Here is a 57,671-nt window from a genome sequence, read left to right as displayed (position 1 = left end):
CCGTGCAGCATGATGCCGAAAGTGAGGTTTCGCTGGGTCATGATGGGGTCCGGTAAACGAAAGAGAGTAAGAAGCGGAAAGATCAGACGCGCGCCGGCTGTTGTGCAACAGCCAGCGCTTCAACCGCAGCGAGGCGCAGCGCGTAGTCCGCTACGGGAATGTCGATGACGAATTCCTCGATGCCGAAGCGTTCGTGCAAGGCGTCGAGTTCCTGATGCACTTCATCCGGTGTACCGGTTATGACGTGCGGATGCAGTTCGTCGAGCCGGTAGTCGGTCACGCCGGTTTGCCGCGCGAACTCGGCTGCGGCTTCGGGACTCGGCAGATTGACGCTCTGCCCCGTGGCAAGCCGCAACTTGAAAATGCGCAGTGGACCGACATGACGTTGCGCTTCAGCTTTCGATTGCGCGGCAAACGCAAAGAGCGCGAGCAGCGGCGTGTGCCCCGTCGCGTTGCGATACACGTCAATCGAACGTTCGATGTTGTCGCTATCGCCATTAAAGTGACCGGCATAACAGAACTGCCAGCCATGTTTCGCGGCAAGCGCGGCGCTTTCGGGACTACCACCGAGCAGGATGCCTTGCGGTGCTTCAGGCGGCGTAGGCAATGCAACTGCGCCTGCCAGAGGATGATCGACAGCCACGCCTGCTTTCAGGAACGCATCGAGTTCTTCGAGCTGGTGAGCGAAATCGGGCTTCTTTGTCTTGTCGTGAAACCACTGCAGCGCACGCGTGGTTGGCGGCAATCCGCCCGGCGCCTTGCCGATGCCAAGGTCGACGCGACCCGGCGCGAGGGACGCCAGCACCCGGAACGATTCGGCCACCTTAAACGGGCTGTAATGCTGAAGCATCACGCCACCGGAGCCGACTCTTATACGCGACGTATGCGCAAGCAGATGCGATACGACGATCTCCGGCGCGGAGCTTGCCAGCGCCGACGAGCCATGATGCTCGGCGATCCAGTAACGCTGATAACCCAAGGCTTCTGCGCGCTGGGCGAGCCGGATCGTGAAGCGCAATGCATCGTGCGCACTCGTTCCTTCTGCAATCGGACTTTTGTCGAGAATCGAAAGGGAATAAGACATATCGATACCTGCCGCCGCACCGGAAGGCACGTAGGAAAGAGTTGGGGGAATTTGTCGGGCGACACCCGTTCGTTCCATTATCGCTAGCGAAACGCGGCATCGTTCGAGCAAATATTGCTATGCATATGACGGGAACCACGCAACGCTTAGAACATGCCTGGAACACGCCTAGAAAACATAGCGTGCCCGCAGGTAATAGAAGCCACCGTCCTCGCCGATCGTCGAGGCATAGGCGTCGTAATGCCCGCCTTCGAGTTGCGCTTCATACGGCAACTTGTTCGGATACACGTTGAAGAGGTTGTTCGCGCCCACGGCGATCTCGAACTTCTTCGTCACGTCGTAACGGACCTCGACGTCGGTGATGTACTTCGCCGCATTCTGGAAGTGAATGAACTGCGTCGTCGAAAATGCGTTGGGTCCGACAATGTAGGTCTGCTCGCTCGAGGTCGGACCAAAGCGCGTCTCGTGCAGACTCACGCCCCACTTGTCGAGATGCCACGTGCCGCCGACGATGATCTTGTTCTTCGGCGTCGACGTGCTCAGCCAGCCGATCTGCTGCGCATTGAGTTCCGGCTGGCCGTTCGCGCCGGTGGCCACCTGCGTGACCGAGGTCGTGTTCAGGTTCACGCCAAGATCCCAGTCCACCTGGCCATAAACGCCAAAACTGGTATGCCAGGTGCCCGACAGGTCGATGCCACGAGTGCGCGTGCTCGCACCGTTCGTGAAGTAGCTCGCCGACACCGCTGAAGCCGGGATCGTGCCCGGCACCGACAACCCCGCGGCCTCCATCGCTGCGATCGCGGACGCGCCTGATGCGGTGCCGCCTTCGACAATCCGGTTGCGGATGTCGATCTGGTACGCATCGATCGTCAGATGCAGGTCTTTGGTTGGCGTCAGTACGAGGCCGACGTTGTAGTTGGTCGACTCCTCCGGTTTCAGCGGCTGCGCGCCGATCAGCTTTGCCGCCGCCGAATTGGCCGCGAGCAGGCCGAAGACCGACGCCGGCGATTCGCTTACGTTGCTGTAGTACTCCTCGGCGAGCGACGGCGCACGGAATCCGCTACTCACACTGCCGCGCACCGCGATCTGCGGTGTGAAGTCGTAGCGCGTCGAGACCTTGCCGTTCGTCGTATCGCCGACATCGCTGTAGTGTTCGAAGCGACCTGCCAGATCGACGGTCCACTTCGGTGTGAGATGAGTGGACAGGTCGATGTAGGTGCCGAGCACGTTGCGCGAGTTGTCGCTCGCGCTGACGGGTGCAAGACCCGGCAGCGCCTGCGCACCGCCGTCCAGATACGACGCTTCGTCACCCGCGCCTACGCTGTAGGTCTCGCGTCGTTGCTCGACGCCAACCGACACATTCACCGGCGCCGGCAGCAGCGGAATATTGAACGCACGCGAGAAGTCGAGGTTGTTCGTCAGTTGCGTGTTGCTGACCGTTGCGAGGTGGAAGCTGGTCGGCGTATTGCCTTGCGCGGCGAACAACCCGGTGTTGGCCGAGTTGTCCATGCCGATGCGCTCATGGTCGCCGCCATAGGTCGTGCTCAGATCCCACGACCAGCCAAACAGGTTCTGCTGGCCTTTGATACCGGAAGTAATCGAGTAGTCGTTCTCGCTGACTGTCTCCGTCGGGACGAAGCCGCCTGGATAAACCTGTGGAAGCACTGAAGGTGGACGGTAGTTCTGATAGGCCTGTGCATCGCGATGCGCATAGGTCCCAAAGCCATACAGTTCGACGTCGTCGTTCAGGTGGTAGCCAGCATTGAAACCGACCGACTCGCGCGTGCTGGCCGGATTACCTTCGATCGGGTTGTAGTAGCCGTGCCCGGGCGCGAAGGTTCCGAAGTAATCGTCGGGACCGGTGCGCACCGTGTGATTCTGACGGTCGTATTCCGCTGCGAGATCGAGGTAGCCCTGATCGCCGAGATTCAGGCCGAGACTGGCCGACTCGCCGTTCTTGAAGCCATCGCCCGCATAGGTCTGGCCGTTCGTGGTCTCCAGCGATCCGCCATGCGTTTTAGTCTTCAGGATGATGTTGATCACGCCGGCAATCGCATCCGAACCGTACTGCGCCGACGCACCGTCACGCAGGACTTCGATGTGATCGATGAGGCCAACCGGGATCATGTCGATATCGACGCCGGTCGACCCCTGGTTCAGGCCGCCGTCCAGCGCGATATTCGCCGTGGTATGACGGCGCTTGCCGTTGATCAATACCAGCACGTGGTCCGGTGTGAGGCCATGTAGCGACAGCGCGTCGGTCAGTTGCGCCGTATCGCCGGCATAGGTCTCACGCGTGATCGATGACGATAGTTTGACGAGCGCGTCCCGCAGGTTGCTCTGCCCGGTGGCCTGCAACTGCGCCGCGCTGATCACATCGATCGGTGTGAGGCTCTGGCTCGCCTTCGTGCTCGTACGCGTGCCGGTTACGACCACGGCATCCTGCAGTACGACACTGGTCGCACCGGCCTGCCTCGACGCAAGCTGCAGTGCGGGCTGCCTGGTCGGCGCGGCGGATGTTTGCGCGGGCTGCGTTCCTGTCGCTGCCGTTGCAGCGGCCGTGGCACCGCTCACCTGCACCGGCGCCAACGCAGTCGCAGTCGCGCTCTGTGCCCACGCCGTGCCGTTGCATGTGATCGCCAATGCGGCGACCGATATCATCGTCCTGCGAACCCCTGTGTCGGTGTGACCGATCTGATTCTTTCCGCTGTTCCTGCGCATCGACTGCCCCGTTGATGGTCGGCGAACACAGCACTTCCCCCACCGCTCACCAGGAGCAGTGTGGATCGTGCCTTCCCGGTATTGACTGCGAGATGCGGCGGACTGACGTCCGCGCGGCTGGCTTAGCTGGCTGACTTAACTCTTTGGCAACCCTGGCGGGTTCGTCCTCGCCTGATCGATCGCTTCGCTGCCCAGACTCCAGCGATCGAGTACCTGTGTGTATTTCCCGCTGCTGATGAGGTTGTTCAGCAGCAGCGTGAGCGGTGCGGCAAGCCCACTGCCCTTGCGCGTCGTAATCGCGACATCGGCGAGAATCGGCCAGCCCCCGCTGATCGCGCCGACCGCGCGTATCTGGCCTTTCTGCGCAGCCTCATAGGCGAGTGACGAGTTGACGCTCAGAATCAGGTCGGCACGGCCAGAGCTCAGCGCCAGACTCCGTACGGCGAGGTCGTCGTAGTACTGAACCTGCACCGGCTTCAGCCCATGCGCGACATTCTGCCGGTCCCATTCGAGCAGGATCTTTTCCTGGTTCGTGCCCGAGTCTGTAATGACGCGCAGCCCGGCGACGTCCTTCGGTTCGCGGATCGACTTGATCGGGCTCGAATCGGTTACATAGAATCCGATCACGTCGCGCCGATAAGTCGAGAAGTCGAATTTCTCTTTACGTTCCTCGGTCACGGTTACGTTCGACAGCACCGCATCGACCTTGCCCGATTGCAGCGCGAGCGGCCAGTCTGCCCACGCGAGCGCGACGATTTTCAGCTTGCGCCCCAGGCCGTCGGCGACCAACTGTGCGAGATCCGGATCGAAACCCACTGCCGTCTTCGCATCGGTCGCATAGGTACCGAGCGGAGGTGCCCCCAGTGTCATACCGACAACCAGTTCGCCCTTTTCAGCGAACGGAAATGCAGCAGGTACGCCCTTGATTGCTGTCGCGTCCGGTGTGGTACGCACACGGTCGTGCTGATCCGGGCTCAGATTGAAGGTGGTGGTGTTCGCTGCCCATACTGTGCCTGCTACGCCGATCGCCAGTGCGAACAGCGTTCCGGCTACTGCCGAAAGAATATGCCGACCTTGCTTCATGTCTTGTTGTGCCCCGTTGAAATAAACCGTTTATTCGCTGCGTTGCATGCGTGGTTAGCGAACGCCAAGCGGTTCGTGCTGAATCAGATCCTCCAATGAATCGGTGCGCCCCGGTTCCAGCAGATCCTTGCCGAACGGCAGACGGAAATGGACCTCGGGGGCGATCGAACGATCGAACAGCGGCTCATAGCCCGCGTTGAGATAGAGTTCGGTTGCTTCAGGCTGCTTGAAGCCCGTGGTCAGATAAACGCGGCGATATCCCTGCCGCAACGCACGCGCCTCGAGTTCCTGCACGACGCGACGAGCGAGCCCCTGACGGCGCTGACTCGCATGGGTCCAGATACGCTTGAGCTCCGCAGTCGTCGCGTCATAGCGCTTGAATGCGCCGCCACCGACCGTCTCTCCATCGAGTACGACGACGATGAAAGCACCTTCGGGCGGTGCGAATAACTCGGCGGGATAACGCGCCATTTCTTCACTCGCCGAAGCAGAACTGTCCGGACGAAACTCGCGATAACGGGTTGCGTATTCGATTTCGAGCGCATCCAGTAGAGGCCGTGCAACGGGATCCAGCAGAGTGGTATCAATGATTTCGTAGGTCATGGCGGATGGGGAGCGCGCCCGCTCCCGTTGATCGTATCGTGGAGTCGCTATTGCGTCCGACCTCAAGCTCTGTCGAACCAGATCCAAGATAGCAGGCGACTAATGAGGATCGAACCAAACAATTTGCGTATCGTTATGACGTGAATTCCGCATACTTAATTCACGCCGTGCTTACGATTTTGCAAAGTCATTAGTCGCGTTATTAATCGCGCCATTCACCCGCGAATAAAACATGGAAATCGCCGCGATATTGGCCGTCGACCTATTTCGTATCGCGCCTAAACAGGTTCGGCAAGATGGAACAGGCAGTCGCCACGTTCAACCGCGGCAGGCACGCGTTTGCAGACAACCTCGCCAGCGGCCGCGAAGTACGTAATAACCGGTTCGCGTAGCGGCGTATCGGGGAAGTGAATCCGTGCAGCGGCCTGACCCGCGACGACCTGCTCGCCCAGCTCGACTAGCGGCTCGTACACGCCGCGATCGTACGCGTAGACGTAATGGCGCGAGCCGGACACCGTGAAGAAGCGAGTCTGCGCAGGCGGGCCATCGGGCACGAGCGGTCCGCTCAGAAGCCCGATGAAACCGAGCAGATTCAACAAGCCACGTCGCGCGTCGTGCAGTAGACGTGCCTGCACGGTCCCGCCGCCACCCAGTTCTGTCAGGATCGAGATCGCGCCTTGACGACGTGCCGCGGTTGCCGCATGAACCGGATTCGGCGGATGCAGAAACGCGCGCGGCAATCCAAATGCAGCGAGCAGCGCCTTAAGCCGGCTCTCTTCGTCGGGATCGCGTGGCGCGATAGCCAGCATATTGGCGCCATCGTAGAGAAGCGAACTGCCGCCCGAGTGGATGTCGATCAGATACTGCGAGCGGGCGAGCAACGTATGTTCGATATAGTCGGCGATCGCCGCAGTCGGCGAGCCGTGCGAATCGCCGGGGAAACTGCGGTTCAGATTGCCGCCGTCGAGCGGCGATGTCCTCAGGCCCGCGGCTGCAGCAGGGAAATTCGCCATCGGCAGGAAGATGAGTTGCCCGCGCACCCATTGCGGCTCGATCTCGCGGATCAGGCTGGAAACGAGCACCTGCCCTTCGTACTCGTCGCCATGATTGCCGCCCATGAGCAGCACGACGGGGCCGTCGCCGTTGCGGATCGACGCGATCGGAATCGGAATCCATCCGTACGCGGAACGATGAACCGAATACGGCAGACGCAGATAACCGACGTGACGCCCATCGGCATCGAGGTCGATTTCGTTGTGGATGGTGGTCATGCGTGGCGTGTCAGTGGATTTTCGGAAACCCGTGGCGCTCGGCGAGCAATGCAAGAATGCGGTTGGTGTCCGTGACGAAACGCTTGTCGCCTAGCGTCTGTGCATCGGCGGGCACGGGTGCCTCGTCGCCGAGTATCAACACCGGCAGTCCCTGATGGTCCGCATCGAGCGCCTTGACGACCACCTCGCGCGGACGCGCAAACGGCAAACGCTGAATGTCGAGGCTGGCGGTCTTCGCGGGATCGCTCGCAAGCAGTCCCTCGATCGGTGCGCCGTGTGGGCAAATGAAGCGTTCGCCCGGATACTTCGGATCGACAAACCCCGGTTCAAGCAGTAAAAGAAGGTCTCGGCTCATGACAGGCGGCACTCCGGAAGGTGATGAACCGAACGATTCTCATCTCTTGCCTTGCATTGCGCCACGAATAAATCGGCACAACGATATGCGGGCGGTAACTTAGCGGCACGCATTCGCGCTAATCTTGCCCTGTTCATACCCCTGCGTCACGGAGACAACCATGCTTTACGAAATCCGCACCTACACGTTCAAACCGCAACGCGCCGCCGAATGGATCGCCTTATACAAAAGCGAGGGCTTGCCGATCCAGCAGGAATATCTCGGCGAGCTGATCGGCTTCTTCACCACCGAGATCGGCAATCTGAGCGAGGTCGTGCATATCTGGGGCTATCAGGGTCTCGACGACCGCATCGAGCGGCGCGACCGGATGGCGGCCGATAGCCGCTGGCAGGAGTTCGGTCGCAAGGTGAAAGCGCTCGATATCTTCCTCAAGATGGAATCGCGCATCGTGCGGCCAACCGATTTCTCGCCGCTCAAGTAATGAACGGAAATTGATCCTGCGAGGCGAGGTAACGCAACGCGACGCGCGCAATGTGTAGATAACCCATTGCGCGCGTCGCCCTCGCCTTACGATGTCAGGGCAGCGTCGAGCCTGCCCCACCATACTCGAGCGTCACCGAAGAACGGATATTGCGCTGGCTATCTTCCGGCCCGAGGTCGATAGGTTTGAGATGGTTCTGTGCATGCATCTGCACCTGGTCCGTGAGATGAGGCGTGCCATGTCCAGACGGATCGATGAACTGATTCTGTCCGCCGGCCTCGGTAACGGTATATAGCACCGGGTGACCGCCACCGAGTTCCATGAGTCCGGTCCATTCCTCACCTCCGTTCAACGGCACCATCTTCGGTCCGAGACCGAGTTCGGCCCACGTCGTACTGCTACGCTCATCATCGTCGGGAAGCGAAGGGCGCGCCGGGTCGTCGGCCGCGTCGGTAAAGTATTTCCAGTAGATGGGCATACGCCAGGCCTCCATCGGGCGACCTGGAAATTTCTTGCGCGTCAACTCGATGGTCTGGCGGATCGTGTCGGCCACCACCGCGTCGCGCGGACGACCGTCGAAGTAATCGAACTTCACCGGCAACCCCGCTTGCGGACCTTGCAACGTGCGATACAACAAGCTCGTCTGATACTTCAGATAGCGATCGTCATCGATCGTCTTCCACGTGTTGCCGATCGCGTGGTCGAAGATCATTTTCGGCGCAACCTCCAGCCATGTCCGGAACAGCGTCAGACCGGGGTTGTCGTAGTAACCGTCACCGTCGCGATCCTGGTAGAGACCGTTCCACGAAACCATCAGGTCCACGGCCTGCGAGATCTGCGCGTCATGCGCCTCGGCGGCCGCCGCCTTCAGGAACGGTGCAAAGAAATCAGGCGACGTCAGGGTCCGGTCGCGCGCACCAAACGCATTCCAGATTTGCCCGTTGTAGTCTTCCATGTCGAGCAACGTAGTCGACGAGGACGACGCGCCCAGACGATTGCCCAACCACGTGCGGAAGGTTGCGCCGAATCGCCCTTCGTCCCCCTCGCGCGACCACGTCGTCGCCTTGCTGTTCCAGCTGTGGATATACCCCTGCTTCGGATTGAGCATATGCGGCCGCTCGGCGAGCGACAGGAAACCCTGCCATTCATAGTCGCCGGTGCCTGGCGTCGGCAGGCGCGGATCGGCACCGGGCGCGCGCTTCGGCTGCAGGCCCGTCTCCCAGAAACCGATCTGGCCGGTATCGTCGCCATAGCACACACCGAAATCGGTGGAGAGTCGCGCGATTCCCTTGCTTTCGAAATCGGCGAGCGTGTGTGCGCGCTGCATCTCGACGACTGCCACCCAGTTGTCGAGTTCGTGGCCGCGTTCCGCGAAACGCTGCGTATACGCCACGCCATGCGCTTTATCCCAGCTGACGACCGTGCCGTGTATCGTGCGCGCGACTTCGTGATCGACAGGCGCAGCGCCTTTGACCACGATCGTTTCGTTGTGCACGTCCATCTGCTGCCACTTGCCCTGGTACCAGTATTGGTGAGGATCGAGTGGATTGAGCCGTTCGGCGAAGGTATCCGTCGTATCTTCCTGGCCGGAGGTGACGAGCCAGCCGTGATTCGGGCCGCGTCCCATGATCGGAATGCCCCACGACGGCATGGTGAAACCCGCGCTGTCGAAACCACCGCCATGAAGATGAATCTCCGGGCCGTCCGCCGTCGATTCCAGCATCAACACCTTGCCGCTCGCGGAACGCTGCGGGCCAATCACGAGGCATCGGCTGTGGTTGTTGCTGGGTGCGGGTGCGGCCGTGGGCGGTATGCCCTCCTGTGTCGAAGCCAGCGTCAGATAGGTTGCCTTCGGCAACGGGCGTACCGGTGCGAGATCGTCACCTGCGGGGATCGCGGTCGGCGAATCGGGATCGCTCACGGGCACCACGTCGTCGAATATCTCGCGTCCCTTGGTTTCGCCATAACGCGTCACCATGGCATTGTAGAAAGCCAGATTCTGCAATTCGAAACCGCCGCGATCGCGAGGGAAACCTGCCGCCATCGAGAGAAAATCGAGCAGCGTCCAATGCTCCGGCTTCACACCCCAGCGCGTAAATTCATAAGGCGTCTTGTGCTCCGGGTCGCGGTCGATTTCGTCGATTACGCGGTTAATACCGTCGACATAGGCCTGCATCATGCGCTGGTGCTCGGGCGGGATCGCGCGATACATCCGCATCAACTCGGCGCTGTCGAGTTTGCGGTCGAGCGAAATAATGTCCGACTGAACCGCCGATGCACCGAGTATCTCGGCCGTACGTCCCAATGCGCGACGGCGAAACGTTTCCATATCGGCGAGCCGGTCCTGTGCTTCGGCATAACCCGCGCCGAACATCACTGCCGCCGACGTCTTGCCGAAGACATGCGGCACCCCCATGGCATCGCGATCGATACGCACCTGTTGAGCCACAATCGGATCGGGCCGGGGCGGCTGCGCACAACCGGTGGCGAGGGCCGAGGAAGCAAACAGCAGAGAAATGGCGAATGTACGATTCATGAGATCTTCTGAAATTCTGGTTATTGGAAAGCGCATCGGTCTCGTACGCCAGCTGTTTCATGCGGTTCAGAATTTGTGGCGAATCCCCGTGCGGAACGCGAGCTGACTCGCCGTCGACGAGATCCCGCCTGCCCCTGGAATAGCGGCGTTATCGAGTACGTTGCCGGTCCTGTCGCCGGTCACCTTTTCGTATGCGCCCTGCACATAGATGTCGGTGCGCTTCGACAGCATGTAATCGGCCATCAAACCGACGGTGTGATAGCGCGGTTTCACACTTGCCCCGGACGCATCGCCTTCAACCAGGGTGTAGACATATTGCGCACCGACGAAGAAAAACGGCGTCACCTGATACATCCCGTTGACCTCGAGATTCTGGAATTTCAGGCGGTTCATCGCGACGCCGGCGATCGCCAACGGCAGCGGATTGCCCGACGGATCGCTCAGGTAGCTCGAACTCACCGGATCGCGGACATCGGTATTCGAATACACGAAACCGAGTGTCGCGGAACCAATCGTATAGTTGATGCCCGCGCCGAAGATACGCAGGCGCGCTGCCGTGAAGCTGGCGTTTCCGGCCGGCGTCGCGCCGGTGTTCTCGGCGCCCGGATTATTGGTCTGCAGGTAGGCGGCGGCGACAAGAAGCGGACCGTTCAGGTATTGCGCGCCCAGACTGTACAAACGGTCATTCGCGAATTTCGTGTCGTTGCTGAACGCGTACATGCCGCCAAACTTGAAGCCGGCAAACTCAGGGCTCGCGTATTTGATCGCGTTGTTGACGAGAAACGAGCCGTCCGTATTGTCGTTGTCCATCGGATGTGAAAGCAGCCAGCCGCCCCAGTTTCCGTTGGCGGTCGTAGGCGCGAGATAGTCGATAATCGAGTCGTACTGACGCCCCACCGTCACCGTCCCGCGCTTGTCGTCCGAGAAGCCAATAAACGAGCGACCGGGTGCGGACCGACCGTTGTTCACATCGAAAGTCGTCTTGATCACGAACGTGATTTTCTTCCCGTCACCGAGATCTTCGATTCCGCCTAGCGTGACGATGTTGCTCTGCAGATAGCCGCTCTGAAACTGATACAAAGGATCGCCGTGCGGATTGGTGTTGTTCGTGATGTCGAAGCCTTCATCGATGACACCCGACAACGTCACACTGCTTTGTCCATACGCGGAAATAGCGAACGCGAGCGGCAATCCCAGCGCGACGATTGCGATGACTGTTTTTTTCATTGTGGTCGGCATGCCCGGATCGAACGTTGAATAGGACATCGGAAGTGGTGATGTGAAGATTGGCGCCAATATATCGGCGCCGATTTTTTCAAATAAGATGTTTTTTTGTTTATCCCGATCACAGCCTCTTATCGCCCTCGTTAACCCTATGAAACCTCAACAGCTACAGGCATTCGTCGCGGCGGCCCACCATGGCAGCCTGCGCGGCGCCGCGCGCGAACTCGGATTGACCCAGCCGGCGATCACACGGACGATCCACGAACTGGAAAGCGTGCTGAATGCGGAGCTGATGACGCGCGGCATACGCGGGATCGAACTGACTGAATGCGGGCGTACGCTATTGCCGCGTGCCGAGCAGTTGCTGAACGACATGCAACGCACGCTGGAGGCGGTGGAACAGGTGAAGGGCGATCTGGCCGGCAGGGTCAGCGTCGGGACCATGCCGTCTATTGCACTCACCGTTTTACCGAAGGCTGCGGCAGCGTTTCGCCGCGCCATGCCGCTCGTCAGGCTGCATTTCCAGGAGATCACGGTGCTCGATGCGATCGCGCAACTACGCACCGGAAAAATCGATATCGCAGCGATTCGCCACATTCCCGAACTCGAAAGCGATCTGGTTCAAATGCCGCTGTATTCGACGAAGTTCGTCATCGGGATGCGTACCGGCCATCCGCTCGAAAACGCGCGACGGTTACAGGACCTGCTCGACGCGGAGTGGATCGCCCCAGGCGGCTACGATCATTTCTCTCATAGTCTCCTGACTACGATGTTCACCGCGCACGGCTTGCCGGTTCCCAAACGGGTGCTGCATGCACCGTCGTCGTTTGCGGTGGCGCTTGGGCTTGTGTCGCAGACGGACATGATCGGGTGCTTCACGAAGGAACTCGCGACGATGGTGGCGCCACTCGGCGTGCATGTGGCAAACATCGAGGAAGCGATGCCCGCCTACGATCTCGGGATCGTTTCACGGCGCGATCTGCTGCCGACGCCGGCTATTGCGCGATTTATTTCGTGTCTGCAGGATGCGGCGCAGAAGCAGGATTTCGATGACTGACCGATGACGGAGCTCCTTGAGCGTAGCAAGGCTCGGGCGGGCGCTGACGTAAGAGCAGCCGGGCGGTATAATCGCGCCATGTCGCTCCAGCGACCGCCCGGATCTGCCCATCATGGAAAAACGAACTGACGACGCCTTACAGGACGAGGTTCTGCGCGCAGCGAAGCGCGAGGATCAGGAGCGGACACGCGCCCTCGTGCGAAGTGGTGAGCGCTCTCAGGAATCCATGCTTTTTATCACCCCCGCGATAGTCAGAAAGTCGACGTTTCGACGCCGCACAGACGAATTCTGATCATGGGTGACACCGATGGGGCGAACCGTCTGCAGATGAAAAAACTGAAGCGACTGACGGCGGTCCTCAAGACTGATCCCCTGCTCCCGCGATAGTCCATACGCTTATCAATGTCGGCGCTCTCGCAGAGTCTCCATACGATTTAATCAGCAAATAAGTCAGCTCTCAGAAAACGAGTTATGCAGCGCCTTTAGCGCACGCTCCCACGCCTGCCGGGTACGTTGCCACGCAATCTCGCGCCAGTCCTCGTCGGTGGGCATGAACGATTCGAACAGGGTCTGGCTGATCCGCTTGCCGAGCGCGTCGCCAGGATCGCCGTAGAGATGGAGCCAGTGATCGTCGCGTAACGCGGTATGCACTCGTGCTTCAGGATACGCGCCGCATTCGATCACGAGTTGCATCAGATGAGTGCCCGGCAGCGCGTCGAGAAGGGCCTGCGACGTGTAACCCGTGGCGCGCGCCACAACTCCGGTGTCGCTAACCGCGGCGTCCGCGCCCGTGAGCAGTGTGTAAAGCCACCCTCCATAAAGCGCTTCGGCGTCGGCAAGCGCGGCATAACGCGTTTGCGCAATCGCCATCAACATCGGATGACCATAGGCACCCGCGCCGGTGTGCAGATCGAATGCAATGGCGACCTGCGCAGGCCGGAGGAAGCGCTCGACAATGCTCCGTAGCGTCCGGTTCGACCATGTGGCCTGTGCTCCGCCATAAAACAGTCCGTCGGCATGCGCATACTGACCGGCTCCGACAATCGCCTGATATTCGCCCCAACCGATCGACTCGATCTGCGCCGCCAGAAGCCCGTCCGCATGCCGGCGTTGCGGGCCATCGAAGTCGCGGCACGTATAGATAGAGTGAATCGTTTCGTAGCGCGGATTGCGCGGCAAGGCCGCCTCGAAGTCAACGTAGTTGCGATTCAGATCGACGTTGTCTTCATTGACGCGGCGCGCCCACGCGGTGCCCCACGGGTTGATCAGATGCACCATCATCACCGCGACGCCATCCGGAAGGTCGCGTGCGGCGAATCCGGCCAGCCATTCGCTCTGACAGGTCGACCCGTAATAACCTTCGATGCCATGCGTGCCGGAAATCGCCATCAGCACACGTCGTGCGTCCGGCTCGCCAAGCCACGCGACATCTGTCGCCAGCAGCTCGCCATCGGGGCCCTTCAGCGGATGAGGATAAGACGTCACCGTAGCGCCCGACGCCTGCGCCGCGTGCAGAAACTGTGTGCGTTGCCGATCGAACCCGGGTTGATCTGGAAAGCCGTATTTCATTTCGTCCTCGTCATGATAGTTGCAGTGCCTCTGCAGTACGGGTCTCAGGCGTCACGCTGGCGATGATTTCATCGCCAGCGTGACCGGTGTGACAGGCCGCGTGCAACACAGCAGCACCTCGTCGTCGGGTGGTGGTGCGAGCGGATCTTCGACATAGTGAACGCGGCCCGACACTAGTGGAGTCGTGCAGGCATTGCAAAGACCCGCTCGACAATTGAAGGCCGGCGCATAGCCCGCATGCTCGGCCATCTCCAGCAGCGAATGAAACGACGGGTCCCAGGGGATCGGGTCGCTGTGCGGCTCGAATCGTACGGTGACCATGCCCGTGTCAGCCGCTGCGACCGCCGGTACAGGTGCGGCGACTGGTTCCTTTGCCGCCACGCTGTGTGAGTCGCTCGCCTCGTCTTCCAGTACCGTTGCAGGTCCGAAGAACTCGTAGTGAATACGTTCGCGCGCGATGCCCAGCTCGCGCAGCAGCCGCCAGTTCGCCTGCATGAAGCCCGGCGGCCCGCATAGATAGACGTCATAGTCGTCGAGCGGCAGCAGCGCCTGCAAGGTCGCCTTCGTCAACAGGCCCTTGCTGTCGCATGCGCCCCATGCCTCGTCGCCGCCAAGCGGATTGCGATAGCAGACATGGACAGCGATGCCTGGACGTGCGGCGGCCAGTGCGTCGACCTCGTCGGCAAACGCATGCACGACGCTGTTTTCGCAAGCGTGCACGAAATACACACGCCTTGATGAACCCCGCGCCAGACGATGCAGCATGCTGATCAAAGGCGTCACGCCCACGCCGCCGCTCAACAGAATTACCGGTCGCTCGCTGTCTTCAGCGCAGACGAAAGACCCGGCTGGTCCAGCCAGTTCAAGCTCGTCGCCCACGTCGATGTTTTGATGAAGCCAGCTCGATCCGCGTCCCGGCGGTGTGCTTTCGAGTTTGACGGAGATGCGCCAGTGCGTGGTGTCGGCCGGGTCGCCGGACAAGCTGTAGTGACGCAGCAGCGTGTCGCCCTTCGGCATCGTCAGGCGTACCGCGACAAACTGGCCCGCGATAAACGCGAGTGAGCGCGCGGCATCGAGAGGAACCAGTTCGAACGATACGATGGACTCGCTCTCCTGAATCCGCCGAATCACGCGAAAACGTTCAAAGCCACGAACTGCGCTCGTCGATGCGCTCACATCCGGCAGCACCACCTCAACCTCCCGCTTGCTGCCGGCCGACGACATACACCGGCACAGCCGCCGGTCCCGCGGCCTGTTCGCGCTCGATCATCTGGCCGAGCGCACGGCGGAAACGCAGTGGCCCGGAATCGATCGCGAGATCGATATTCGGTTTGCGCCGCCGCGCCATACCTTGATGCACGGCCGTCAGCACCGCGCGATCCTCCTCGAACGCATGACGCACGTCTTCATCGAACTGACGGGAAACGTCCTCGTCATGTGGATCGAAGTTGCGGGTCTGGAACCAGAAGTAGCGGGTCTGCGATTCGTTCACCGGCGTCATGAAGTTATACGAATTCATCAGGAACACTTGCGGATGCGGCGGCGCATCGTCTCCGCCCGTTCCAGCAGGCGTGAAAATCGCCTTGATGATCGCGTGCGACGGAAAGCGCACTTCGTAATGCTGCTTGCGATCGCAGTGCCCCGCAAACTTGACGAACTTTGCGTAGAACGGCGCGACCTCCACATCGCGCATCCAGCGCGACACCGTTACGCCGTTACCGGCGACGACAGTCTTCAACGGCTCCGCTTCGCACGCAGCGTTGCCGAACGACGAGCGATGCACCCACGCCACATGCGACGGGTCGAGCAGATTGTCGGTGACATACAGGTAATGGCAATCCACCGTCATCGCATCGCCATGGTTGATGCCCCACGCCGGATCGTCCCACTCGTCGATCTGCACGATCTCATCCGGGTCGGCTGCCTGCACATCGCCCATCCAGATCCACACCAGACCGTAGCGTTCGGCAAGCGGATAACTACGCACTTGCGCAGACGGGGGAATGCGTTGTGCGCCAGGTGCTTTCACACAGGTGCCGGAGCAGTCAAACGTGAGCCCGTGATAGCCGCATTCGAGTTCGTCGCCGATCAGGCGTCCCATCGATAGCGGCAGCATGCGATGAGGGCACGCGTTTTCGAGTGCGACCGGCGTGCCGTCCGTCTTGCGGTAAAGCACGATCGGCTCATCGAGAATCGTGACCGGCAACAGGCTGTGCGTCACGTCCTGGTCGCGTGCTGCTACGTACCATGCATTCTTCAAGAACATCTGCGCTGCCTCCGGTGGGTTCACTCGTTCTGCGCCCTGGCGGTCCCGCGATCGAGCATGTCTAAAGAATAAGAGGCCGAAACATTAAAGAATAGATGTGTGGAGCTGGCGGTTCTTTTAGAATTTCTAAACTCACAATGCATTCACAATGCCCCTCTTCCTCAAAGAAGGAATCGCCATGAGCACGCTGCCCCCTCTGCGCGCGTTGCAGGTTTTCGAGGCCGTGGGCCGCTGCGGCGGCGTTGCAGAAGCCGCGAAACGTCTCGGCATTTCGGCCGGCGCCGTCAGCCAGCAGATCAAGCTGCTCGAAGACACACTCGGCATGAGCCTGATGCAAAAGGACGGCAAGCGCCTGCGACTCACCACCATTGGACGTCGCTACCACGAGAGCTGTGCGGCCGCCTTCGAGAGCCTGCGCGTCGCTCACGCGGAAATAGAGCGCGCGAAAAACGTCCGCAATCTGAGCGTCAGTGCATTGCCTTCGCTGCTCTCGAAGTGGCTCGCGCCGCGTGTCATGGCGTGGCAAACGCAGCATCCGGAATTGAGCGTCTATCTCGACGGCACGCATACGGAGCCTTCACCCGAGGGCTATGAGATCGATTTTCGTGTCAGCTACGGCGACCGAATCGCGGAAGCCGAAAACGCCATCGAACTCTTTCGCGACAGTGTCGTGCCGGTGTGCAGTCCAGCATGGCTCAGCGACAAGGCGCCGCTCACCGCGCCCGCGGACCTCTTGCCGCATCCCTTGATCGCCGTGGACTGGTTGCCGAAATTCACTTCTCCGCCTTCGTGGCGCGACTGGTTCGAGGCCAACGGTGTCGACTGCGGCGCGCTGCATAACCCGCGGCATGTCTACTCGCTGTCGAGCGTCGCGATCCAGGCGGCCATCGACGGTCATGGTTTCGCGCTAGCGCAGTCTTCGATGATCTGCGACGACGTCGCCGCCGGTCGCCTCGTCGTACCGTTCAAACTCGGGCTTCCGTTGCCGTGGCCTTACTTCCTCACGTGGAAGAAAAGCGCTTTCGATCAGCCTCAATGCTGCAGCTTTCATCGCTGGCTACTGACGCGTGCGCGAGAACAACAGCAGATCAACGACGCGATGCTGCAATAGCGGATCCGTTCACTGCCCCGAAATGTCGAAGTCGAAATAGCGCTGCTCGATCTTGCGATAGGTGCCGTCCTTGCGCATCGCTTCGATGACCCCGTCGATCTTTTCGCGCAGCGCGACATCCTCTTTACGCAAACCGATCGCACCGCCCTTGCCGAGTGTTTTCTCATCGTTGACCGGCGCACCGAGGAACGCATAGTCGGCACCTTGAGGCGTCTTTAGAAAACCCTGGCTGCCCGCAATCATGTCGGTGAGCGTCGCATCGATGCGGCCCGGACGCAGGTCCGCATACACCTGTTCCTGATTGGCATACGACACGATCTCGATACCTGCCGGTGCCCAATACGCCTTCGCGTAGGCCTCCTGCGTGGAACCCTGCGCCACGCCGATGCGCTTGCCGCGCAATGATTCGACTGTCGGTTTGATATCGCGTCCGCGCAAACCGATCAGCCGGCTCGGTGTGTTGAAGAGCGGCGTCGTGAACGCAACCTGCGCTTCGCGCTGCGGCGTAACCGACATCGCCGACAGAATCGCCTCGAATTTCCGGCCCTGCAGCGCCGGAATAATGCCGTCGAACGCGGTCTCGACCCAGACGCATTTGACGTTCAGACGTCGACAGATCTCATTGCCGAGGTCGATTTCGAAACCGATCAGCTGGCCCGAAGGCGCTTTCGATTCGAACGGCGCGTACGTCGGATCGACGCCGAACCGGAGCCGCGTCATATCGTTCGCGTTGGCGTCGGCACAGAATGCGGCCAACAGTAAGGCGAGACCAGCAATCGCGCGTTTCATGAGTGCTCCAATGTCGATGCGCAGCCGGGCGCGCGGCTAGCGGTTCGTGGGGGATTCACCTGCGGCCGTTGGTCGACCGTGACCCAGCTTAGGAACTCAAAAACACGACGAACAGGGGCGTAACGCTGCGTCATCGTTAAGTTTTTCTAAAGCGATGAACCTCCTGGTCATTGCCAAAAAAAACATTACAAAAATCATACAAAAATCGATTACGGATAATTCAAATCTTTCATTTAGCAAACATTCAAACCGGAATCAAAGAGGTCTCAACCAGGGATTACCACCGATAACCGCTTTCATCCATGCAGTCGCTTAACGGTCGGCGTACACTCGCTTCAAACCGGCAGAGCACGGGGTCACACCGGTATCGCACGGCGCGGTCCGGCGTTTATTGCACGGCTATCGGAGACAGGAGAACAACCAATGAGCTGGACTCGGGAACAGAGAAACGTCACTATCGCCGCCTATCTGGGCTGGACATTAGACGCATTCGATTTCTTTCTGATGGTTTTCGTTCTGAAAGACATCGCGGGGGAATTCGGCACGGATATCAAGTCCGTCGCTTTCGGGATCATGCTGACCCTGATGATGCGTCCGGTCGGCGCCTTGATCTTCGGCTGGCTCGCCGACAAATATGGCCGCCGCCCGACCTTGATGGTCAACATCGCCTGTTTCTCGCTACTTGAACTGCTGTCCGGTTTTTCGCCGAACCTGACCACCCTGCTCATCCTGCGCGCGCTGTTCGGTATCGCGATGGGCGGCGAATGGGGTGTCGGTGGCGCACTGACGATGGAAACCGTGCCGACCAAAGCGCGCGGCTTCGTCTCGGGTCTGCTGCAGGCCGGTTATCCGAGCGGCTATCTGCTCGCCTCGGTCGTGTTCGGTGTGTTCTATCAATACATCGGCTGGCGCGGCATGTTCTTCGTCGGCGTGCTGCCTGCGTTGCTCGTGCTGTACGTACGGGCGCACGTTCCTGAATCGCCGGCGTTCAAGACGCTCGAGAAGAAAGAGCATCCGGGCCTCGTCGCGACGCTGAAAAAGAACGTGACGCTGTCGCTGTATGCGATCGTCCTGATGACCGCGTTCAACTTCTTCTCGCACGGCTCACAGGATCTGTACCCGACCTTCCTGCGCATCCAGCATCAATTCGATGCGCACACGGTGTCGTGGATCACGATCACGCTGAACATCGGTGCGATGGTAGGCGGGCTGTTCTTCGGTTCGCTGTCGGAAAAGATCGGCCGCAAGCGCGCGATCTTCATCGCGGCATTGATCGCGTTGCCGGTGCTGCCGCTGTGGGCATTTTCGAGCACACCGTTCCTGCTCGCGGCCGGCGCGTTCCTGATGCAGATCTCGGTGCAAGGCGCATGGGGTGTGATTCCGGTGCACCTGAACGAAATCTCGCCGGACGAGATTCGCGCCACGTTCCCGGGTCTCGTCTACCAGCTCGGCAACCTGATCGCATCGGTCAACGGGCCGCTGCAGGCGGGGTTCGCCGAAGCGCACGGCAACAACTACGCGACAGTCATGGCAACCGTGATCGGTATCGTGGCGGTCGCGATCGCCGTGCTGATTTTGTTCAGTCGTGAACGACGCGGCATAGATATGACACAATCGGCGGAACAGGTCGCGGCCGTCAGTTGATCGCGACCCACGCTATGACCCGGCAAACCGTCTAACGGCGTGTCGGGCACGAATACGACGGCAGGCATGACCTGCCGGAGATGGCTACCAGTATTGCAGTACGAGGCCGTTCCGATTCCTGTCGGAACGGCCTTTTTTGTCTGCGTCCGCATGGGCGCATCACGGCAACGATTGCATTTTTAGAGGGGTCTATCCACACACAATGCTTGCTCGCTTCACCCTATCCTTCTTATCCTGAAAAAAACAGCTGTTTCAAATACGTATTTGAATCGCTCGTTTGCGGCCGGGCGACCGGCATTGGGAGACGCAACATGGTAGTTCGCACACTGAGCCGGCCCGCCGGCGATACGAAGTCACGCATCCTCGACGCTGCTGAAGCGCTCTTTGTCGAGTGCGGCTACGAAGCAATGTCGTTGCGGCAGATCACCTCGCGTGCCGAGGTCAATCTCGCAGCGGTCAACTATCACTTCGGCAACAAGGAAGCACTGATACACGCGATGCTGTCGCGGCGCCTCGATCGTCTGAACGAAGAGCGTTTAAAGCTGCTCGAGCGTTTCGATGCGCTGCTTGGCACCCGTCTCACCTGCGAGCACGTGCTCGGCGCGATGTTCATTCCGGCATTGCGTCTGTCACGCGAACCGCGCGTAGGCGGCAAGGCGTTCTTGCGGTTGCTTGGCCGTGCGTACACCGACCCGTCATCGTTCATCCGCGATTTTCTCGGAGCACATTACGCGTCGGTGGCGGAGCGCTTCTTCGAGGCGTTCCAGCGCGCGCTGCCGCATCTGCCGCGCGAAGAACTCGGCTGGCGTCTGCATTTCGCCATCGGTGCGCTATCGGGCGTGCTGGCCGGCACGGACACCGACAGCCTGATCTCCGAGTTCTCGCAGGGTAAGGACATGAACGACCTGCAACTGATCGCGCGGCTGGCGTCGTTGATGGTCGCGGCGCTGAAGGCACCGCTGCCCGATTCGACGCAACTGGCGGTCTTTGCAGCCGTGCTTGGCGATGCATCCGACACCAGCGTGCCGGACGGCCCGGCAAGCGTCGCGTGTCCGATCTCGTCCCCAGCGGCCGTAAACCAGGTGCCCGTCGTCGAACGCAGCAGCGAGCCCGCGGTGAGTTTGTCCACGCAACAGGTCGCGCACGGCGCTGCCTGAGCGCGGGCTGCATGTAATAGCAGCAGTTAGAGCTGGCGTCCCTTCACCTTGATGACGCCGGCACCTGACTGACGCGCGCAAGCCCGGCCACGGGATCGTCTGCCGCACGGACCGCGTGCCGGCGGTCCGGTCCAACATGCCCGACGGGTGCGGTGCACCCGTCAACGAACAACAACACGCGAGCTATCCGCTGTATCGCGTGGTGCGGGATACGCACGCCCGTAGAAATGAAAAGGAGGAGTCGACATGTCGTGGTTTATCGTTGCGCTCATCGTCGCTGGTGCGGCGCTCGTCTATCTTCGGGCCCGTGCGTCGTGGTGGCTGACGTTCATGATCGTCTGGGTCGCAGCCGCGCATCTGACCGGTGCCGCCGGCGGCTTCCTCACGACGCTGCTCACGATCGTCTTCGTCCTGCCTGCGCTCGTCCTCGCGATCAAACCGTTGCGGCGTGCGTGGCTGTCGAAGCGGGTGCTCGATATCTTCCGCAAGATTCTTCCCGAGATGTCGCCGACCGAACGCGACGCGATCGAAGCCGGCACGGTCTGGTGGGACGCCGCCCTCTTCTCCGGCCGGCCGCACTGGGACTCGCTGCTCGCACATGGCCCGGCCAAGCTGTCCGCCGAAGAGCAGTCGTTCCTCGATAACGAATGCCAGCAGCTGTGCGATCTCGCGAACGACTGGGAAACCACAGCCGTCTGGCAGGATCTGTCGCCGCAGGCGTGGCAGTACGTCAAGGACAAGGGCTTCCTCGGGATGATCATTCCGAAGCAGTACGGCGGTAAGCAGTTCTCCGCCTACGCGCATTCGCAGGTGATCATGAAACTCGCGACGCGCTGCTCGGCTGCCGCCGTCTCGGTGATGGTGCCGAACTCGCTCGGCCCGGCCGAACTGCTGATGCACTATGGCACCGACGAACAGAAAAACTACTACCTGCCGCGTCTTGCGCGCGGCGACGAGATCCCCTGCTTTGCGCTGACCAATCCGTATGCGGGCTCCGACGCCGCTGCGATTCCCGATCTGGGCATCGTGTGTAAAGGCACATTCGAAGGCCGCGAAACGCTCGGTTTTCGTGTGACGTGGGACAAGCGCTACATCACGCTCGGTCCGATCGCAACGGTGCTGGGTCTCGCCTTCCGCGTGCACGATCCCGATCATCTGCTCGGTTCCGTCGATGAACCAGGTATCACCTGTGCGCTGATTCCGACGCGCCACCCTGGTGTGAATATCGGTCGACGCCACTGGCCGCTGAACGCGGTGTTCCAGAACGGCCCGAACTCGGGCAAGGACGTGTTCATTCCGCTCGACTGGGTGATCGGCGGACGTGAGCAAGTCGGCAACGGCTGGCGCATGTTGATGGAATGTCTCGCTGCGGGCCGTGCGATTTCGCTGCCGTCGTCGAATGTGGGCATGGCGAAGATCGCCGTGCGCGGCACCGGCGCGTATGCAGCCGTGCGGCGCCAGTTCCGCACCGCGGTCGGCAAGTTCGAAGGCGTGCAGGAAGCGCTCGGCCGCATGGGCGGCAACCTGTATGTGATGGATGCAGCGCGGCGCCTCTCCGCACACGCCGTCGATCTCGGCGAAAAGCCGTCTGTCATCTCGGCCATCGCCAAGTACCACATCACCGAACGCGCCCGCAAAGTCATCAACGACGGCATGGACGTCGCCGCCGGCAAGGGCATCTGCATGGGCCCGTCGAATTTTCTCGCGCGTGCCTACCAGCAGGTGCCGATCGCGATCACCGTGGAAGGCGCGAACATCCTGACGCGCTGTCTGATCATCTTCGGTCAGGGTGCGATTCGCTGCCACCCGTACGTGCTGAAAGAGATGACCGCAACGCGCGAGGCCGATCACGCGAAAGCCCTCGTCGATTTCGACGAAGCGTTTTTCGGCCATGTGAACTTCACGCTGTCGAACGTCGTGCGCAGTTTCGTCGACGGTGTGACAGGCGGTGCGTTGATCGCGAAACCGCAGCAGGCCTATGCGCCGCTCGTCCACTACTATCGCGCGGCAAGCCGGATATCGACGGCATTCGCGTTGCTCGCTGATGTGTCGATGTTCGTACTCGGCGGCGATCTGAAGCGTCGCGAACGGATCTCGGGACGGCTCGGCGATGTGCTGTCGCAGCTCTATCTGATCTCCGCGACGCTCAAGCGTTTCGAAGACGAAGGTCGCCAGGAAGCGGACCTGCCGCTCGTGCGCTGGGGCGTGGAAGACTCGCTGTACCAGGCGCAGCAGGCACTCGACGGCGTGCTCGCGAATTATCCGAATCGCGCGGCCGCGGCCTTCGTGCGCATCTGTGCGTTCCCGTTCGGCATGCGGCATCGCGCGCCGTCCGATAGTCTCGGCACCGCGATCGCCGAATTGATGCAGACGCCCAGCGCCGCACGCGAGCGGCTTGTCTCCGACTCCTACGTGCCGCATGTGGACGTCGATCCGCTCGGCTACGGCGAATTGATCTTCGCGTTGAACCCGCGCGTGACGGAGATCGACCAGAAGCTGCGCGATGCCGTCAAACGCGGCCTGATCCCACCGATGCCGCAAAGTCTCCCCGATCTCGGCGACTGGACCGAAACCGTCTTGCAGCGTGGCCTGATCGATGCCGACGAGCGCAAGGTGCTCAACGACTATGCGCGCTACGGCGCGGAAGTCGTGAAGGTCGACGACTTCGATCAGGATTTCGGCCTGCTTGGCGATCTCCAACGCCGCAAGGAAGCGCTCGACAAGGCGATGCAACTTGCCGCCTGACTCACGCACCGTGCACACTGACGTCATTGAGCCTCGCCAGCGGAGCCGCGGACGATGAATGATTCTTACCTGAAGTTCGTCAACTCGCCGCTCGGCGGACGCGTCGCGCGTTCGCTCGGGCTGCCGAAACCCGAAGTGTTGCGACGCTATCGCGCCGACGCTCCAGAGTTCGACGGGTTGATTGCGATCGGCGCGGGCCGCGCGTCGCAACTGCTCGACGCGCTCGCCGACGTGGTGAAGAGCACCGGCCTGACGAGCGTCGCGCATGAGAGCGCGGGGCTGTGGATCGCGCTCGCGAACCGCCACGGCCTGATGACCGGCCGCTTCGAGCCGACCGAACCCGGCGCGCATGCACGCGTCGCGGCGCTCGTCTTCGATGCAAGCGGCATCGAAGACAGCACCGGGCTCGATGCGCTGTATGCGTTCTTTCACGACACACTGCGCTCGCTCGGCAAATGCGGCCGGATCGTCGTGCTGGGACGCACGCCCGAAACCTGCGACACGCCGCGCCAGTGGACCGCGCAGCGTGCACTGGAAGGACTCGTGCGTTCGCTCGGCAAGGAAGCGCGGCGCGGTATCACGTCGAACCTGATCTATGTGGCACCGCACGCCGAACATCAACTCGAAGGCACGTTGCGTTTCTTTCTGTCGGCGCGTTCTGCTTATGTGTCGGGCCAGGTGGTGCGGATCGATGCAGGTAGTGGCGATGTCGGCGCAGTGGGCGATGCGATTGATTGGGCGCAGCCACTGGCAGGACGCCGCGCAGTCGTCACCGGTGCCGCACGCGGCATCGGCGCGGCGATCGCCGGTGTGCTCGCCGCGCAAGGCGCGCAGGTGGTCGGCATCGACATCCCTTCCGCACACGATGCGCTCGTCGACACCATGCGACCGCTTGCGGGCACCGCGCTTTCGTTCGATATCGCCGCCGCCGATGCGCCCGCGCAGATCGCCGCGGCACTCGGCGAAACAGGCGTCGACATCTTCGTCCACAACGCCGGCATCACGAAGGACAAGACCATTGCGAAGATGAGCGAGATCGGCTGGCACAACGTGATCGACATCAATCTGAGCGCGCAGGAACGCATCGACGATGCGTTGCTGGCAGCAGGTACCCTGCGCGACGGCGGGCGTATCGTCTGCGTGTCGTCGATCAGCGGCATTGCCGGCAATCTCGGGCAGACCAACTATGCGGCGTCGAAAGCCGGCGTGATCGGTCGCGTGCAAAGCATGGCGCCGCAACTGCGCGCCCGGCGCATCACGATCAACGCGGTCGCACCCGGTTTCATCGAAACGCAGATGACCGCGAAGATTCCGCTCGCGATCCGCGAAGCCGGCCGGCGCATGAACTCGATGAGCCAGGGCGGTCTGCCGGTCGACGTCGCGCAGACCATCGCGTGGCTTGCGCAACCTGCTTCGGCGGGCGTGACCGGACAGATCGTCCGGGTGTGCGGGCAAAGCCTGCTCGGAGCCTGACGATGAGCGAACCGACCGGCGACCCGGCACGCGTGAAGACGATCGTCGTCGAGCGTCTGCCCGCGCCGGCACAACGTTATGCGCGTGCGCTCTCCGGTATTTTCAAGCGCGGCCGCGCGACGCAACTGCCGCCGCAGCGCCTCGTGCGCCCCGCTGTCCCGCTCGATGCCGCCGATATCGATCGTTATGCGCGCGTCTGCGGCTTCATTCCGGAACACGGTGTGCCGCTCACCTATCCACATCTGCTCGCGTTCCCGCTGCATCTGCAGATGCTGACCGATCCCGCTTTCCCGTGGCCCGCACTCGGGCTCGTGCATCTCGCGAACACCGTGCGTCTGCGCCGGCCGCTCGCCATCGGCGATACCTTGCGTGTCGAAGTCGAATACGGTGCGCTGCTGAAGCACGACAAGGGGCAAGCGTTTGTTCTGCATTCAAGGCTGTACCGGCGCGGCGAAGCCGTGTGGGACGGCGACAGCGTGTACCTGAAACGCGGCATTCCCGCACGTGGCGCAGCGCTCGCACCGCTCGAGATCGAGCGCGAGGCATTGGCGCGCCAGGCGCGCTGGCAGTTGCACGCGCAACTAGGCCGCGACTATGCGCGCGCCTCGGGCGACTACAACCCGATCCATCTCGGCGCCCTGTCAGCGAAGGCGTTCGGTTTTCCGCGCGCAATCGCGCATGGCATGTGGTCACTGGCGCGCGCCGCCGCCGCGTTGCAACCGGCCAAACCGCTCGCTGAAGCGTCGCTGAGCGCCGAATTCAAGCTGCCGATGCTGCTGCCCGGCGAGGCAACACTCTGGAGCGCAGCGCCTTCGCTCGTCGAGCGCGAGTTCGAAGCGCGCGACAAGACCGGCGAGAAACCGCATCTGCGCGGACGCTTTGAATGGGTGCTGCAATGAACAACGCCGCTCGTAGCAGGCAATCTATGTCCGTCGAAATACGCCATATGACGGGTAGCGCATCGTGCGCCGCTCATCCGTGCATCGTCATCCGCTAACCGGGAACCACCTTAAGGAGCCCAAGCATGTCCCACCCGCTTCCCGCCGTGCGGCGCGTCGCTATCGTCGGCGGCAACCGGATTCCGTTCGCGCGCTCGAACACCGCGTACGCAACCGCATCGAATCAGGACATGTTGACGTTCACGCTGCAAGGTCTGATCGATCGCTACAACCTGCACGGAGAACGGCTCGGCGAAGTCGCGGCCGGCGCCGTGATCAAGCATTCGCGCGACTTCAACCTGACGCGCGAAGCCGTCCTGTCCACGACGCTCGCGAAAGAAACGCCCGCCTACGACGTGCAGCAAGCTTGCGGCACCGGGCTCGAAGCTGCGATCCTGGTCGCCAACAAGATCGCGCTCGGACAGATCGACGTCGGTATCGCAGGCGGCGTGGACACGACCTCCGATGCACCGATCGGCGTCAACGAACGGATGCGCAAGATCCTGCTCGAAGCGAATCGCGGCAAGAGCACGGGCCAGCGCATCGGTGCGCTGTCGAAACTGCGCCCCGGCATGCTGTTCAAACCGCAACTGCCGCGCAATGGCGAGCCGCGCACGGGTCTGTCGATGGGCGAGCATTGCGAACTGATGGCCAAGCGCTGGAACATCTCGCGCGAAGCTCAGGACGTGCTCGCCTACGACAGTCATCGCAAGCTCACTGAGGCGTACACGCGCGGCTTCCTGAACGACCTGATGACACCGTACCGTGGTCTGGCGCGCGACAACAATCTGCGCAGCGACCTCACGCTCGAAAAACTCGCTGGCCTCAAGCCGGCGTTCGATCGCGACGCGGGCACGATGACCGCCGGCAATTCGACGCCGCTCACCGATGGGGCTTCAGCGGTGTTGCTCGCCAGCGAAGAATGGGCAGCTGCGCACGGCCTGCCGGTGCTCGCCTATTTCAGCTGGTCGGAGACCGCAGCCGTCGACTTCTTCGACAAGAAAGAAGGCCTGCTGATGGCGCCGGCCTACGCGGTACCGCGCATGCTCGCGCGCGCCGGACTCACGCTGCAGGACTTCGATCTATACGAGATTCACGAAGCATTTGCCGCGCAGGTGCTGTGCACGCTCGAAGCGTGGCAGGACGAGGAATACTGTCGCACTACGCTCGGCCTGCCCGGCCCGCTCGGGTCGATCGACCGCACGAAGCTGAATGTGAACGGCGGTTCGCTTGCGACCGGTCACCCGTTTGCGGCAACCGGCGGACGGATCGTCGGCGGCCTTGCGAAAATGCTGTCGCAACTCGACAAGCCAGCCGGCACTGCGCGCGGTCTGATTTCGATCTGCGCAGCAGGAGGCCAGGGGGTCGTCGCGATTCTCGAACGTTAGGTTTAGTGTTTGCAGCTGCGGCCATCCGTACCGGCAGAGTACGGCCGCGCTGCTTAGTCAGGCCATGCAGGAACATAAGGGAGACAACCGATGAACCAGCCCACGCAATTGCAACCCGGCGCACCCGCGGCCACGCAGCCCGGTGAAGGCGCCGCGCAATCCGCACCTCAACCCGCGCCGAACACCGACGGCATCTGGTACGCGTCGTACCCGGCCGACGTGCCGCGCGATATCGACGTCGACCAGTACGAATCGATCCCGCAGTTCTTCGACGAATGCATCGAGCAGTTCCGCGAGCGCGTCGCTTTCGTGAGCGTCGGCGCGAGCCTGACGTACGGCGAACTGGGGCGCAAGGCGAACGCGTTCGCGGCCTACCTGCAAAGCATCGGCGTGAAGCCCGGCGACCGCGTCGCGATCATGCTGCCGAATACCTTCCAGTACCCGGTCGCGCTGTTCGGCACGCTGAAGGCAGGCGCAATTGTCGTCAACGTGAACCCGCTCTACACGGTACGCGAACTCTCGCACCAGTTGAAGGACAGCGGCGCACAGACCATCATCGTGTTCGAGACGTTCGCGAAGACCGTCGAGGATTCACTGGCGGGCACACGCGTGCAGAACGTGATCGTCACGGCGCTCGGCGATCTGCTTTCGGATGGATTGAATCTCAAGGGACGTGCGCTGAATTTCGTGCTGAAACACGTCAAGAAGATGGTGCCTGCGTACCGGATACCGCAGGCAGTCAGACTGCTCGACGCGCTTGCCATCGGCTACAAACGACCGCTCGTTGCAGTGCGCCCGACCCACGCCGACATCGCGTTCCTGCAATACACCGGCGGCACGACCGGCGTCGCGAAAGGTGCCATGCTGACGCACCGGAACATCATCGCGAACCTGCTGCAAGCGAAGGTGTGGTCCGCCGGCCAACTGAGTGGCGAGATCGAAACGGTCCTGACACCGCTGCCGCTGTATCACATCTACTCATTGACGGTGAACGCGCTGATCTTTCTCGGGCTCGGCGGCAGGAACATCCTGATCGCCAATCCGCGCGACACGAAACGCGTGATGATGATCATCCGCCACGAGAAATTCACCGGCATCACCGCGATCAACACGTTGTACAACGCGTTTCTCGACAACGAGGAATTCCGCAAGCGCGACTTCTCCGATCTTAAACTCGCGATGGCAGGTGGCATGGCCACACAGAAGGCCGTCGCCGATCGTTTTAAGGCCGTGACCGGCAAGCCGATCGTCGAAGGGTACGGGTTGACCGAGTGCTCGCCGATCGTCTCGATGAACCCCGTCGACCTGAAAAACATGCGTGATTTCGAAGGCTCGGTCGGTTTGCCCGCGCCGTCTACCCAGGTGCGCTTTCGCAAGGAAGATGGCAGCTGGGCAGGTATCGGCGAGCCGGGTGAACTGTGCGTGCTAGGGCCGCAGGTGATGAAGGGCTACTGGAACCGCCCCGACGAAACCGACAAGGTGCTCGACGAAGCAGGCTGGCTCGCGACCGGCGACATCGGTGTGATGGACACGCGCGGCTTTATCCGTTTGATCGATCGCAAGAAGGACATGATCCTGGTGTCGGGTTTCAACGTCTATCCGAACGAGATCGAAGACGTGATCGCGATGCATCCGGATGTGCGCGAAGTTGCCGCGATCGGCATCCCCGATGTCGCGCAGGGCGAACGCATCAAGGTGTTCGTCGTCTCGCGCAATCCGTCGCTTACTGCCGAACAGCTCATCCAGCATTGCCGCAAAAACCTGACCGGCTACAAGGTGCCGAAAGTGGTCGAGTTTCGCGACGAGCTGCCGCAAACCAACGTCGGCAAGATCCTGCGACGCGCGCTGCGCGACGAGGAAATTGCCAAACAAAACGCTGCCTGATTTTCTACGATTCCGGAGAACGCGTAATGACGCACCCTTTGCTTTCGATACCCCGCCGCACCCGTATCCTCACGCAATTGTTCGCCTGTATCGCCATCGGCTGTGCGGCCGGCGGCGTGAGCGCGCAAACGAGTGCCCCTGCACCCGCAGAAAACACGACAGTCAGCGCGCCCAGCACGCCGGCCGCGCAGGTCGGCAAGCTGCCGGTCGAGCAGCAGGTGCAATGGCTGCAACGGGCAGCGCAAAGTGGCACGCTCGAAAAACTCGACGACACGCAACTCGTGTCGCTGTTCCAATCGCTCGATCCGCTTACGGTGCCGGCCTATATTCACGCGGGCCCGAACGGCTATCCGTCGTATGAGTTCACGATGTCGCGCACGGAGCGGATTCGCGGCAACTGGCCCGACAAACCCGACCATATGCTCGTGCGGGTCGCGCACGACCCGTTGCGCGTCTACGCAAAGTGGCTGCCCGACGGCGCGCACTCGGGCCAGGAAATCATTTATGACGAGTCGAAGCGCACCGACGAAATGTATGGCCATCTTGGCGGCCTGCTGAACGTCATGCCGCTGTGGACGTCGATCACCGGCTCGCTCGCGCGCGCGCAATCGAACCACACGGTGCGCGATCTCGGCACCGAATACATCGTCAACCAGTACCTGACCGAGGGCAAGAAATACGCGGAAGCCGGTCTCATCAAGCCGAACCAGACCGAGGTGAAGACGATCGACGGTGTGCGCGTGGTCGCATTCACGTGGGATACGCCGACTGGCCGGCCCGCGTTCTATGCGAAGAAGGAAACACTGGGGCTCGATTTGCGGCACCCGTGGTTCCGTACCGTCGAGTCGTACGATAACGACGGCAAGATCTTCGAGAAGATCATCATCGAATCGATCGAGCCGAAGACGTTCGATGACTCGACGTTCGATCCGAAGAATCCGGCGTATAAGTTTTAGTGTGTGAGGTTTGCAACGACGCGGGTTATGCGCGGGTCGTTGCGGACACGATCGTGAAAACGGCGAGCTGAGTGTGCTCGCCGTTTTGTTTTAGTGTTTGCTGCGAGACGCGGTGTGAACGGCTCGCCAGTTGTGCGAGGACGAAACTGTCGGAGGCACGTACAACACCGACAAGCGAGCCACCTGTGCCTGCAAGATGCGAAGTCAGCACGGTGTGCCACAACGCGCCGATGTCGTCGCCGACCTCAACCGTTGTCATGCTCACACGCGCTGCATGCTGGGCGAATGCGCGGCCACGTGCGAAGTTCAGGTCCACCACCGCCAGCGTGCCAGGCGTATCGGCAACGCGCGCGGATGCAGGCCACATGTAACCCGCAGTGGCTGCAAGCCACGCACTGGTAGCAACAAAAGTACGTCGATCCAACGCCTCACTCCTCTGCGTGTGAAATCCGCTTACTTATGTATAACCGCGCCGGTCCCGCCACGCACGTGGCCAGATCCCCTGCTTGCCCGGCGACAGGATGCCGGCCGGATCGAGTGCGTCCTTGATCGTCTCCGACAGCTTGAGCAGCGCGCCATCGTTGAAGCTGTATTGCGCGGCGGCATAGTCCATGTACGCCAGATGCGCGCGATATTCGCCGTACCCGGCTGCATGTGCGTCGCTCATCAGTGCGCGAAGTAGATCACCTGCGCTCTCGGTTTGACGTTGATCGTTGCGATTGAAGATCGCCGCGAACACATGATGCAGATGCCGCACACCCGCAGTGAAGCCGCCGTAGTAGTCGAAGCCGTATTCGGCGGCACGTGCCTTCGTCATCGTGTACTGGCGCATCGCGTCGCGGCCGGTTGCCGGACACAGCGGCGAGAAGTCGACGTGCGCGCCTGCGCCACCGCGCCAGTCGAGCATGCGGAACGCGCTCATCGCAGGAATGCCGGAGAGATTGCGATCGCTGCCGCCCGCTGGCTGCGCATCGCCCGCATATTTCGCCGATGAAAAAACCGCCCCCGGTATGCGCGAAAACGCGCGCTCAATGCGCCTGTGCCGTACGTCGATAAGTTCAGGCTCGCCATAGATCGCGTAATGCAGATTCCAGCGGCCGACGTGCAACGCATCGAGCATCGCATCGATTGCGCGCTCGGGCATCGGTCCGTCGCCGTCGTACCATTGCGTGCGTGTCGACAGACCCGCGGCCCGACGCAGACCGCCTTCGATCACCGCCTGGTTGCGGATCGTTTCGTCGAGGCGCAGCGGCCGCAGAATCTCGACGATCGCTTCGAGATCCTCTTCGCGACGAAACTGGATCTCGCCGAGCAGCCACGCCGGCGGCGCCGGCATCAACCACACACCCATCTTCGTGACGACGCCGTAATTCGATTGCATAAACATCGCATCGAACGACGGACCGTAGCCCGCCTTGTACAGCTGCCACGCCGAGCCGGGCCCCTCGCCCATACCGAGCGCGCCCATGCCGGTGCGCACCACCGTGCCGTCGGCCAGCACGATCTCCATGCCGCACTGCTGTGCCGCGTGATCGCCATACGACGTGTAGCCGAAACCACGCTCGAGCGTGTTGCCGATCACGCTGCCCCAGCCCGCCGCGGGTGGATCGACCCAGAGCTTGTGACCGTGTTCACGCAAATAGGTATGCAGATCGAAATAGCTGACACCCGGTTCGACGAGCGCATACGCGAGCGTGTCGTCGACCTCGATGATGCGGTTCATGCGTTGTAGATCGAGTACCACCGATCCTGCGAGACGCGGCGCCGCACCGCCGTAGGCGAGATTGCGACCGGTCGATACGGTCCATAGCGGAATGCGGTATTCGCTGGCAATACGCAGGATGGCGCGAATCTCGTCGACACCAGCCGGCAGCACCGCCGCCGACGCCGCGCCCGACGCAGCCTGGCCGGGCGCAAACGGATCGAGATACGCGACGAGCCCCGCCGCCGCCGACACCACGTTCGCCGCGCCGACCACTGTTGACCATTGCGCGATCGCGCGGTCGAAGGTGGCGGCGGACACACCGGGTGGCAGCACACGCATCAAGGGGCCCGCCTCACGGGTTTCAGTTGCGCTCAGTAGCCGCCCGTTCCACCGCTGCTGCTCGAGCTGCTACCGCCCGACGACCCCATATCGCTACATCCACTCGTTGCCAGCGACGCCAGCGCAAGCGCCAGGATTACGAATACAGCCGACAACATCCTCTGGGTTTTCATGTTCGTCTCCGGATTTAAGGGAGCGGCGCCGTACGCGGATCGTCCGGCACCCTCCTGGTCAGGTCGCAGGCAGTATGCGCAACGCCCTGCGCGGCGCTGCCGCGACGTTGCCCTGCGCTACCCTGTGGACTTAACGGACGCGGACGCGACTTTATTCCGCACTTTGCGCGCTTTCCGTCGATCCGGCACGCGCCGCGCCGGAAATTCGCCGGTCACCCGGCTGTCACGCCCGATTCATGCGCAACGGCCAGACCATCATGAGATTGGTAACTCAACGTTACATAAGGAATTTTGGAGATGCTTCCGCGCCGACAAGCCGTTATAGTGGTCGAAAGTTTGCCGCCAGGCGCGCACTACGCCCACAAGGGGTAGAATCGCGGCGAACAACCGTTTCTCCAACCTGACTTATCCATGCCTTCCGCAGAATCGCATCCGCAAAACGACTTTATGAACGCAGCGCGCAAAGAACGAAAGCGCGTGGAGATTTACCTCGTCAACGGCATTCGCCTGACCGGGTGTATCGAGTCGTTCGATCAGTATCTGGTGATGCTGCGCACGCCCGTGGGGCTGCAAGGCATTTATAAGCGCGCCATCTCGACGATCCAGCTCGATACCGGCACGCGGCCGGGCCCTCGTACCCCGCGCCCGTCGCACGGCGAGCACACCACGCGGGGCCCACACGGCTCGCGCGAACCCCGCGAACCGCGTGGCGAACCGAGAGAACATCGGGAACCGCGTGAATCGTATGGCTCCCATTCGCCGGCCGAGCGCTCCGAACGGAGCACGTCTGACACGCCAGTTGTCGTCACCCGGCGCCGCAGGCTGTTCGGCACGAGCGGTGGTGACGGCAATAACGGCAACGGTAATGGCAACAGCGGCAACGGCGGCGCCACCGAATAGCCTGTAACGCGAGACGGCCGCTATTCCGCCGTCTCGCTACCCAGCCGCTGCAAAATCCGCTCGATCCGCAAGTCCTGCTGGTGCGTCAGCGCGAAACCACATTGCACGGCAAGTAGACGCCGGCGCCAGTAGCTGGCGTTCAGCGCGCGGATCATCGGTTGGCGCGTGGCCCACTCCAGATGTTCCAGCTCCGCCTCCACTACGTGCAACGCATGCACGCGTCGCGCCTGCCCTGGCCTCTTCGTCTCCATGAGTGTGCCGTCCCGTTTGTGTGCTGACGCGATGGCCGGCCCATACCGCCATCGCCGCGACACTCGAAAGACGAAATTATGCGGATTGATTTTTAGGATATCCGTGGCATCCTGTGGCACGGCGTGGTGGCACGCGAATTCGTTAAGAAAACGCTTACCGCCGTCGATGCAATACGACCGTGCGAAATCGTGATCCGCACGCTGCCTTGCTAGCGGGCAGCCGTATGCGCCAGGTTGACCTGCGCTATCCTGAGCGCTGGCATTTTCAAACGGAGCACGCCATGGCGACCTCCCGCCCCAATGCGCCCAGCCCTGCCGAAAGCGCAGATGAGCGACTCGATGAGGCTCTTGACGAAACCTTCCCGGCCAGCGATCCGATCGCAGTCGATCCGACTGAACCGCGTCGTACGAACCGGCCCGATCAGCGGCCGGATCCGAAGCCGCACAAATCGTCTTGAGCGGGCCATCCCGCTTTCTATCCGCTTGTCGCCAGTCTCTGCACGGACGCGTGCAGAACCCCTGAAAAACAAAACCCCGCGCGGCGCACCGGGCGGGGTCTGGTTCATGCGGGTTGGATCCGTGCTGTCAGCGGCGTTAGGTCCGCTGTTCCGACGAAGCGATCAGTTCGTCGGCAAGCCGTTTTCCAGTTGACGCTGCAGCTCGCGCACCTGACGCTGGGCTGCCCGCAGTTGCTCCTGCGCACTCGCCCGTTGCTGCGCCAGCGCGACGGCCTGCGCCTGATTGGCACGCTGCTGATCGGAAACGATCGATTGCTGCTGACGCGCCACGTTGAGATCCGACTGCAGCCGGCTAGCGCGGTCTTGCGACAGCGCGATCATGCGCTCGGTGAACGCTTTCTGCGCTTCGAGCCGGGTGCGGCGAAGTTCGACGTCAGACAATTGCAAGGTTTGACGGACGAAGTCCTTGTAGATCATTTCGGCGCGGGTCTCATCCGAGGTCTTGATAACGCGCCAGAAATTTTTCTGCTGGAACAGCGCGACGTAATACGTCATTTCCTTGCCGTAGAACAGCAGGCTCGCCCCATAGGTCCCGTTGTAGGTCGTGCGGAGTTCGCTGAGATCCGAACCGCGGATCATCTGCTGCAACTCGGCGACGTTGCCGGCGGCGGATTCCTGCGCTTCGGCGGGTGTCAGCGCGGGCGACGCTTGCGCTGCCGTAGCGCCCGATTGCAGCGGCGCAGTGGACGGCAACGCCGTGTTGACGGACGGCTGGGAAACGACCGCGGCGGCGTTGGATGCGCCGTCGGGAAGGGTCTGGGCCCCTATGCTTTGCACGCCGGCCAGCGCCACGAACGCGGCCAACGCGAGGTGTCGAAGTGTCGACTTATGGTCCATGTGATTCCTGCTGAAAACAGTCTTTGTTTTATTACAGCCGACGCATTATTACTCACTTTCGCGAGTTTCGGGCTCTTCGTCAAAAATTTGGTACTTACGCATTTTCTCCCAGAGCACCTTGCGGCTGATACCGAGATGCTGCGCTGTATCCTGCCGGCGCCAGCCGTTCGCATCGAGCGCGGCGATCACGCGGTTGCGCTCCGCCATGTCCCATTTACTGCGATCGACGAGTACTTCCGCGGCGATTTCGGCGGGCACCGGTTGCGTGCTGCGCGCGAGCGCGAGTAGCCGTTGCAGCCGTGCCGCATCCCATGCACCGATCTGCCGGACCGTGACGCCGATACGCTCGGCGAGATTGCGCAATTCGCGCACATTGCCGGGGAAGTAGGTATCGGCGACTGCGTCGGCGAGCCAGTACGGAATGTCGGGCAGTTCAGCAAGCCGCTCGACACCGACCACCGATGCGATGAAGGCCTTGAAGATCGCGATCTTGTCGACGGCGCCCCGCTCTTCCAGCGAGGGAATTTTCAGCTCGATCACTGCGAGCCGGTAGTACAGGTCGGCGCGGAAGGTGCCGTCCTTGACGAGTTGCGGGAGATGTCGATTGGTTGCTGCTACGAGCCGGAAATCGAGCTTTACAGGTGCGGCCGAGCCGATACGCGTTACCGCGCTGTCTTCGAGTACGCGCAGCAGTTTTACCTGCTGATAGAGAGGGAGATCGCCGATTTCGTCGAGGAACAGCGTGCCGCCGTCTGCCTGTTCGAAATAACCTTTGTGGGCGACGACCGCGCCTGTGAACGAACCCTTCGAGTGGCCGAAGAATAGCGATTCGAAGAGGCCGTCGGGGATTGCGCCGCAGTTCACCGCGACGAATGGGCCTAGCCCGTAGCGTGAATGCTTTTCGTGCAGTAACTGTGCGATGCGTTCCTTGCCTACGCCGGTTTCGCCGTGGACCAGCACGCTCGTATCGCAGTCGGCGAAGGTGTCGACTTCGTGCAGTAGCGCCTGCATGCATTCCGAGTTCGCCACTAGCGCGCTCGACTCCAGCGTCTGCGCGCTGTGTGCGCGCAACTGCAGGACGAGCTTCGAGATCATGCCGCGCAGTTCGGCGCAGGTGAAATCTAGTGGTAGTACGTGCGAGTACTCCGAGGGGTACATCGACGGATCGTGATCGCGTGGTGCGGCGCCGACCCACACGACCGGCATGCCGTGGGCTGCTTGCCAGTCGCGCAGGATCAACGCACCGCTGTCGATCACAGAGACGCTGATGATCGCTAGCGACGGACGTACCGCGGTTCTTTCAGGCGAGATCGCTATGTCGTCGGCGCGGATCACCTCGACGTCGAAACTCGCCATGCAGCGCGCGACCCGGTCGACGATGTCGGCCTTGCCTTCCCAGACGTAGAGGTCGAGTTCTTCGAGTTTGGTGGAGGTTCTCATCGAAATGGTTGCTAGTTGACCAGCTGCGGGACGCCGCACATCAGCGACATATTGTGAACCGTGGCGGTGCCGATCTGAATACCGAGTAACGACAACGTCGGGACGAGGACGGTGTCGAGCAAACCGAAAACCGGTTGGAGCACAGGTCCCAAAAGACCTGCGACGCCAGAAAGAATCGCCGACAGAAGCGACGACAGATCGGTAGATCCGAGCAGAACAACCTGCAATGCGTTAGGCAACTGCGCGAGCAGTTGCGTAGTGAGCACCGAGCCATCGGTGCCCACCGCGTTGGAATTGGCGCTCTGAATCGAGTCGAAGCTGCCGGACGCACCGGTGAAGGTTAGCGGCGTCGTGCCGGGTCCGATAGTCAGATTAATAGGGTTTAGCGCAACGCTGGCAATGACTGTGCTGATGCCCAGTATCACCGTTGAAATGGACGCCACGTTGATCTGCCCGGTACAAGTCGAATTCCCGCTCAGGCAGACGGTCGCAATGCTAGGCGTAACATTGATCACGGCATTGGTCTTCGCCTTGGTGTTTTCGCAATCGACCGACATCAAGGTCGCCGTCCCCTGCGCGGCAGTCAACGACAGTACGAGCGGTGTACTGAGGGCGGAGATCGACACAGATAGCAACGACCCTAGCCCCAACGTCAATGGCGTCTTGGAAAATAACACCGGCAACAAGGTCACGTTGGCGTTGACCACGGCGGTTCGGGCCTGCGTACGTGGCGTGGCGACACCGTTGAGTTTGTAAGTGCCGCCCTCGCCCACCGCCAGCACTGGCGGATGGATGACCTGCAGAGAAACGCCTGCCACACCAGCAAGACCTGCCGACACGTTGATCACGGGGCCCGGTGTGCCATTCGGGCCAGTCTGCGCAATTTGCGCGGCGACCATCAAGGCGTCGAGCACATTGACGGTTGCAGTCGCGGCGGAACTCGCATTGGCGAGCCCGAGTGCGAGTAGACCAGGCGCCGATGTGCCGCCATCACCGATGGCAATGTTCTGTCCGCCGGGGATGGCAACCCCAAGCGCGCCAAGAAGCGTTGCGTCGATCGTATCGCCGCCCACCGTCAAAGCCTTGACCATCGCCGCCACGAAGTCCTGATAAGTGACCGTCGTGGCGAGCAGCCCCTGCATTGTCGAGGCGTTCAGCGCCACCATCAGGTTCTGGAGTGAGATTTGCGCGGCCGCGAGACTTTGCGTGTCGCCCACGCTGAGCGAGACCTTCGTACCCAACAAACCGCCAAGGATTGCGTTCAGCAACGCCGATTGCTGCGTGTTGATCGTGGCAATGCCGGTGCCGAGCGAAAACGCATCGATATTGGTCGCTCGCGCCGTTGCCGTGGCGCTTATCGTTCGTTTAGGTCCGAGAAAGAAATAAGGTACCTGCTGCGTCACCAGAACTTGTGCCGCGTTGAGCGGATTGCCGGTAGTCCCGAAGTAAGGCGTTGCAGTGCTATCCCAGCGCCCGCAGTTGGTCGTAAGTGTTTTAGTCGGATTAGCGGGTCCATCCACGGTGAAGCCGTTGGCCTGCGCGTTCGCCAGTGCCGACGCCCCCGCCGCCGCACAGCCACCCGAACTGCCGATCGTCTCTGCCGCAGCGGTAGCCGCAAGATCGGCCGTGCGCTGCAAAGCCCGGCGCGCGTAAAAAGTGTTACCGACGTCGATGGCTCCGAGCGCTGCGATCGCGACGCCAACCCAGATCGCTGCCACAACGGCCACGGCGCCCCGTTGCCGATTCAGCATCGCGTTGCGTGTGCGTTGTGGTTGCTTGCAGGTAGCCATGTCAATTCGACGGTTGCTGACTGCCAGAGCCGCTACCGCCACCGCCTCCACCACCCTGATTGAGCGCCGACCCGTACAAGTCGGGAATCTTCGACTTGAATGATTCCATGTACCGTCGGTAGGCCAGTCCCGCTTCCTCGCCGAGCATCGGCCGGGCAGGAGCAGCTGCCGCATTGCTACTTTGTAGTTCGATCCACGCCTTGGCCGCGTGTCCGACCTCGCTGTTCCGTACTACAGGCGCAGGCGCCGCAGGGACATCCTGTGCGTACGTCGTCTGCATTGTCGTGCCCACGGATACCGCAGTCAGCACACTTAACGCAAACACACGCGCGTATCGAGTCATGTTGCTATTTTTCATGTCACCCCCTGTTCCCTCTGTCCATCACTGCGTGAACCATTGCAGCAATCTCGGTGCTGTCTCGGCGCCATGCGACGGCACGCTCGCAACCGGCCCAGTCGTGCGTACGCCTTGCGGCAGCGGCACGTCGAGCTCTTTCACCCGCTTTGCAGCAACCACTTTCGTCGCATCGGCACGAATCGCCGCGCGTACATCCGGCGCCATCTTCTGCTGGTTCATCAGTGCCTGTGCCTGTGTTGCCTGCCCATCGGCAAGCAGATACAGCACGACATTGCTCATGATCCGGTGATTGTCCTGATCGAGCTGCACGGCCTTCATCAACGGCACGCGGGCGCCATTCACGTCGCCTGCGCGCAACTGCGCATACCCGAGATCGGACAGCGTCGCCGCATCGGTCGGCACGAGTTGCGCGGCCTGCTGCAACTGCTGCACAGCTTGCGGAAAATCGCCGGATGACCCGGCAATCAATCCCAAACCACGGTGACCGCGTGCCGCCAGCGGCGTCTGCAGCAACTGCGTATATGCGGCCGCGCCCGCAACCGGCTGATCGGTCATACGTAACGCATCTGCGCGCAGCGCGATCGTGTCGGGCGAAACGCCATACTGCTTCTCGTACGCATCGATATGCGCAAGTGACGCAAAGTACAGACCCTGCTGCTGCATCCGGTCGATCAGGCCAAGGTACATGCCGGGCGTGTCCGGCGCCGCCGGCTTGTTGGCCTGCTGCATCATTGCCTGGCGCTCAGCCTGTGGACCGACACCATAGCCCGACAACTGCGACCCGCACGCGCCCAGCAGCGCGAACGCAACCGCTATACCCGAACGGCTTGCCAGCCACACAACGCGACCCGCCGTGAAATCGAAAGCCATGTCTCCCCTCCTCACCGACTTGTCGACGCCAACGAATGCGTGACCGCCAGCACACCCGGACCCGCTGTCACGATCAGCAGGGCAGGCAACAGCGTGAGGATCATCACGCCCGTCATTTTCACCGTGAGGCGACCGACCTGCTCGCGCAGCATCGCGCGACGCGATTCGCGCAACCGGTCGCCAAACTGCTTGAGCGGTTCCTGCACTGCGCCGCCGTGCCGGTCCACCTGAATCAGCAAACGTACGATGGCACGCAAATCCTCATTGCCGTAACTCGATGCAAGCCGGCTGAACGACTGTTCGCGTGTGCGGCCCGTTGAGAACTGCCGCTGCGCGATTTCGAGTTCACTGGAGAGCACCGGCAATACACCGCGGAAATCGTTGACCATCACCTGCAGACTCTGATCGAGAGACAACCCGACACCCTGTAGCAGGCGCAGCAAATCGACGAGCATCGGCAGCTCTTCAACGACCGTGCGACGCCGCGCTGCTGCACGCCGCCGCAGCAACAACTTCGGCAGCATGAACCCGACAGCCAGCGCAACGGCCAGATAAATCATGTAACGCGGCCCTTCGACGTACGCTCCCGCGAGCAACCCTACCAGCGTGGGCAACGCAATCGCTCCGGCAATGCGCGACATCAGGAACAGCCCGCGCGTACGCGTGTCGACGAAGCCGCATTGCTCGAGCAGGCGCCGGTCTTCCTCGGCGACGATCTGCCGTCCGAACGGTGTGTCGAGCCAGCGAATGCCCGCATTCGCGAGATGCTCTAGCGTCCCCCGGAAGCCCGTCGCTCTGGCAGTCTTCTGCCCACCGGATACGGCCGTGCCGCCATTCGCCGCCGCCTGGGCGGCGCGCCGGTCGAACGCCTGCGCGAGCGTGCGCGCACTGCGCCGCTCCGCAGCAATGCGCACGATTACGATGCCCGCCACGATCAACAGGGCAGCAGACAGGAGCGCAAGCGCGAGGGCAGCGAGACGAAGCGGGTCCATGGTCATTTTCTCAATCGGGCGAGCCGGTATAGCAGCCACGCGCCCAGCAATTGCAGGCCGAACGCGAGATAGACGAGATTGCGGCCCGTCGGGTCGTACCACATCGCACCGAAGTAGGCGGGATTGTTCAGGATTAGGAAGCTGCCGATGCCAACCGGCAGTAGCGCCAGCACGAACGACGAGAGTTTCGTTTCTGCAGTCATCGCGGTCAGCTCGCGCTCGGCCTGTTCGAGATCGCGCATGAACGACGCCATGCGGTCAAGCATCACATCCGCACGGCCACCGTATTTGACCGACAGACGGAGCACCGCACCGACCAGCTCGAGTTCGCTCGCGCGATAGATCCTGGACACGTGATACAGCGCCCGGTCAATCTCGACGCCGGTACGCAGCATTCGCGATACATGGTCGAGACATTCGCGCAGCGGTGCATCGGTTGTCTGCAACGAGGCCTGGAATGCGGCCGGCACACTATTACCAAGCACGATCAGCCGCACGATGCCGTCGAGAAAAGACGGCAATTGCCGCACGATCAGTTGCCTGCGTTTGTGCGAACGCCAGGAAATCAGGAAGTAAAGCACGAAGACGCAGCTGGTCAGCATCGCGACGGCGGCGAGCGCCCCGCCCTCATGCGCAGCCCACAGACACAGCGAGACGCTGATCGCAACGGCGATCAGCGCCGGAATACGCGCGTCCGAAATGCCCGCACGGCTCATTGTCGTCGCGAAGACGAACGAGACTCGAGCCCCTAAGTATTGCCACTTTACCTGCCACGACGAACCGGAGGCCGGCGGCTGTGGCTCTACCGGACCATGTACGCTCGCGATGCGAGTTGATCCTGATGCGGCCGACACGACCGTTGCACCGCGTACGAGACCGGGACCACCGGTCTGGGTCGCCGCCAGGCGGCTGTCGATGAAACGCTCAGTGCTCACCTGTCCTTTGTGTTGCGCGCCGCGATGCAGCACAAGCAACGCCCCCGCCACGCACAGCAGCGCGAGCGCGGCGAAGACAAGTGCGGCAACGCTAGACATTGAAGCCCCCGCCGAATCCGCCCGCATTGTTACCGCCAAAACCACCGCCGAATCCACCCGAAGCCGCTGGCGTGCCCGCAAGCACCTGTCTGAACCGAGCAAGCTTCGGTGAGTGCGGATGAATGCCTAGCGATACCCACTGGTCTATCTCTTCGCCCTCTGCCGTCGTCACAGGCTCGTAGTGGTACAACTCCTGCGTTGCGATGATGTTGTCGGAAAGGCCCGTCACTTCGGTAATCGACAGGATGCGCCGACGGCCATTCGACAGCCGTCCGATCTGCACGATGAAATCGATCGCATTCGCGATCTGCCGGCGCAAGCTTGATTCGGTACCCTGAAAGCCCGCGAAGCCGGCCAGCATTTCAAGCCGGTACAGGCATTCACGCGGCGAACTGGCGTGCACCGTACCCATCGAACCGTCATGGCCAGTGTTCATCGCCTGCAACATTTCGAGCACTTCGCCGCCGCGCACTTCGCCGACGATGATCCGGTCCGGGCGCATCCGCAGCGTGTTGCGCAACAGGTCGCGAATCGTCACGAGACCCGAGCCGTCGAAACCGCCCGGGCGGCTTTCGAGGCGCACCACGTGTGGATGGTTCAGTGACAGCTCGGCTGTATCCTCGATCGTCACCACGCGCTCGATCTCAGGGATGTGGAACGCCAGCGCATTGAGCAGCGATGTCTTACCCGAACTCGTGCCACCCGACACCAGCACGTTGCAGCGCGCCTGCACGGCCGCCTCGAGCAGTGCACCAATCTCGGGGTTGTAAGTGCCGTTGCCGAGCAGATCGTCGGGGCGCAACGGGTCCTTGCGGAACTTGCGGATCGATACGATCGGCCCGTCGATCGACAGCGGTTCGATCACGACGTTGACACGCCCCCCGTCCGGCAGGCGCGCATCGACCATCGGATTTGACTCATCGAGCCGACGCCCTATCGGCGCAAGAATGCGCCGCACGATACGCAGCAGGTGCGCGTTGTCTGCGAAACGCACCTGGACTTTCGTCAGGATGCCGTGGCGCGACACGTACACGTCGTTATAGCCGTTGATGAGTATGTCCTCGACCGCCGGATCGCTCAGCAGATCTTCGATCGGGCCGAAACCGGCAAGCTCCTTCGTCAACGCCTCGGCGATCAACCTGACTTCGCTCTCGTTGATCGGGATGCGGCGCATCCGTACGAAGCTGTCCATTTCCAGGTCGACGAACTGGTTGATTGCATTGCGCGACCAGCGGCCGAACTCTGCGCCGAGCTCTTCGATCCGCGTAAGCAGATGCTCGTGCGCAGCGTTCTTGATGTCCTGGAACTGCTGGCTATGCGCGAACGCAGGTGCGTCGTCGGCAAATTCGATATCTTTTGCCATCGTCTATGACCGCTTCTGTGAGGTTGGAATTAAATGCCTGAGCGCGCCAAGCGCGGATCGGCCCCGCGAGGACGCTGCAGTCGGCGCCGCACCGCCCAGCCGTTCAACGAGCGGATCGAGCGCACGCACATATGGATCACGCGCCACCGCATCGGCCAGCAACTGCCCCTGGTTCGCCGCCTGGCCGAGTGCGACGCGCCGCTCGGGCAACGTTGCAAGCAGCGGCACATCGAGACGCTGTACGATCTGTTCGACCGTCAGGCTCAGCTTCGGCTCGTACTTGTTGACGATCAAGCGGACGTTATCCATCTCGACGGACTCCTCGCGCAGCCCGTCGAGCACCGAGGCTGCCGATACGATCGATGCCACACCCTGATCGCAGACGAGCCAGGTTTCGTCCGCTGCCCGTACGACGTTCGCGATGAACTCGCTGTTGGTGAAACCGCCGAGATCGACGATCTGCTGATCGAAGAATGCGCGCAGACGGTTCAACAAACCAACCGATGCGGAATAAGACACCTCACGCATGTCCGCGAGATTCGGTGGCAGCGTCGTCAATGCAAGGCCGCTCGCGTGTCGCGACAGCGCAGTGTGCACGAAGGTCTGATCGAAGCGGCGCAGATTGCGTACGGCCTCGACGAAATTGAATTCACTGCGTGTATTGAGCAGCAGCGTGCCGTCGCCTTGCGGCAAGCCGAGATCGAGAAGTGCGGCCTGTCTACCCTGCGGCACGTCGCGCCGCTGCACGAGCACGGCAAGATTCGCAGCCAGTGTGCTTACGCCCATGCCGACACGCGCGCCGAGCAACACCGTGATGCGGCCGTGACGGCTGACCGGTTCGACGAGATTGTCGATCGCCTGGCGCGTGATGCGTAGTGCGTCCTCTGCGGGCGCGGATAGATCGACGAAATCGCGCACGCCGGCCCGCAATGCGGCCAGCGCGCTTTCGGGTTCCGCCAGCGAACCAACCGCAACAATCTGCAGTCCGGGGTGCGCCGTGCGGACGGCGCTCGCGGCCACACTGGCCGCCGCGGCGCGACCGCCCGAAAAATCGATGAAAACCAGCGACGGGTTCAGCGTAGCAATCCGCTGCGTGAGTTGCGCAGGGTCGAGCGTTGCGGCCTCGACGGCCCCCGCTGCGACGAGCGTACCCGCGAGCCAGCGCACGTGTTCGTCCGCTAGCGAAGCAAACACGAAGTAATCGGTGATCGCTCGCTCAGTCAACGAATGCGTTCTCGCGTTCATGATGGACATCCTCCGGCGGCGCTGACTGGAACAAGAAAGGCGCCACCACATCGGCTTCCGCGCCGACAACCGGCACGGCCCTGCATATCGTCAAGTACCCCATCGCACTCACCCTCATTTCGAAAATCCCGGTGCGGCATCGGGAGACAACACGCCGCCCACAAACGACCGCCACACGGGTGCATCACGCTGCTCGCTCTGTTCACCTGGAGTTGACGGCAACGCGGCGCCCTTCGCGATCGGCGACACCAGGTGCGGCGTCACGATGATTACGAGTTCCTTGTCCGTCTGTTGGTAAGTCAGCTGCTTGAAAAACGCACCGATGATCGGCAGGTCACCGAGCACCGGCACCTTGTTGACGTTCGACGCGGTCTCGCGATCGATCAGGCCGCCGATCATGAAGCTCTCACCATCGCCGAGTTCGACAGTGGTATCGGCGCGGCGCGTCGTGAGCGCCGGCACCGATACGCCGCTGATCGTCACAGCGTTCGTGAAATCAAGTTCGCTGGCTTCCGGCGCAATCTTTAACGCAATACGATCCGGACTGAGCACGGTAGGCGTAAGCGTCAGGCCAACGCCATAAGGTTTGTATTCGATCGACGTCGTACCGAGACCCTGCGGCGAGGGCACGGGAATTTCGCCGCCCGCGAGGAAGCTTGCGCTTTGTCCCGACAACGCCACGAGCGTGGGCTCCGCGAGGATGCGGGCCAGATTGTTTGCTTCCATCAAGCTCAGATCGGCTTGAATACCTCGCGTCGCCGAGTTGAACACCAGGTTGAAGGCCGACGAGATAGGCATGGTGGAAGTGAACTGCGGTGCCTGACCCAACGTAGCCGACGTAAGCGACGACGGCGCAAACGAACCAAACGTAAAGCCGTTGTTCTGCTTCAGGATATTCAGCCCCACCTCTTTTAGCACCGACCGGCTGAATTCGACCACGCGTACATCGACCTGCACGACTGAGCGCGTCCCTATCGTGGATGTATCGTAAATCCCGCTGGCGTCTGCGCCATCTCCACCTTTACCGCCTCCGCCAGCACCGCCTTTCGAGGCGCGCTGGCCCGCTTCTATCTCTGCGGCGGCAACAGCGCGATGGTGCGCTTCCATCGACGTAGCCGAACCGGAAATCAGCGCCGTGTCGCCCAGAACTTTCACGTTCGGTGTATCCGGGCCGATCAAGGTCCGTGACGCAGGCGCAGTCACGTTGACTGTATAGGCAAGCGGCACATCGGTGCCGCGCTCCCACAGCATCAGGTTGGTCGAACCCGGTGACTTGCCGATCAACAGCACGCCACCTGTCTTGTCACCTTTTACGATCAGCACGTCAGCGACCGTCGGATCGCCGATCGCAATGCGGCGCAACGTATGCCCGCCCGCGACGACCTGCTGCGAACCCACCGTAACGTCAAGCGTCTGCGGCACGCCAGCGGCTTCGCTCGTCGCAGACACGATGAGCGAAGTACTCCAGAGCACCAACGTCGCAAGGCAGGCCGAAATCTGTTTCTTCATATTTTTATGATGGCGTTTGAACGCCACTCCCTGAAGCTGCTATTGGGCAACCGTCTCGGTGCGTCCACCCCGTATCACCTCGATGCCGCCACCGCTGTGTTGAACCCTGGCGACCGGACCGCTCACACGCACCGGTGCGATCGCGCGACCGCCGCCGACACCTGACAACGCATCGAGTGCGATACCGGCCGCCGCGCGTGTGGAATCGCTGGCGGATGCACCCTTGGCAAGCGCCGCGGTCTTGATTACCTCCGGTAGCGGCGGGAACGCCGACGGATCGACGGTCTCGTCATCGCGTGGATTACGCAGCGCAAAGATCAGGCGGCCCGATGTTTCAGCAAGCGTCACCCGGTCGACCTCGGAGACCGGGATCGCAAGCACGGCCGTGCGCACCATACCGTTTGGATCGCTGCCGTTGTCGTTGCCCGCCGTCGCGTTGCCGAACGCAAGCACACGCACCTTCGAAAGCAGCAGGCGCGCCTGGGTTGTGTCGACTTCAGCGCCACCGCTCGCACCGTCGCGTCTGAGCGTGAAGAACACGTCGACGAGATTCCCAGGACGCAGGCGGTTGCCCACCGCATTGCCTTCGTCGACGCGCACCGCGAGCGCACGCTCGCCAGGCGTGATCTGTTCGGCCATGCCCGACGAGAGTTGCGATTCGAGCACGGGTGAATCCGGGCCAATGTCGGACGCCGGGATACGTCCCGCGAGCAATGACGGATCGGAGAACGCACCGGTGGGATTAATGGGCAGCGACTGGATACGCAGCGCATCTGCAGTGATCGGCTTGCCGGCAGCCAGCAGATGCGTAGCGACGACGACCGGAAAACTGGTCTGCGCGATAGAGGCAGGCGGAGCGGGCGGCGGCCGACGCGACAGCATCCAGGCAAACACCCCGAGCAGCAGTGCCAGTACGATCAATGCGCCTGCAACGATCCGGGTTATTTTCGGCATGATGGTCCGCACGATGAAATGGTCGGGCCGGGCCGGCGAGTCAGCCGACGCGAACGATGTAACGACGAAGGTTGAGATGCAAGCGCGTCAATCAAAATATGCTCACGGGGTTGAGTTGTACTGTCGCGCTACTGGATAGCTGACTCGGCACGACCATACCTAGTAACGGCAGTTTCGGCACGAGTGGATAAGCCGCATAGTTATAGGTCACCGTCACTGTGATGCATTGCATCGAAGCGCCACAAGTCGCCGACGCGGCAACGCTGCTCGCGCCACGGCTGATCATCGCGGGGAACGTACTGGCTGCGACGGAGGCCGCGTTGCTCGCACGAGCCGCGACTGCCAAAGGCAAACTACTTGCCGCCTGATAATTCAGCGCCGCCCGCGCTCCCTCCTCGCTAGCAAGCGTCAGGCTTTGTTGAGCAACAAAGATGAGGCTGAACGTGACGATTGCGTAAAAGATGGCGAAGAACAGCGGGAACACCAATGCAAATTCGATAGCTGTCGCTCCGCGCTGTGCGTGCCGCGAAACGATGTGTCTCCGTGACAGATCACGCACTGTCGATTGCTTCACGGACAAGCTCATCGCACACCTCCAGCGATCACTTGCAGACCAAGCCAGGCAATCGCCGGCACAGCCAGGCAAGCAACAAATGGCGTAGAACGTTTGCCGACGAGCTCAAAGGTAAGCGCCTTGCTGCGCACAAGCGAGGCAAGCCTCGTACGTGTTGCAATGAGCAACCAGACCGCATGCGCGCCTGCAATCAGGCTAGCCGCCACCCAGAGGCCGAGTAACGCATGCATGCCGCACCATGCGCCGAGCACTGCAAATACCTTAACGTCAGCTGCACCCATCATCCCGAGTGCATAGAACGGCAGCAGTGCGACAAAACCAATCGCCATGCCGATTGCGGCTTGCATGGGCGTAATACCAAATGGATTGTGATGAAGGAAAGCGCTCGCAAACGCGGCTACCAGGCCGGCACCGACGAGCGCGTTCGATACACGTCGACTGCGGCAGTCGCTTAGCGCGATTGCCGCAGTCCACGCGACGAACAGAAGGCTGCTAAATGGCACGTTCATCCCGGACTCGACAGGCGGCACAAGACATGCGAATCGCGCAGGCGATTCACACATCAACCGATAAAAATTGCCTGTATTCCCGGAGCACGAGCCCTTGGGCTCACGCTCCGGGCCATGTCCACCCGGTTAGCTGCCGCTAGCGCCGGCGACCGCCGATGCGATAGTACCGAAGGTCGTGTTGAGCGCGGCTCCAACCCTACCCGTGGCCGCCACGATGACGACAGCAATCAACCCGGCAATCAAGCCGTATTCGATCGCGGTAACCCCTTTGTTTTCTCTCAGGAACTTAGTGAACTTTTTCATTTTCTTGCCCTCGGAACTTCATCTATTCGTTGTGGTTTGCGGACTGCTCCCGACGCTAGCGATAGTTCGGTGGTTCTCTCTGCCACCGATCTAGTCCTCGGCTAACACGCCAGGTTTATTGCAGCCAGCTTCTGTTATGCAAAAGAAATATGGCCGTCTGTTCGATATCGCACCCCCCTCGTAATCTTTAACGCTCTCAGGTTTTATAGCGTATCAATCATTTTTAAGCAATTATCCGACGCGCCAGGCCCCGCCGTTGTTGATCGATCCCGCATAAGTAGATTAGCGTTTGCTCATGTGCGAACGCACATAGGACTAACCATACGTTAGATTCGCTCCACTAATTACGCGTTTGAACCTGTTGTTTCAAGCGTCGCGCGCTCTTCACGTCACCTTCGTTACGCAGCCCATCGTAACGCCACCCATCGCCCGTTACGTTACGCCGGCTCCGCACACGCCTCGTATTTACAGTATTTAACATTTCAATTGCTTTAGCAGGCACTCCATCGATTGCCCGCAAACGCCCGCTGCAATTACGTCTACGACTTACATAGAAAAACGACCCATCAATTCGCATGCGAAATGGCACGGCTGTTGCAGAGATAGAGCCGCGGTACCACCCAACTACATACGCAATGCGAGGGCAACATGAACATTCAAACGACCAATGGCGGGTTACGGATCACAATCATCGCGGCCACCGTAGCAGCCATGCTTTCACTCAGCGCATGCGGCGGCTCGGGAACGCTCAGCCAGGGTACCGGCGGCGACAGCGGCAGCGCTTCCGGTAGCGGCACCGTCACGACAGCCGGCGGTTCAGGCGACACGACCGGCAGCGGTTCGGGTTCGAGCAACGGTAGTGGCTCGGGTAGCGGCGGCGGCACGACTATCGGTGGCAGCTCGGGCACGGGCACCGGCACAGGTACAGGAACCGGCACGGGTACAGGCACTGGAAACACCGGCGGCTCACCGGCAGTACAGGCAAATGCTATCGGTACTGTCGTCGCAAAGACGGGCGGTGTTGTCGGCGATGTCGGTTCGACGGTGTCGGGTCTCGGCAGTGTGATCGCTTCGCAAAACCTGCCGATCGTCAGCACGCAAACCACGAAAGCTTTAGGCGGTGTCGTTCAGAATGTTGGTGCAGCCGTATCGACGCTTGGCAACGGCGTCACACAAGGTCTCGGACAACTCGGCACCGGCGGCAACGCTGTCGGCACGACGGTGTCGAGCCTGGGCGGTGTGGTCGGTAATCTTGGTGGTGCAGTCAGCAGCACGGGCGCCCTCGTGTCGAGTCTGGGCACTGGCCCGCTCGCCCCGCTCAGCGCACTCACCACGCCGCTTGGCAGCCTCGTCAACACCCTCGGTGTCGCCGTGACGAATGGCGGCGGCACGCTCACCAACGTGCTCTCCACCGGCCCTGTAGAGCAGATCACGCAAACGGTCAGCTCGGCGATCACGCCGATCACATCGATGGTCGCTTCCACTACGCAGACTGTCGGCACGGTGACGGGCCTCGGCGCACCGCTCAACGGCCTGCTCGGTACGGTGGGCAACGGTCTCGGCACGGCCGGCAAGCTGCTCGCTGGCGCAGGCGGCAATCCGGTCACGACTGGCCTCGGCAACGTCGTCACCGACACCGGCAAGATCGTCGCATCGGCAGGTGGCCTTCTCGTTGGCGGCACGGGTACGAACCCGCTCTCGTCGATCACAGGTCTGCTCGGTGGCTTGACGGGCGGCTCCAGCAGCGGTGGCGGCCTCTCGCCGATCACGGGTCTGCTTGGTGGATTGACCGGCGGCTCCGGCACCGGCAGCAATCCGCTGTCGCCGATCACGGGTCTGCTCGGCGGCTTGACCGGTGGCTCAGGCAGCAGCAGCGGTGGTCCCCTCTCGCCGATCACGGGTCTGCTCGGTGGTCTGACCGGTAGCGCCGGCAGCAGCGGCGGTCCGCTCGCTCCGGTCACGGGCCTGCTCTCCGCAGTCACCGGTACGCTGAGCGGCGCAGCCGGTGGCAGCAGCGGCCCGCTCGCGCCCGTCACCGGTCTGCTCTCGAGCGTAACCGGCGCATTGGGTGGCGTAGCAGGTGGCGGCACGACCGGCAGCTCGGGTGGTCCGCTCGCCCCGGTCACAGGCCTGCTCTCGTCGGTCACCGGCGCGTTGTCGAGTGCGACGGGCGGCAGCACCGGCCCGTTGGCTCCCGTGACCGGTCTGCTCACGGCAGTCACAGGCGCGCTCGGCGGCGTAGCAGCACCGGCCGCTGCAGCAGCGGCACCGGCCACGACTACAGCATCGACAGGCGCGGCGCTGTCGGCGACGAGCGGCAGCAGCGGCGGTGGCGGCGTGAACAATCTGCTCGCGCCGGTGACGTCTCTGCTTGGCGGCTTGCTCGGCGGTCTTAGCGGCGGCAAGAAGTAACGCGGCTTAACAAGCACAGCACACAGCGCACGACACAGCCGGGAGACAGCGCGTCACCCCCGGCTGGTCGGCGCCGAGACCGTAGTTCAAGATGCATAGCGCGACGGCGCGCGGAGACCTTCAACCATCGCACCACAACAAACAGCGAGGCGCACCTTGCGTGATCGACGGCTCTTGATCTCTCACGCGGCCCGCACGACGCTCGCGTCGTTGCGGCCGCCGCGTACTGTGGTGATAACGCCGCGACTCATGCATCCCCGACTAGGCAGCCGCCCATGTGTCTGGGTAACATCAGCGGCGGAACATCCCGGTTGGAAACGCAGTTGGCAGTCCGGAGGCCGTGCAACACAAATAATCCGCGAGGTCGCGTGCTTCAGGTTCATCGGAGTGCGCAACGCTACAACCTCGCCATGCAGTACACACTGAGAGATAGATAAACGTTCGCGATCCAGCCGCTTAGACGGCATACTCGCATCACAAGAACGGCCAACGAGGGCAATCCGATGAAACTCGGGTATAAAAAATGGTCACTGCTACTCGCAGTGGTAGCAGCAGGAGCCGCGCAGGCACAAAGCCGAGCTGCAGGCGGTAATCCGCTCGACTCTTTGCCGCAGATCAATGTGCCGCAAAAAGGGCCGAGCGTCACTGTGCAGGTGCAGCCGCAGGCACCGCAGCTGCAGGAGCTGCTTGCACGTCAACTCACACCTTCGAAAATCCAGGTCGAGGGCGTGAAATCGATTCCGTTCGACGATGTCGCCAGTCGCTTTACGCCGCTCGTCGGCAAGACCATCACGATCGGCGAGCTGATCGAAGTCGCGAACGGCGTGACGAAGCTCTACCAGGAACGCGGCTACGCGCTGTCGTTTGCATTCGTCCCTGCGCAGACTTTCGAAAACAACGTTGTTCGCGTGACGATCGTCGAAGGCTATGTCGCCAATGTGAACATCACCGGTAAGCCGGGTTCGCTCGAAGGACGCATCCGCTCGATCGCGGCGCACATCCAGGCGGACCATCCGCTGCGGCTCTCCACGTTCCAGCGTTACACGCAGATCTTCGGTCTGCTACCCGGCGTGAAAGTCGCGGCCACCGTGGAACCGCCCACCAATACCGATGGCGCGGCGACCCTGAACCTCGCCGTCGATCGCAAGAAGTTCGACGTCAGCACCGGTCTCGACTTCAACCACCCCGGCTTCCAGGGGCTGCTGACAGCCACCGAAAACGGCCTGACTTCGCTCGGCGAGCAGCTCAGCATTTCCGCGCTGTTTCCGCCGGGGCGCGATAACGAAACCTATTTCGCTGCGCACGCGTCGGTGCCGATCGGCAGCGATGGTCTGATCGGCAAGATCGATGCAACGCGTTACCGCGGCAACCCGGTCGACAATCCTGGTCTGCCCAATACCATCACGCGCACGGTGGTCAACGAAAAACTGGCCGGGTCGCTCGCGTATCCGTTGCTGCTGAGCAATACGCGCAGCGTGCTGGGCACCGTGACCGCGTATGCATCGCATGATCAGGACAGCTACTACAGCACGGTCAACGGGTTGAGCTTCGGGCTGCGCTCGCAGGTTCGCGTGCTGCAGTTGCAAGCGGACTACACCGACATTCAACCCACCCAGGTGCGCAAGGCGAGCATCAATGTCGCGAAAGCCTTCGATGTGCTCGGTGCGTCAAAGTCGTTCGATCGCAATTCATCGCTCATCTCCGGCACAAACCCCGTGTCGCTGACTTTCACGCGCACCGGCGCGAACTTCTCACAAACCAACACATGGCCGTTCAAGATCGGCACCTCGTTCTCGGCGATCGGTCAGTACAGCCCGGACTCGCTGCCGACCTCCGAGCAGATCGCGTTCGGCGCGCAGCGTTTCGCGCTCGGTTATGAACCGGGCGAAGCATCGGGCGATTCGGGCTGGGGTGCGGCATTCGAAGTCAATCGTCCGATTGCGGTCGGGTTCACCTATCTGCAAACCTTCACGCCGTACGTATCGTTCGATATGGCGCGCATCTATCTGCATACGGGCACGCCGTCGCCGTCGCGGTTGTCATCGGTGGCGCTCGGCTTCCGGGTGACCGACACGAAGTACTACAGCCTCGATCTCTCGGTGGCCAAGCCGATCGCGGACGCACCTGTCGAAAGCTCGTCGCGCAGCCCGCGCGTCAATGCGACGTTCTCCTACCAGCTGAATTGACCTCGTAAGCGCCCAGTCCCGCAAACCGCGCCCCCAGTTTGACTAGAGGATTCACTATCAAACTGCGGGCGCGGTTTCACGTATGCTCCCCGGACAGCTTGAGGCAGGGCGTCGCCTGACATTCACACGACGCCGCGCGACCACGATCGCGACGATTTTCTACAAGGAGGAAGACAACATGACGCATTTCACCCAACGTGCCCGCACGATTGCCCGGCATGCCGCCGTGGCAGGTGCCCTGCTCCTCGGCGCGGCAGCCGCCATGGCGCAAAGCACTACGCCGGTCGGCACCTGGCAGACCATCGACGACAACACCGGCCAGGCTAAGGCACTCGTACAGATCACCGACGACGGTAGCGGCACGCTGAGCGGCAAGGTCATCAAGGGGCTTGGCCCGAGCGACGATCCCACGCGCCGCTGTACCGAATGTACCGACGCCCGCAAGGATCAGTTGATCCTCGGCATGACGATCATCAACGGCATGACGAAGGACGGCGACGGCTGGGATCACGGCCAGATTCTCGATCCGGAGAACGGCAAGATCTACAAGTGCAAGATGCATCTCGAAGAAAACGGCCAGAAACTGGTCGTGCGCGGCTATATCGGCATCTCGCTGCTCGGACGTTCGCAGACGTGGAATCGCCAGCAGTGATGGGCGCGCGGCGCCTCGCGCCCGCAATGCGCTGACCTGACAGAGCAAAAAAGCCGGCCGACGATTACTATCGCCGGCCGGCTTTGTGTTGCGTACTCACGGATTTGATCGCGGGTCGGGCTATCAAACTGACGGAAAAAGAATAGTCGGGAAAGTGGGCACAGGTGCTACATGTGGCCCATTTTGCAGTTCAACCGCTTCGGTGTCGTCCGCATCGGCATTGTGCGGCGTTGCGACGTTGCTGGCACCGCGCTGACGCATGCGGGCCTCGAGCGTACCGAGCAGCCCATTGCCGGCGGCGCCAAACAACAACTCGAGCACCTGCTGCAATGCCCCCGTTCGATGCCACGCCTTGAAGCGCCGGTGACACGTCTGATAAGGCGGATACCGCCGCGGCATTGCGGACCACCTGGCTGAGCTGCACATTACCCATAGCACGCCATTCAGCACATTGCGCGTATCGGTAAGCGGACGGCCCCGCAGTTCGCTGCGCGGCCGCAGTTCGGGAATCAGCGGCGCCACGCGCTGCCATTCCTCGTCGGTCATGTCACGGTATGGGCTCATGCGTCTCTCCTTTGTCGGAACCATGACAAGGAAGATATCGACGCGTGCGACCGCCGAATATAAGACCAGTCTGAATCTCGAAAATGGGCTGCGCGCCCTTGCCCCGTGGACGCCCGCACGCGGGCGACGTGCGACGTTGCGTCTGTGCGTCGGTCCGGTACGCCTAGGTCAGCGACGTATCGACCAGACGCCGCGGCGCGTCGAGATATTCCTTCGACTGCATTTCGACGATCCGCGAAACGGTCCGGCTGAACTCGTTGGCCATCGGGCCTTCCACGTAGAGCTGCTCGGGCGGCACCGCCGCCGACATCAACAGCTTGATCTTGTGGTCGTAGAACACGTCGATGAGCCACGTGAAGCGGCGCGCTTCCGACTGCATGCGCGGCGTCATCTGCGGCACGCCGGACAGGATCACCGCGTGGAAGCGGCTCGCCAGTTCGAGGTAGTCGTTCTGCGAACGCGGACCGCCGCACAGCGTGGCGAAATCGAACCAGACGACGCCGTCCGCGCGCCGCAGTGCTTTCAGTTCGCGTTTTTCGATATGCAGCAGCGGGCTTTCGTCCGGCACCGCTGCGAGACGCGCGAATGCGTCGCGCAACGCCTTGTCGGAGGCTGCGCCGAGCGGCGTCAGATAAACCTCGACCTGGGCCAGCGTGCGGCGCCGGTAGTCGACGCCCGCGTCGACATTGAGGACGTCGAGCTTCGCCTTGATCAGCTCGATAGCCGGGAGCACGCGGTCGCGATGCAGGCCATCCGGATACAGCGTGTCCGGATCGTAGTTGGAGGTCATCACGAACTGCACGCCGTTGTTGAACAGGCGATCGAGCAACCGGTACAGGATCATCGCGTCCGCGATGTCGGACACGTGGAATTCGTCGAAGCAGATCAGCCGGTAACGCTTCGCGATACGGCGCGCGAGTTCGTCGAGCGGATCGGCCTGGCCCTTCAGCTCTTCGAGTTCGCGATGCACTTCACGCATGAACTCGTGGAAATGAAGACGCGTCTTGCGCTGGATCGGCACAACGGTAAAGAAGCTGTCCATCAGGAAGCTCTTGCCGCGTCCAACGCCGCCCCACAGGTACACGCCGCGTGGCAGATCGGGATGAATGATCAGCTTGCGCAGCGCATTCGAGCGGCGCGCCTTATACGTCTGCCACTCGTCATAACACCGCTGCAGACGGTCGACCGCCGCGCGTTGCGCCGGGTCCGACTGATAGCCGCGTGTCTGCAGTTCGTTCTCGTAGTATTCGGTGACGTTCATCGTGCGTCGCGCAGCCGGAAAAAAGAAGGCGGGAGGGATCGAACCCGCCCGCCTGCGTCGTGATGCGAGGTGCAATGGATGCACCCGGGTCGGCCGGATCGCTCAACGTACAGGAAGCGGTCCGGCCCACGCGCCTTACATGTTCAGCGCACGCTTGTCGACGGCGAGCGCGGCCTCGCGCATCACTTCGGACAGCGACGGATGCGGATGGCAGATCCGGCCGATGTCTTCCGACGCCGCCTTGAACTCCATCGCCACCACCGCTTCCGCGATCAGATCCGATGCATTGGCCGAGATGATGTGCACGCCGAGCAGCTCGTCGGTCTTCGCATCGGCGATCATCTTGACGAAACCGTCCGCCTTGTTGATGCCGAGCGCGCGGCCGTTGGCCATGAACGGGAACTGGCCGGTCTTCACTTCGCGACCTTCGGCCTTCAACTGCTGCTCGGTCTTGCCGACCCACGCGATTTCCGGTTCGGTGTAGATCACCCACGGAATGCAGTTGTAGTCGATATGCGGCTTCTGTCCGTCGATGATTTCGGCCACCAGCACGCCTTCGTCTTCGGCCTTGTGCGCGAGCATCGGGCCGCGCACCACGTCGCCGATCGCGTACACGTTCGGCACGCTCGTCGCACAGTGATCGTCGACGTCGATAAAGCCGCGTTCGTTGGCTTTCAGGCCGATCGCTTCGAGACCGAGGTTGTCGGTGTTCGGCACGCGGCCGATCGACACGATCAGGCGGTCCGCGTCGAGCGTCTGCGCGTTGCCGTCCTTGTCCGTGTAGGCGATCGATACGCCCTTGTCAGACGTCTTCACTTCGCCGACCTTCACGCCCACGTGAATGTCGAGGCCCTGCTTCTTGAACTGCTTCGCGGCTTCTTTCGCGAGCGCCTGATCGGCAGCACCGAGGAATTCGGGCAGCGCTTCGAGCACCGTCACCTCGGCACCGAGACGGCGCCACACCGAACCGAGTTCGAGGCCGATCACGCCGGCGCCGATCACAGCGAGCTTCTTCGGCACGGTGTCGAAGGCAAGCGCGCCTTCGTTGTCGGCGACGATCTTGTTGTCGACCGGAACGGTCGGCAGATGGCGTGCCTTCGAGCCGGTCGCGATGATCACGTTCTTCGCGGTGACGACTTCGGTTTCTCCTTCGCCGCTCACTTCGATCTGCACACCAGCGTCCGTCTTGCCGGTGAACTTGCCGTGGCCCTTCAGCCACGTGATCTTGTTCTTGCGGAACAGGAACTCGATACCCTTCGTCATCTTCTCGACGATGCCATCCTTGCGGGTCTGCATCTTCGCGATGTCGATCTTCACGTCGGACACGCTGATGCCGTGATCAACGAGATGATGCGCTGCGTTCTCGAACTCTTCCGACGAAGCCAGCAACGCCTTCGACGGAATACAGCCCACATTCAGGCACGTACCGCCAAGCTTCAGCGTGCCGGCCGGGTTCTTCCACTTCTCGATACACGCGACGCTCTTGCCGAGCTGCGCGGCGCGAATCGCCGCGATATAGCCGCCGGGACCGGCGCCGATCACAACGACGTCAAATTCTTTGGACATGGACAATCCTTTTGATGACGGAGCGGCGCGCAGCGGTACTGCATCGCGCGCGTCGCTCCGGTTCAAACCAGTGCGAGAGACTTGGTGTGCTTACAGATCGAGCAGCAGGCGCGCCGGATCTTCGAGTGCGTCCTTCATCGCGACGAGCGACAGCACCGCTTCGCGGCCGTCGATGATCCGGTGGTCGTAGGACATCGCCAGATAGTTCATCGGGCGAATCACGATCTGACCGTTCTCGACGACAGCGCGCTCCTTCGTTGCGTGCACACCGAGAATCGCCGACTGCGGCGGGTTGATGATCGGCGTCGACAGCATCGAGCCGAACACACCGCCGTTCGAGATCGAGAACGTACCGCCCGTCATTTCTTCGATGGATAGCTTGCCGTCCTTCGCCTTCTGACCGAACTCGGCGATCTTCTTCTCGATGTCGGCAAGGCTCATCTGATCTGCGTTGCGCAGAATCGGCACCACGAGACCACGCGGCGAACCGACCGCGATACCGATGTCGAAGTAGCCGTGATAGACGATGTCGTTACCGTCGATCGACGCGTTCACGAGCGGGAATTTCTTCAGCGCGTGCACAGCGGCCTTGACGAAGAACGACATGAAGCCGAGCTTCACGCCGTGCTCCTTCTCGAAGCGATCCTTGTACTTGTTGCGCAGATCCATCACCGGTGCCATGTTCACTTCGTTGAACGTGGTGAGGATGGCGTTGGTCTGTTGCGATTCGAGCAGACGCTCGGCGATACGCGCACGCAGACGCGACATCGGCACGCGTTGTTCCGGACGGTTGTTGAGCCATGCATCGGCCGATCCCGGCGCCTTCACGTCCGGCAGCGACGGCTTGGCGGCCTTCGCTGCAGGGGCGGCTGCAGCGGCCGGAGCCTTCGCAGCCAGTGTGGTCTGACCTGCGCCGAGCGCATCGCCCTTCGTGATACGGCCATCGCGGCCCGAGCCGGCTACGTCGCCAGCCGACAGGTTCTTTTCCGCGAGAATCTTCGCTGCCGCCGGCGAAGCTGCCGTGCTGGAGC

Annotated in this window: 51 protein-coding genes (2 of these 51 running past the window's edge); 16 read left to right on the top strand and 35 right to left on the bottom strand. The window is 61.8% G+C overall.

Going from position 1 to position 57,671, the window contains the following annotated elements; translation table 11 throughout:
• The 7 genes from M0D65_RS23590 to M0D65_RS23560 form a co-directional block, all read right to left on the bottom strand.
• Positions 1 to 41: the beginning of an LLM class flavin-dependent oxidoreductase gene (locus M0D65_RS23590; RefSeq protein ID WP_266254808.1), read on the bottom strand. 1,282 nt of this gene lie to the left of the window's left edge; 41 of the gene's 1,323 nt are visible here — the first part of the coding sequence; it begins with the start codon at positions 39 to 41; its stop codon lies beyond the left edge, outside the window.
• 41 nt (positions 42 to 82) lie between these two features.
• Complete coding sequence (locus M0D65_RS23585) at positions 83 to 1,084, bottom strand: LLM class flavin-dependent oxidoreductase (protein WP_266254807.1); 1,002 nt, start codon at positions 1,082 to 1,084, stop codon at positions 83 to 85.
• 168 nt (positions 1,085 to 1,252) lie between these two features.
• Positions 1,253 to 3,805: a TonB-dependent siderophore receptor gene (locus M0D65_RS23580; RefSeq protein ID WP_266254805.1), complete on the bottom strand. Its 2,553-nt coding sequence runs from the start codon at positions 3,803 to 3,805 to the stop codon at positions 1,253 to 1,255.
• A gap of 135 nt (positions 3,806 to 3,940) precedes the next feature.
• Entirely contained in the window at positions 3,941 to 4,888 is a 948-nt protein-coding gene (locus M0D65_RS23575) for an ABC transporter substrate-binding protein (protein ID WP_091016205.1), read from the bottom strand.
• A 54-nt stretch (positions 4,889 to 4,942) separates the two neighbouring features.
• The gene (locus tag M0D65_RS23570) at positions 4,943 to 5,491 is read right to left on the bottom strand and encodes a GNAT family N-acetyltransferase (RefSeq protein WP_266254804.1); all 549 of its coding nucleotides are present in this window, start codon (positions 5,489 to 5,491) and stop codon (positions 4,943 to 4,945) included.
• Positions 5,492 to 5,769: 278 nt separating this feature from the next.
• Complete coding sequence (locus M0D65_RS23565) at positions 5,770 to 6,762, bottom strand: succinylglutamate desuccinylase/aspartoacylase family protein (protein ID WP_266254803.1); 993 nt, start codon at positions 6,760 to 6,762, stop codon at positions 5,770 to 5,772.
• Between the two features lie 10 nt (positions 6,763 to 6,772).
• On the bottom strand, positions 6,773 to 7,117 hold the full coding sequence (locus M0D65_RS23560; RefSeq protein ID WP_266254802.1) for a DUF3088 domain-containing protein: 345 nt from the start codon (positions 7,115 to 7,117) through the stop codon (positions 6,773 to 6,775).
• A 160-nt stretch (positions 7,118 to 7,277) separates the two neighbouring features.
• Here M0D65_RS23560 and M0D65_RS23555 point away from each other — a divergent pair, with 160 nt between their 5' ends.
• Positions 7,278 to 7,598, top strand: a complete 321-nt coding sequence (locus M0D65_RS23555; protein ID WP_266254801.1) for an NIPSNAP family protein — start codon at positions 7,278 to 7,280, stop codon at positions 7,596 to 7,598.
• Between the two features lie 94 nt (positions 7,599 to 7,692).
• Here M0D65_RS23555 and M0D65_RS23550 read toward each other — a convergent pair whose 3' ends face one another.
• Both M0D65_RS23550 and M0D65_RS23545 read right to left on the bottom strand, forming a co-directional pair.
• The gene (locus M0D65_RS23550; RefSeq protein WP_266254800.1) at positions 7,693 to 10,134 is read right to left on the bottom strand and encodes a penicillin acylase family protein; all 2,442 of its coding nucleotides are present in this window, start codon (positions 10,132 to 10,134) and stop codon (positions 7,693 to 7,695) included.
• 66 nt (positions 10,135 to 10,200) lie between these two features.
• The gene (locus tag M0D65_RS23545) at positions 10,201 to 11,361 is read right to left on the bottom strand and encodes a porin (RefSeq protein WP_266254799.1); all 1,161 of its coding nucleotides are present in this window, start codon (positions 11,359 to 11,361) and stop codon (positions 10,201 to 10,203) included.
• A gap of 148 nt (positions 11,362 to 11,509) precedes the next feature.
• Between M0D65_RS23545 and M0D65_RS23540 the strand changes: the two genes are divergently transcribed.
• Entirely contained in the window at positions 11,510 to 12,415 is a 906-nt protein-coding gene (locus tag M0D65_RS23540) for a LysR family transcriptional regulator (protein WP_266254798.1), read from the top strand.
• Positions 12,416 to 12,865: 450 nt separating this feature from the next.
• On the opposite strand, the gene M0D65_RS23535 is transcribed toward M0D65_RS23540, so the two are convergent.
• Genes M0D65_RS23535 through M0D65_RS23525 form a run of 3 tightly spaced genes read right to left on the bottom strand, consistent with a single transcriptional unit; the run spans position 12,866 to position 16,250 of the window.
• A complete protein-coding gene (locus tag M0D65_RS23535) occupies positions 12,866 to 13,984 on the bottom strand; it encodes a DUF2817 domain-containing protein (RefSeq protein WP_266254797.1) in 1,119 nt (372 codons plus the stop codon).
• A 51-nt stretch (positions 13,985 to 14,035) separates the two neighbouring features.
• Positions 14,036 to 15,175 carry an FAD-binding oxidoreductase gene (locus M0D65_RS23530; RefSeq protein ID WP_266254796.1) on the bottom strand — a complete coding sequence of 380 codons (1,140 nt, stop codon included), beginning with the start codon at positions 15,173 to 15,175 and terminating at the stop codon, positions 14,036 to 14,038.
• Position 15,176: 1 nt separating this feature from the next.
• Positions 15,177 to 16,250, bottom strand: coding sequence for an aromatic ring-hydroxylating dioxygenase subunit alpha (locus M0D65_RS23525; RefSeq protein WP_266254795.1), 1,074 nt, complete (start codon positions 16,248 to 16,250; stop codon positions 15,177 to 15,179).
• A gap of 178 nt (positions 16,251 to 16,428) precedes the next feature.
• On the opposite strand from M0D65_RS23525, the gene M0D65_RS23520 reads away from it, so the two are divergent.
• The gene (locus M0D65_RS23520; protein WP_266254794.1) at positions 16,429 to 17,361 is read left to right on the top strand and encodes a LysR substrate-binding domain-containing protein; all 933 of its coding nucleotides are present in this window, start codon (positions 16,429 to 16,431) and stop codon (positions 17,359 to 17,361) included.
• Between the two features lie 9 nt (positions 17,362 to 17,370).
• Here the strand turns inward: M0D65_RS23520 and M0D65_RS23515 are convergent, their stop codons facing one another.
• On the bottom strand, positions 17,371 to 18,150 hold the full coding sequence (locus tag M0D65_RS23515) for an ABC transporter substrate-binding protein (protein WP_266254793.1): 780 nt from the start codon (positions 18,148 to 18,150) through the stop codon (positions 17,371 to 17,373).
• A 423-nt stretch (positions 18,151 to 18,573) separates the two neighbouring features.
• Here M0D65_RS23515 and M0D65_RS23510 point away from each other — a divergent pair, with 423 nt between their 5' ends.
• The 8 genes from M0D65_RS23510 to M0D65_RS23475 all read left to right on the top strand — a co-directional run bounded on the left by M0D65_RS23510 (position 18,574) and on the right by M0D65_RS23475 (position 30,335).
• Positions 18,574 to 19,794 carry an MFS transporter gene (locus M0D65_RS23510; protein WP_266254792.1) on the top strand — a complete coding sequence of 407 codons (1,221 nt, stop codon included), beginning with the start codon at positions 18,574 to 18,576 and terminating at the stop codon, positions 19,792 to 19,794.
• A gap of 311 nt (positions 19,795 to 20,105) precedes the next feature.
• A complete protein-coding gene (locus tag M0D65_RS23505; RefSeq protein ID WP_245811635.1) occupies positions 20,106 to 20,951 on the top strand; it encodes a TetR/AcrR family transcriptional regulator in 846 nt (281 codons plus the stop codon).
• A 246-nt stretch (positions 20,952 to 21,197) separates the two neighbouring features.
• Complete coding sequence (locus M0D65_RS23500; RefSeq protein ID WP_266254791.1) at positions 21,198 to 23,696, top strand: acyl-CoA dehydrogenase; 2,499 nt, start codon at positions 21,198 to 21,200, stop codon at positions 23,694 to 23,696.
• A 54-nt stretch (positions 23,697 to 23,750) separates the two neighbouring features.
• The gene (locus tag M0D65_RS23495) at positions 23,751 to 25,169 is read left to right on the top strand and encodes a 3-oxoacyl-ACP reductase (protein ID WP_266254790.1); all 1,419 of its coding nucleotides are present in this window, start codon (positions 23,751 to 23,753) and stop codon (positions 25,167 to 25,169) included.
• Between the two features lie 2 nt (positions 25,170 to 25,171).
• Positions 25,172 to 26,068: a MaoC/PaaZ C-terminal domain-containing protein gene (locus M0D65_RS23490; RefSeq protein ID WP_266254789.1), complete on the top strand. Its 897-nt coding sequence runs from the start codon at positions 25,172 to 25,174 to the stop codon at positions 26,066 to 26,068.
• Between the two features lie 125 nt (positions 26,069 to 26,193).
• Positions 26,194 to 27,495, top strand: a complete 1,302-nt coding sequence (locus M0D65_RS23485; RefSeq protein ID WP_266254788.1) for an acetyl-CoA C-acetyltransferase — start codon at positions 26,194 to 26,196, stop codon at positions 27,493 to 27,495.
• Between the two features lie 90 nt (positions 27,496 to 27,585).
• On the top strand, positions 27,586 to 29,379 hold the full coding sequence (locus M0D65_RS23480) for an AMP-binding protein (protein WP_266254787.1): 1,794 nt from the start codon (positions 27,586 to 27,588) through the stop codon (positions 29,377 to 29,379).
• Between the two features lie 26 nt (positions 29,380 to 29,405).
• Positions 29,406 to 30,335, top strand: coding sequence for a DUF1571 domain-containing protein (locus M0D65_RS23475; protein WP_091016160.1), 930 nt, complete (start codon positions 29,406 to 29,408; stop codon positions 30,333 to 30,335).
• Between the two features lie 25 nt (positions 30,336 to 30,360).
• On the opposite strand, the gene M0D65_RS23470 is transcribed toward M0D65_RS23475, so the two are convergent.
• The 3 genes from M0D65_RS23470 to M0D65_RS23460 are packed head-to-tail and all read right to left on the bottom strand — an operon-like array spanning position 30,361 to position 32,552.
• Positions 30,361 to 30,759, bottom strand: coding sequence for a hypothetical protein (locus tag M0D65_RS23470; protein ID WP_266254786.1), 399 nt, complete (start codon positions 30,757 to 30,759; stop codon positions 30,361 to 30,363).
• Positions 30,760 to 30,792: 33 nt separating this feature from the next.
• Positions 30,793 to 32,382, bottom strand: coding sequence for an FAD-dependent oxidoreductase (locus M0D65_RS23465; protein ID WP_266254785.1), 1,590 nt, complete (start codon positions 32,380 to 32,382; stop codon positions 30,793 to 30,795).
• A gap of 29 nt (positions 32,383 to 32,411) precedes the next feature.
• Positions 32,412 to 32,552 carry a hypothetical protein gene (locus M0D65_RS23460; protein WP_170275808.1) on the bottom strand — a complete coding sequence of 47 codons (141 nt, stop codon included), beginning with the start codon at positions 32,550 to 32,552 and terminating at the stop codon, positions 32,412 to 32,414.
• A gap of 411 nt (positions 32,553 to 32,963) precedes the next feature.
• Here M0D65_RS23460 and hfq point away from each other — a divergent pair, with 411 nt between their 5' ends.
• The gene (gene hfq / locus M0D65_RS23455; protein WP_091016145.1) at positions 32,964 to 33,452 is read left to right on the top strand and encodes an RNA chaperone Hfq; all 489 of its coding nucleotides are present in this window, start codon (positions 32,964 to 32,966) and stop codon (positions 33,450 to 33,452) included.
• A 20-nt stretch (positions 33,453 to 33,472) separates the two neighbouring features.
• Here hfq and M0D65_RS23450 read toward each other — a convergent pair whose 3' ends face one another.
• A complete protein-coding gene (locus tag M0D65_RS23450; protein ID WP_096718978.1) occupies positions 33,473 to 33,703 on the bottom strand; it encodes a hypothetical protein in 231 nt (76 codons plus the stop codon).
• Between the two features lie 281 nt (positions 33,704 to 33,984).
• On the opposite strand from M0D65_RS23450, the gene M0D65_RS23445 reads away from it, so the two are divergent.
• Positions 33,985 to 34,161 (top strand): hypothetical protein, encoded by a 177-nt coding sequence (locus tag M0D65_RS23445; RefSeq protein ID WP_266254784.1) that lies wholly within the window; start codon positions 33,985 to 33,987, stop codon positions 34,159 to 34,161.
• A gap of 162 nt (positions 34,162 to 34,323) precedes the next feature.
• Here the strand turns inward: M0D65_RS23445 and M0D65_RS23440 are convergent, their stop codons facing one another.
• The 14 genes from M0D65_RS23440 to M0D65_RS23375 all read right to left on the bottom strand — a co-directional run bounded on the left by M0D65_RS23440 (position 34,324) and on the right by M0D65_RS23375 (position 47,999).
• Positions 34,324 to 35,058 (bottom strand): DUF2968 domain-containing protein, encoded by a 735-nt coding sequence (locus M0D65_RS23440; RefSeq protein WP_091016140.1) that lies wholly within the window; start codon positions 35,056 to 35,058, stop codon positions 34,324 to 34,326.
• Between the two features lie 48 nt (positions 35,059 to 35,106).
• Positions 35,107 to 36,498: a sigma 54-interacting transcriptional regulator gene (locus tag M0D65_RS23435; protein WP_091016138.1), complete on the bottom strand. Its 1,392-nt coding sequence runs from the start codon at positions 36,496 to 36,498 to the stop codon at positions 35,107 to 35,109.
• A gap of 11 nt (positions 36,499 to 36,509) precedes the next feature.
• The gene (locus M0D65_RS23430) at positions 36,510 to 38,288 is read right to left on the bottom strand and encodes a TadG family pilus assembly protein (RefSeq protein ID WP_266254783.1); all 1,779 of its coding nucleotides are present in this window, start codon (positions 38,286 to 38,288) and stop codon (positions 36,510 to 36,512) included.
• A gap of 1 nt (position 38,289) precedes the next feature.
• Positions 38,290 to 38,646 (bottom strand): DUF3613 domain-containing protein, encoded by a 357-nt coding sequence (locus M0D65_RS23425; protein WP_266254782.1) that lies wholly within the window; start codon positions 38,644 to 38,646, stop codon positions 38,290 to 38,292.
• Between the two features lie 24 nt (positions 38,647 to 38,670).
• On the bottom strand, positions 38,671 to 39,516 hold the full coding sequence (locus M0D65_RS23420) for a lipopolysaccharide assembly protein LapB (RefSeq protein WP_266254781.1): 846 nt from the start codon (positions 39,514 to 39,516) through the stop codon (positions 38,671 to 38,673).
• An 11-nt stretch (positions 39,517 to 39,527) separates the two neighbouring features.
• Positions 39,528 to 40,508 (bottom strand): type II secretion system F family protein, encoded by a 981-nt coding sequence (locus tag M0D65_RS23415; RefSeq protein WP_266254780.1) that lies wholly within the window; start codon positions 40,506 to 40,508, stop codon positions 39,528 to 39,530.
• A 2-nt stretch (positions 40,509 to 40,510) separates the two neighbouring features.
• Positions 40,511 to 41,542: a type II secretion system F family protein gene (locus M0D65_RS23410; protein ID WP_266254779.1), complete on the bottom strand. Its 1,032-nt coding sequence runs from the start codon at positions 41,540 to 41,542 to the stop codon at positions 40,511 to 40,513.
• Positions 41,535 to 42,905 carry a CpaF family protein gene (locus tag M0D65_RS23405; RefSeq protein ID WP_266254778.1) on the bottom strand — a complete coding sequence of 457 codons (1,371 nt, stop codon included), beginning with the start codon at positions 42,903 to 42,905 and terminating at the stop codon, positions 41,535 to 41,537. Before M0D65_RS23405 ends, M0D65_RS23410 begins: the two co-directional genes overlap by 8 nt.
• Positions 42,906 to 42,908: 3 nt before the next feature.
• Positions 42,909 to 44,150 carry a fimbrial protein gene (locus M0D65_RS23400; RefSeq protein WP_266254777.1) on the bottom strand — a complete coding sequence of 414 codons (1,242 nt, stop codon included), beginning with the start codon at positions 44,148 to 44,150 and terminating at the stop codon, positions 42,909 to 42,911.
• Between the two features lie 114 nt (positions 44,151 to 44,264).
• Positions 44,265 to 45,659 carry a type II and III secretion system protein family protein gene (locus M0D65_RS23395; RefSeq protein WP_266254776.1) on the bottom strand — a complete coding sequence of 465 codons (1,395 nt, stop codon included), beginning with the start codon at positions 45,657 to 45,659 and terminating at the stop codon, positions 44,265 to 44,267.
• A gap of 39 nt (positions 45,660 to 45,698) precedes the next feature.
• A complete protein-coding gene (gene cpaB, locus M0D65_RS23390; RefSeq protein WP_266254867.1) occupies positions 45,699 to 46,616 on the bottom strand; it encodes a Flp pilus assembly protein CpaB in 918 nt (305 codons plus the stop codon).
• Between the two features lie 88 nt (positions 46,617 to 46,704).
• On the bottom strand, positions 46,705 to 47,199 hold the full coding sequence (locus tag M0D65_RS23385; protein ID WP_266254775.1) for a TadE/TadG family type IV pilus assembly protein: 495 nt from the start codon (positions 47,197 to 47,199) through the stop codon (positions 46,705 to 46,707).
• On the bottom strand, positions 47,196 to 47,696 hold the full coding sequence (locus M0D65_RS23380; protein ID WP_266254774.1) for a prepilin peptidase: 501 nt from the start codon (positions 47,694 to 47,696) through the stop codon (positions 47,196 to 47,198). The genes M0D65_RS23385 and M0D65_RS23380 overlap by 4 nt, the downstream gene beginning before the upstream one ends.
• 126 nt (positions 47,697 to 47,822) lie before the next feature.
• A complete protein-coding gene (locus M0D65_RS23375; RefSeq protein WP_266254773.1) occupies positions 47,823 to 47,999 on the bottom strand; it encodes a Flp family type IVb pilin in 177 nt (58 codons plus the stop codon).
• Between the two features lie 648 nt (positions 48,000 to 48,647).
• On the opposite strand from M0D65_RS23375, the gene M0D65_RS23370 reads away from it, so the two are divergent.
• From M0D65_RS23370 to M0D65_RS23360, 3 genes are all read left to right on the top strand, one after another.
• Entirely contained in the window at positions 48,648 to 50,411 is a 1,764-nt protein-coding gene (locus M0D65_RS23370; protein ID WP_266254772.1) for a collagen-like triple helix repeat-containing protein, read from the top strand.
• A gap of 503 nt (positions 50,412 to 50,914) precedes the next feature.
• Entirely contained in the window at positions 50,915 to 52,597 is a 1,683-nt protein-coding gene (locus M0D65_RS23365) for a ShlB/FhaC/HecB family hemolysin secretion/activation protein (RefSeq protein WP_266254771.1), read from the top strand.
• A gap of 178 nt (positions 52,598 to 52,775) precedes the next feature.
• A complete protein-coding gene (locus tag M0D65_RS23360; RefSeq protein ID WP_266254770.1) occupies positions 52,776 to 53,249 on the top strand; it encodes a DUF2147 domain-containing protein in 474 nt (157 codons plus the stop codon).
• 123 nt (positions 53,250 to 53,372) lie between these two features.
• On the opposite strand, the gene M0D65_RS23355 is transcribed toward M0D65_RS23360, so the two are convergent.
• The 4 genes from M0D65_RS23355 to odhB all read right to left on the bottom strand — a co-directional run.
• On the bottom strand, positions 53,373 to 53,813 hold the full coding sequence (locus tag M0D65_RS23355; protein ID WP_266254769.1) for a transposase: 441 nt from the start codon (positions 53,811 to 53,813) through the stop codon (positions 53,373 to 53,375).
• 163 nt (positions 53,814 to 53,976) lie between these two features.
• Entirely contained in the window at positions 53,977 to 55,074 is a 1,098-nt protein-coding gene (gene zapE, locus M0D65_RS23350) for a cell division protein ZapE (RefSeq protein WP_266254768.1), read from the bottom strand.
• Between the two features lie 135 nt (positions 55,075 to 55,209).
• Complete coding sequence (gene lpdA, locus M0D65_RS23345) at positions 55,210 to 56,640, bottom strand: dihydrolipoyl dehydrogenase (RefSeq protein WP_096719007.1); 1,431 nt, start codon at positions 56,638 to 56,640, stop codon at positions 55,210 to 55,212.
• Positions 56,641 to 56,730: 90 nt separating this feature from the next.
• Positions 56,731 to 57,671, bottom strand: the 3' portion of a protein-coding gene (gene odhB / locus M0D65_RS23340; RefSeq protein WP_266254767.1) for a 2-oxoglutarate dehydrogenase complex dihydrolipoyllysine-residue succinyltransferase. 340 nt of this gene lie beyond the right edge of the window; 941 of the gene's 1,281 nt are visible here — the last part of the coding sequence; its start codon lies off the right edge, out of view; its stop codon occupies positions 56,731 to 56,733.

This window comes from Paraburkholderia sp. CHISQ3, from assembly GCF_030464945.1.
Lineage (GTDB): Bacteria > Pseudomonadota > Gammaproteobacteria > Burkholderiales > Burkholderiaceae > Paraburkholderia > Paraburkholderia megapolitana.
Note: the sequence above shows the minus strand (reverse complement) of the source record. Positions and strands in the feature narration are given on the sequence as shown.

Excerpts from the sequence above, each read along its gene's own strand:
- M0D65_RS23370 (WP_266254772.1), top strand. The coding sequence starts at position 48,648 with ATGAACATTCAAACGACCAATGGCGGGTTACGGATCACAATCATCGCG.
- M0D65_RS23445 (WP_266254784.1), top strand. The coding sequence starts at position 33,985 with ATGGCGACCTCCCGCCCCAATGCGCCCAGCCCTGCCGAAAGCGCAGAT.
- M0D65_RS23540 (WP_266254798.1), top strand. The coding sequence starts at position 11,510 with ATGAAACCTCAACAGCTACAGGCATTCGTCGCGGCGGCCCACCATGGC.
- M0D65_RS23545 (WP_266254799.1), bottom strand. The coding sequence starts at position 11,361 with ATGAAAAAAACAGTCATCGCAATCGTCGCGCTGGGATTGCCGCTCGCG.
- M0D65_RS23575 (WP_091016205.1), bottom strand. The coding sequence starts at position 4,888 with ATGAAGCAAGGTCGGCATATTCTTTCGGCAGTAGCCGGAACGCTGTTC.
- M0D65_RS23450 (WP_096718978.1), bottom strand. The coding sequence starts at position 33,703 with ATGGAGACGAAGAGGCCAGGGCAGGCGCGACGCGTGCATGCGTTGCAC.
- M0D65_RS23355 (WP_266254769.1), bottom strand. The coding sequence starts at position 53,813 with ATGAGCCCATACCGTGACATGACCGACGAGGAATGGCAGCGCGTGGCG.
- M0D65_RS23500 (WP_266254791.1), top strand. The coding sequence starts at position 21,198 with ATGTCGTGGTTTATCGTTGCGCTCATCGTCGCTGGTGCGGCGCTCGTC.
- M0D65_RS23365 (WP_266254771.1), top strand. The coding sequence starts at position 50,915 with ATGAAACTCGGGTATAAAAAATGGTCACTGCTACTCGCAGTGGTAGCA.
- M0D65_RS23460 (WP_170275808.1), bottom strand. The coding sequence starts at position 32,552 with ATGAAAACCCAGAGGATGTTGTCGGCTGTATTCGTAATCCTGGCGCTT.
- M0D65_RS23405 (WP_266254778.1), bottom strand. The coding sequence starts at position 42,905 with ATGGCAAAAGATATCGAATTTGCCGACGACGCACCTGCGTTCGCGCAT.
- M0D65_RS23440 (WP_091016140.1), bottom strand. The coding sequence starts at position 35,058 with ATGGACCATAAGTCGACACTTCGACACCTCGCGTTGGCCGCGTTCGTG.
- M0D65_RS23480 (WP_266254787.1), top strand. The coding sequence starts at position 27,586 with ATGAACCAGCCCACGCAATTGCAACCCGGCGCACCCGCGGCCACGCAG.
- M0D65_RS23420 (WP_266254781.1), bottom strand. The coding sequence starts at position 39,516 with ATGGCTTTCGATTTCACGGCGGGTCGCGTTGTGTGGCTGGCAAGCCGT.
- M0D65_RS23375 (WP_266254773.1), bottom strand. The coding sequence starts at position 47,999 with ATGAAAAAGTTCACTAAGTTCCTGAGAGAAAACAAAGGGGTTACCGCG.
- M0D65_RS23515 (WP_266254793.1), bottom strand. The coding sequence starts at position 18,150 with ATGAAACGCGCGATTGCTGGTCTCGCCTTACTGTTGGCCGCATTCTGT.
- M0D65_RS23580 (WP_266254805.1), bottom strand. The coding sequence starts at position 3,805 with ATGCGCAGGAACAGCGGAAAGAATCAGATCGGTCACACCGACACAGGG.
- M0D65_RS23360 (WP_266254770.1), top strand. The coding sequence starts at position 52,776 with ATGACGCATTTCACCCAACGTGCCCGCACGATTGCCCGGCATGCCGCC.
- M0D65_RS23495 (WP_266254790.1), top strand. The coding sequence starts at position 23,751 with ATGAATGATTCTTACCTGAAGTTCGTCAACTCGCCGCTCGGCGGACGC.
- M0D65_RS23525 (WP_266254795.1), bottom strand. The coding sequence starts at position 16,250 with ATGTTCTTGAAGAATGCATGGTACGTAGCAGCACGCGACCAGGACGTG.
- M0D65_RS23535 (WP_266254797.1), bottom strand. The coding sequence starts at position 13,984 with ATGAAATACGGCTTTCCAGATCAACCCGGGTTCGATCGGCAACGCACA.
- zapE (WP_266254768.1), bottom strand. The coding sequence starts at position 55,074 with ATGAACGTCACCGAATACTACGAGAACGAACTGCAGACACGCGGCTAT.
- M0D65_RS23430 (WP_266254783.1), bottom strand. The coding sequence starts at position 38,288 with ATGGCTACCTGCAAGCAACCACAACGCACACGCAACGCGATGCTGAAT.
- M0D65_RS23510 (WP_266254792.1), top strand. The coding sequence starts at position 18,574 with ATGAGCTGGACTCGGGAACAGAGAAACGTCACTATCGCCGCCTATCTG.
- lpdA (WP_096719007.1), bottom strand. The coding sequence starts at position 56,640 with ATGTCCAAAGAATTTGACGTCGTTGTGATCGGCGCCGGTCCCGGCGGC.
- M0D65_RS23555 (WP_266254801.1), top strand. The coding sequence starts at position 7,278 with ATGCTTTACGAAATCCGCACCTACACGTTCAAACCGCAACGCGCCGCC.
- hfq (WP_091016145.1), top strand. The coding sequence starts at position 32,964 with ATGCCTTCCGCAGAATCGCATCCGCAAAACGACTTTATGAACGCAGCG.
- M0D65_RS23490 (WP_266254789.1), top strand. The coding sequence starts at position 25,172 with ATGAGCGAACCGACCGGCGACCCGGCACGCGTGAAGACGATCGTCGTC.
- M0D65_RS23425 (WP_266254782.1), bottom strand. The coding sequence starts at position 38,646 with ATGAAAAATAGCAACATGACTCGATACGCGCGTGTGTTTGCGTTAAGT.
- M0D65_RS23565 (WP_266254803.1), bottom strand. The coding sequence starts at position 6,762 with ATGACCACCATCCACAACGAAATCGACCTCGATGCCGATGGGCGTCAC.
- M0D65_RS23550 (WP_266254800.1), bottom strand. The coding sequence starts at position 10,134 with ATGAATCGTACATTCGCCATTTCTCTGCTGTTTGCTTCCTCGGCCCTC.
- M0D65_RS23485 (WP_266254788.1), top strand. The coding sequence starts at position 26,194 with ATGTCCCACCCGCTTCCCGCCGTGCGGCGCGTCGCTATCGTCGGCGGC.
- M0D65_RS23410 (WP_266254779.1), bottom strand. The coding sequence starts at position 41,542 with ATGTCTAGCGTTGCCGCACTTGTCTTCGCCGCGCTCGCGCTGCTGTGC.
- M0D65_RS23400 (WP_266254777.1), bottom strand. The coding sequence starts at position 44,150 with ATGAACGCGAGAACGCATTCGTTGACTGAGCGAGCGATCACCGATTAC.
- M0D65_RS23435 (WP_091016138.1), bottom strand. The coding sequence starts at position 36,498 with ATGAGAACCTCCACCAAACTCGAAGAACTCGACCTCTACGTCTGGGAA.
- M0D65_RS23520 (WP_266254794.1), top strand. The coding sequence starts at position 16,429 with ATGAGCACGCTGCCCCCTCTGCGCGCGTTGCAGGTTTTCGAGGCCGTG.
- M0D65_RS23585 (WP_266254807.1), bottom strand. The coding sequence starts at position 1,084 with ATGTCTTATTCCCTTTCGATTCTCGACAAAAGTCCGATTGCAGAAGGA.
- M0D65_RS23475 (WP_091016160.1), top strand. The coding sequence starts at position 29,406 with ATGACGCACCCTTTGCTTTCGATACCCCGCCGCACCCGTATCCTCACG.
- M0D65_RS23385 (WP_266254775.1), bottom strand. The coding sequence starts at position 47,199 with ATGAGCTTGTCCGTGAAGCAATCGACAGTGCGTGATCTGTCACGGAGA.
- M0D65_RS23505 (WP_245811635.1), top strand. The coding sequence starts at position 20,106 with ATGGTAGTTCGCACACTGAGCCGGCCCGCCGGCGATACGAAGTCACGC.
- M0D65_RS23395 (WP_266254776.1), bottom strand. The coding sequence starts at position 45,659 with ATGAAGAAACAGATTTCGGCCTGCCTTGCGACGTTGGTGCTCTGGAGT.
- M0D65_RS23570 (WP_266254804.1), bottom strand. The coding sequence starts at position 5,491 with ATGACCTACGAAATCATTGATACCACTCTGCTGGATCCCGTTGCACGG.
- M0D65_RS23380 (WP_266254774.1), bottom strand. The coding sequence starts at position 47,696 with ATGAACGTGCCATTTAGCAGCCTTCTGTTCGTCGCGTGGACTGCGGCA.
- M0D65_RS23560 (WP_266254802.1), bottom strand. The coding sequence starts at position 7,117 with ATGAGCCGAGACCTTCTTTTACTGCTTGAACCGGGGTTTGTCGATCCG.
- M0D65_RS23415 (WP_266254780.1), bottom strand. The coding sequence starts at position 40,508 with ATGGACCCGCTTCGTCTCGCTGCCCTCGCGCTTGCGCTCCTGTCTGCT.